This is a genomic window from uncultured Streptococcus sp., from assembly GCF_963528215.1.
Taxonomy (GTDB): Bacteria; Bacillota; Bacilli; order Lactobacillales; family Streptococcaceae; genus Streptococcus.
On record NZ_CAURVL010000006.1, the window covers coordinates 55,994 to 112,630 of the forward strand.

56 protein-coding genes (1 of these 56 running past the window's edge) are annotated in these 56,637 nt (G+C 43.3%); 35 read left to right on the plus strand and 21 right to left on the minus strand.

Features of this window, described 5'->3' with window-relative positions:
• Positions 1-831, minus strand: partial view of an iron ABC transporter permease gene (locus RWS24_RS03985; protein WP_314365633.1) — the 5' portion only. It extends 216 nt beyond the left edge of the window; the window shows 831 of its 1,047 coding nt (coding positions 1-831); its start codon is at positions 829-831; its stop codon lies off the left edge, out of view.
• A 514-nt stretch (positions 832-1,345) separates the two neighbouring features.
• Positions 1,346-2,428, minus strand: a complete 1,083-nt coding sequence (locus RWS24_RS03990; protein WP_125338472.1) for a Xaa-Pro peptidase family protein — start codon at positions 2,426-2,428, stop codon at positions 1,346-1,348.
• Positions 2,429-2,590: 162 nt separating this feature from the next.
• Between RWS24_RS03990 and ccpA the strand changes: the two genes are divergently transcribed.
• From ccpA to thrS, 6 genes are all read left to right on the plus strand, one after another.
• Complete coding sequence (gene ccpA, locus RWS24_RS03995) at positions 2,591-3,595, plus strand: catabolite control protein A (protein WP_002894913.1); 1,005 nt, start codon at positions 2,591-2,593, stop codon at positions 3,593-3,595.
• Positions 3,596-3,841: 246 nt separating this feature from the next.
• Positions 3,842-4,840 (plus strand): glycosyltransferase family 4 protein, encoded by a 999-nt coding sequence (locus RWS24_RS04000; protein ID WP_002904961.1) that lies wholly within the window; start codon positions 3,842-3,844, stop codon positions 4,838-4,840.
• 1 nt (position 4,841) lies between these two features.
• On the plus strand, positions 4,842-6,164 hold the full coding sequence (locus RWS24_RS04005) for a glycosyltransferase family 4 protein (RefSeq protein WP_125444764.1): 1,323 nt from the start codon (positions 4,842-4,844) through the stop codon (positions 6,162-6,164).
• Positions 6,165-6,235: 71 nt separating this feature from the next.
• Entirely contained in the window at positions 6,236-6,715 is a 480-nt protein-coding gene (locus RWS24_RS04010) for a hypothetical protein (RefSeq protein ID WP_314365640.1), read from the plus strand.
• A gap of 266 nt (positions 6,716-6,981) precedes the next feature.
• On the plus strand, positions 6,982-7,623 hold the full coding sequence (locus tag RWS24_RS04015; protein ID WP_314365642.1) for an AAA family ATPase: 642 nt from the start codon (positions 6,982-6,984) through the stop codon (positions 7,621-7,623).
• Positions 7,620-9,563, plus strand: coding sequence for a threonine--tRNA ligase (thrS, locus tag RWS24_RS04020; protein ID WP_314365644.1), 1,944 nt, complete (start codon positions 7,620-7,622; stop codon positions 9,561-9,563). The genes RWS24_RS04015 and thrS overlap by 4 nt, the downstream gene beginning before the upstream one ends.
• A 91-nt stretch (positions 9,564-9,654) precedes the next feature.
• On the opposite strand, the gene RWS24_RS04025 is transcribed toward thrS, so the two are convergent.
• The 5 genes from RWS24_RS04025 to RWS24_RS04045 all read right to left on the minus strand — a co-directional run bounded on the left by RWS24_RS04025 (position 9,655) and on the right by RWS24_RS04045 (position 13,119).
• Positions 9,655-10,059, minus strand: a complete 405-nt coding sequence (locus RWS24_RS04025) for a hypothetical protein (RefSeq protein WP_125438163.1) — start codon at positions 10,057-10,059, stop codon at positions 9,655-9,657.
• Positions 10,060-10,167: 108 nt separating this feature from the next.
• Entirely contained in the window at positions 10,168-10,827 is a 660-nt protein-coding gene (locus RWS24_RS04030; protein ID WP_314365650.1) for an amino acid ABC transporter permease, read from the minus strand.
• Between the two features lie 10 nt (positions 10,828-10,837).
• On the minus strand, positions 10,838-11,518 hold the full coding sequence (locus RWS24_RS04035; protein ID WP_314365652.1) for an amino acid ABC transporter permease: 681 nt from the start codon (positions 11,516-11,518) through the stop codon (positions 10,838-10,840).
• Positions 11,519-11,530: 12 nt separating this feature from the next.
• Entirely contained in the window at positions 11,531-12,343 is an 813-nt protein-coding gene (locus RWS24_RS04040; RefSeq protein WP_314365655.1) for a transporter substrate-binding domain-containing protein, read from the minus strand.
• Between the two features lie 14 nt (positions 12,344-12,357).
• Positions 12,358-13,119: an amino acid ABC transporter ATP-binding protein gene (locus tag RWS24_RS04045; RefSeq protein ID WP_009659238.1), complete on the minus strand. Its 762-nt coding sequence runs from the start codon at positions 13,117-13,119 to the stop codon at positions 12,358-12,360.
• A 340-nt stretch (positions 13,120-13,459) separates the two neighbouring features.
• Here RWS24_RS04045 and yycF point away from each other — a divergent pair, with 340 nt between their 5' ends.
• The 9 genes from yycF (at position 13,460) to ftsY (ending at position 24,249) form a co-directional block, all read left to right on the plus strand.
• The gene (gene yycF / locus RWS24_RS04050) at positions 13,460-14,161 is read left to right on the plus strand and encodes a response regulator YycF (RefSeq protein WP_002894937.1); all 702 of its coding nucleotides are present in this window, start codon (positions 13,460-13,462) and stop codon (positions 14,159-14,161) included.
• The gene (vicK, locus tag RWS24_RS04055; protein WP_002899938.1) at positions 14,154-15,503 is read left to right on the plus strand and encodes a cell wall metabolism sensor histidine kinase VicK; all 1,350 of its coding nucleotides are present in this window, start codon (positions 14,154-14,156) and stop codon (positions 15,501-15,503) included. Before yycF ends, vicK begins: the two co-directional genes overlap by 8 nt.
• 9 nt (positions 15,504-15,512) lie before the next feature.
• The gene (locus RWS24_RS04060) at positions 15,513-16,313 is read left to right on the plus strand and encodes an MBL fold metallo-hydrolase (protein WP_111675564.1); all 801 of its coding nucleotides are present in this window, start codon (positions 15,513-15,515) and stop codon (positions 16,311-16,313) included.
• Between the two features lie 91 nt (positions 16,314-16,404).
• Positions 16,405-16,764 (plus strand): DUF454 family protein, encoded by a 360-nt coding sequence (locus RWS24_RS04065; RefSeq protein WP_002894940.1) that lies wholly within the window; start codon positions 16,405-16,407, stop codon positions 16,762-16,764.
• A 121-nt stretch (positions 16,765-16,885) separates the two neighbouring features.
• Complete coding sequence (gene rnc / locus RWS24_RS04070; protein WP_111675565.1) at positions 16,886-17,584, plus strand: ribonuclease III; 699 nt, start codon at positions 16,886-16,888, stop codon at positions 17,582-17,584.
• Entirely contained in the window at positions 17,575-21,111 is a 3,537-nt protein-coding gene (gene smc, locus RWS24_RS04075) for a chromosome segregation protein SMC (RefSeq protein ID WP_314365669.1), read from the plus strand. Before rnc ends, smc begins: the two co-directional genes overlap by 10 nt.
• A 1-nt stretch (position 21,112) precedes the next feature.
• Entirely contained in the window at positions 21,113-21,907 is a 795-nt protein-coding gene (locus RWS24_RS04080) for a Cof-type HAD-IIB family hydrolase (RefSeq protein ID WP_002899943.1), read from the plus strand.
• Positions 21,907-22,725: a Cof-type HAD-IIB family hydrolase gene (locus RWS24_RS04085; RefSeq protein ID WP_111675567.1), complete on the plus strand. Its 819-nt coding sequence runs from the start codon at positions 21,907-21,909 to the stop codon at positions 22,723-22,725. Before RWS24_RS04080 ends, RWS24_RS04085 begins: the two co-directional genes overlap by 1 nt.
• Positions 22,726-22,728: 3 nt before the next feature.
• Positions 22,729-24,249 (plus strand): signal recognition particle-docking protein FtsY, encoded by a 1,521-nt coding sequence (ftsY, locus tag RWS24_RS04090; RefSeq protein WP_125336784.1) that lies wholly within the window; start codon positions 22,729-22,731, stop codon positions 24,247-24,249.
• 50 nt (positions 24,250-24,299) lie between these two features.
• Here the strand turns inward: ftsY and zwf are convergent, their stop codons facing one another.
• The 4 genes from zwf to RWS24_RS04110 form a co-directional block, all read right to left on the minus strand.
• Complete coding sequence (gene zwf, locus RWS24_RS04095) at positions 24,300-25,760, minus strand: glucose-6-phosphate dehydrogenase (protein ID WP_111675569.1); 1,461 nt, start codon at positions 25,758-25,760, stop codon at positions 24,300-24,302.
• A 174-nt stretch (positions 25,761-25,934) separates the two neighbouring features.
• Positions 25,935-26,753, minus strand: a complete 819-nt coding sequence (locus tag RWS24_RS04100; RefSeq protein WP_314365679.1) for a TIGR03943 family putative permease subunit — start codon at positions 26,751-26,753, stop codon at positions 25,935-25,937.
• On the minus strand, positions 26,750-27,655 hold the full coding sequence (locus RWS24_RS04105) for a permease (protein ID WP_125338479.1): 906 nt from the start codon (positions 27,653-27,655) through the stop codon (positions 26,750-26,752). Before RWS24_RS04105 ends, RWS24_RS04100 begins: the two co-directional genes overlap by 4 nt.
• Positions 27,652-27,789: an SPJ_0845 family protein gene (locus RWS24_RS04110; RefSeq protein ID WP_004192860.1), complete on the minus strand. Its 138-nt coding sequence runs from the start codon at positions 27,787-27,789 to the stop codon at positions 27,652-27,654. Before RWS24_RS04110 ends, RWS24_RS04105 begins: the two co-directional genes overlap by 4 nt.
• A gap of 178 nt (positions 27,790-27,967) precedes the next feature.
• Here RWS24_RS04110 and RWS24_RS04115 point away from each other — a divergent pair, with 178 nt between their 5' ends.
• The 8 genes from RWS24_RS04115 (at position 27,968) to RWS24_RS04150 (ending at position 34,440) form a co-directional block, all read left to right on the plus strand.
• Positions 27,968-30,100, plus strand: a complete 2,133-nt coding sequence (locus RWS24_RS04115) for a Tex family protein (protein ID WP_004192858.1) — start codon at positions 27,968-27,970, stop codon at positions 30,098-30,100.
• Entirely contained in the window at positions 30,087-30,524 is a 438-nt protein-coding gene (locus tag RWS24_RS04120; protein WP_004192856.1) for a SprT family protein, read from the plus strand. Before RWS24_RS04115 ends, RWS24_RS04120 begins: the two co-directional genes overlap by 14 nt.
• A gap of 139 nt (positions 30,525-30,663) precedes the next feature.
• The gene (locus tag RWS24_RS04125) at positions 30,664-30,939 is read left to right on the plus strand and encodes a PspC domain-containing protein (RefSeq protein WP_032907817.1); all 276 of its coding nucleotides are present in this window, start codon (positions 30,664-30,666) and stop codon (positions 30,937-30,939) included.
• Positions 30,940-31,145: 206 nt separating this feature from the next.
• Positions 31,146-31,637: an NUDIX hydrolase gene (locus RWS24_RS04130; protein WP_314365689.1), complete on the plus strand. Its 492-nt coding sequence runs from the start codon at positions 31,146-31,148 to the stop codon at positions 31,635-31,637.
• A 138-nt stretch (positions 31,638-31,775) separates the two neighbouring features.
• Positions 31,776-32,711: an HPr(Ser) kinase/phosphatase gene (gene hprK, locus RWS24_RS04135; RefSeq protein WP_314365692.1), complete on the plus strand. Its 936-nt coding sequence runs from the start codon at positions 31,776-31,778 to the stop codon at positions 32,709-32,711.
• The gene (gene lgt, locus RWS24_RS04140) at positions 32,704-33,489 is read left to right on the plus strand and encodes a prolipoprotein diacylglyceryl transferase (RefSeq protein ID WP_314365694.1); all 786 of its coding nucleotides are present in this window, start codon (positions 32,704-32,706) and stop codon (positions 33,487-33,489) included. Before hprK ends, lgt begins: the two co-directional genes overlap by 8 nt.
• A gap of 57 nt (positions 33,490-33,546) precedes the next feature.
• The gene (locus RWS24_RS04145; RefSeq protein WP_002897219.1) at positions 33,547-33,945 is read left to right on the plus strand and encodes a DUF948 domain-containing protein; all 399 of its coding nucleotides are present in this window, start codon (positions 33,547-33,549) and stop codon (positions 33,943-33,945) included.
• Between the two features lie 15 nt (positions 33,946-33,960).
• On the plus strand, positions 33,961-34,440 hold the full coding sequence (locus RWS24_RS04150) for a YtxH domain-containing protein (RefSeq protein WP_314365697.1): 480 nt from the start codon (positions 33,961-33,963) through the stop codon (positions 34,438-34,440).
• 121 nt (positions 34,441-34,561) lie between these two features.
• Here the strand turns inward: RWS24_RS04150 and RWS24_RS04155 are convergent, their stop codons facing one another.
• A complete protein-coding gene (locus RWS24_RS04155) occupies positions 34,562-34,864 on the minus strand; it encodes a DUF3270 family protein (protein WP_002894977.1) in 303 nt (100 codons plus the stop codon).
• A 130-nt stretch (positions 34,865-34,994) separates the two neighbouring features.
• On the opposite strand from RWS24_RS04155, the gene RWS24_RS04160 reads away from it, so the two are divergent.
• From RWS24_RS04160 to RWS24_RS04170, 3 genes are all read left to right on the plus strand, one after another.
• Positions 34,995-35,924 carry a peptidase U32 family protein gene (locus RWS24_RS04160; protein WP_314365699.1) on the plus strand — a complete coding sequence of 310 codons (930 nt, stop codon included), beginning with the start codon at positions 34,995-34,997 and terminating at the stop codon, positions 35,922-35,924.
• Positions 35,925-36,144: 220 nt separating this feature from the next.
• On the plus strand, positions 36,145-37,431 hold the full coding sequence (locus RWS24_RS04165; RefSeq protein ID WP_314365701.1) for a U32 family peptidase: 1,287 nt from the start codon (positions 36,145-36,147) through the stop codon (positions 37,429-37,431).
• 72 nt (positions 37,432-37,503) lie between these two features.
• Entirely contained in the window at positions 37,504-37,827 is a 324-nt protein-coding gene (locus RWS24_RS04170; RefSeq protein ID WP_314365705.1) for a CHY zinc finger protein, read from the plus strand.
• A gap of 26 nt (positions 37,828-37,853) precedes the next feature.
• Here RWS24_RS04170 and RWS24_RS04175 read toward each other — a convergent pair whose 3' ends face one another.
• Entirely contained in the window at positions 37,854-38,210 is a 357-nt protein-coding gene (locus tag RWS24_RS04175) for a hypothetical protein (RefSeq protein ID WP_002899965.1), read from the minus strand.
• Positions 38,211-38,300: 90 nt separating this feature from the next.
• Here RWS24_RS04175 and RWS24_RS04180 point away from each other — a divergent pair, with 90 nt between their 5' ends.
• Complete coding sequence (locus RWS24_RS04180) at positions 38,301-38,513, plus strand: YdbC family protein (RefSeq protein ID WP_002897227.1); 213 nt, start codon at positions 38,301-38,303, stop codon at positions 38,511-38,513.
• 24 nt (positions 38,514-38,537) lie between these two features.
• On the opposite strand, the gene RWS24_RS04185 is transcribed toward RWS24_RS04180, so the two are convergent.
• On the minus strand, positions 38,538-39,083 hold the full coding sequence (locus tag RWS24_RS04185; RefSeq protein WP_314365711.1) for a biotin transporter BioY: 546 nt from the start codon (positions 39,081-39,083) through the stop codon (positions 38,538-38,540).
• A gap of 470 nt (positions 39,084-39,553) precedes the next feature.
• Between RWS24_RS04185 and RWS24_RS04190 the strand changes: the two genes are divergently transcribed.
• On the plus strand, positions 39,554-40,285 hold the full coding sequence (locus RWS24_RS04190) for a cyclase family protein (RefSeq protein ID WP_314365714.1): 732 nt from the start codon (positions 39,554-39,556) through the stop codon (positions 40,283-40,285).
• Between the two features lie 351 nt (positions 40,286-40,636).
• Here the strand turns inward: RWS24_RS04190 and gorA are convergent, their stop codons facing one another.
• Positions 40,637-41,986: a glutathione-disulfide reductase gene (gorA, locus tag RWS24_RS04195; protein ID WP_314365716.1), complete on the minus strand. Its 1,350-nt coding sequence runs from the start codon at positions 41,984-41,986 to the stop codon at positions 40,637-40,639.
• Positions 41,987-42,195: 209 nt separating this feature from the next.
• Between gorA and RWS24_RS04200 the strand changes: the two genes are divergently transcribed.
• The 3 genes from RWS24_RS04200 to RWS24_RS04210 are packed head-to-tail and all read left to right on the plus strand — an operon-like array spanning position 42,196 to position 45,309.
• A complete protein-coding gene (locus RWS24_RS04200; protein WP_314365717.1) occupies positions 42,196-43,359 on the plus strand; it encodes an efflux RND transporter periplasmic adaptor subunit in 1,164 nt (387 codons plus the stop codon).
• Complete coding sequence (locus tag RWS24_RS04205; protein WP_125342328.1) at positions 43,343-44,041, plus strand: ABC transporter ATP-binding protein; 699 nt, start codon at positions 43,343-43,345, stop codon at positions 44,039-44,041. The genes RWS24_RS04200 and RWS24_RS04205 overlap by 17 nt, the downstream gene beginning before the upstream one ends.
• Positions 44,041-45,309, plus strand: a complete 1,269-nt coding sequence (locus RWS24_RS04210) for an ABC transporter permease (protein ID WP_314365720.1) — start codon at positions 44,041-44,043, stop codon at positions 45,307-45,309. Before RWS24_RS04205 ends, RWS24_RS04210 begins: the two co-directional genes overlap by 1 nt.
• A gap of 96 nt (positions 45,310-45,405) precedes the next feature.
• Here RWS24_RS04210 and lysS read toward each other — a convergent pair whose 3' ends face one another.
• The 6 genes from lysS to RWS24_RS04240 all read right to left on the minus strand — a co-directional run bounded on the left by lysS (position 45,406) and on the right by RWS24_RS04240 (position 50,705).
• Positions 45,406-46,896: a lysine--tRNA ligase gene (lysS, locus tag RWS24_RS04215; protein WP_004186175.1), complete on the minus strand. Its 1,491-nt coding sequence runs from the start codon at positions 46,894-46,896 to the stop codon at positions 45,406-45,408.
• A 100-nt stretch (positions 46,897-46,996) separates the two neighbouring features.
• Entirely contained in the window at positions 46,997-47,632 is a 636-nt protein-coding gene (locus tag RWS24_RS04220; protein ID WP_314365724.1) for a histidine phosphatase family protein, read from the minus strand.
• A 62-nt stretch (positions 47,633-47,694) separates the two neighbouring features.
• Entirely contained in the window at positions 47,695-48,180 is a 486-nt protein-coding gene (locus RWS24_RS04225) for an aminoacyl-tRNA deacylase (protein ID WP_314365726.1), read from the minus strand.
• The gene (locus RWS24_RS04230) at positions 48,173-49,021 is read right to left on the minus strand and encodes a DUF368 domain-containing protein (RefSeq protein ID WP_314365727.1); all 849 of its coding nucleotides are present in this window, start codon (positions 49,019-49,021) and stop codon (positions 48,173-48,175) included. Before RWS24_RS04230 ends, RWS24_RS04225 begins: the two co-directional genes overlap by 8 nt.
• Positions 49,022-49,163: 142 nt before the next feature.
• Positions 49,164-50,021, minus strand: coding sequence for a glycoside hydrolase family 25 protein (locus RWS24_RS04235; RefSeq protein ID WP_002894996.1), 858 nt, complete (start codon positions 50,019-50,021; stop codon positions 49,164-49,166).
• A gap of 207 nt (positions 50,022-50,228) precedes the next feature.
• Positions 50,229-50,705, minus strand: coding sequence for a glutathione peroxidase (locus tag RWS24_RS04240; RefSeq protein ID WP_125342324.1), 477 nt, complete (start codon positions 50,703-50,705; stop codon positions 50,229-50,231).
• A 154-nt stretch (positions 50,706-50,859) separates the two neighbouring features.
• On the opposite strand from RWS24_RS04240, the gene ftsW reads away from it, so the two are divergent.
• From ftsW to RWS24_RS04260, 4 genes are all read left to right on the plus strand, one after another.
• The gene (ftsW, locus tag RWS24_RS04245; protein WP_125342323.1) at positions 50,860-52,092 is read left to right on the plus strand and encodes a cell division peptidoglycan polymerase FtsW; all 1,233 of its coding nucleotides are present in this window, start codon (positions 50,860-50,862) and stop codon (positions 52,090-52,092) included.
• A 46-nt stretch (positions 52,093-52,138) separates the two neighbouring features.
• Positions 52,139-54,985, plus strand: coding sequence for a phosphoenolpyruvate carboxylase (ppc, locus tag RWS24_RS04250; RefSeq protein ID WP_314365731.1), 2,847 nt, complete (start codon positions 52,139-52,141; stop codon positions 54,983-54,985).
• Between the two features lie 122 nt (positions 54,986-55,107).
• Positions 55,108-55,578, plus strand: coding sequence for an RNA polymerase sigma factor (locus RWS24_RS04255; RefSeq protein ID WP_314365733.1), 471 nt, complete (start codon positions 55,108-55,110; stop codon positions 55,576-55,578).
• Positions 55,565-56,545, plus strand: coding sequence for an anti sigma factor C-terminal domain-containing protein (locus RWS24_RS04260; protein WP_314365736.1), 981 nt, complete (start codon positions 55,565-55,567; stop codon positions 56,543-56,545). The genes RWS24_RS04255 and RWS24_RS04260 overlap by 14 nt, the downstream gene beginning before the upstream one ends.
• Positions 56,546-56,637 lie beyond the last annotated feature (92 nt).

Sequence of the window (56,637 nt, forward strand, 5' to 3'; positions counted from 1 at the left end):
GATTAGTCCGACGAAGCCGATAATGCCGCAGCAGGCAACCAGCACCGCAGTCATTATTGCGACAACTGTGATATAAAGGAACCAGTAAAAATGCAGAGGGACTCCCAGTGTCAAAGCTGCTTCGTCCCCCATCATCATAGTATTGAAAATACGATACTGGGAACAGAAAAACAAAAAGGAGAGGCCAACAACAAGAGCCGGCAAGGCAAGATCTGACCAAGAAGTTCCGGCCAGTGAACCCATAGTCCAGAACTTGATCGTCATAAGGCTGTCAGCATTAGCACTGACAGAAATGATAAAGTTGGAAAAGGCGATAAAAAGGGCATTTACAACTGTTCCTGATAAAATCAGACTGCTTGTCGTCATTTTTCCCTGCATGGATGCGATAAAAAGGACCACGGCTGATGCCAGAATGGCTCCTATAAAGGCACCTGTGCCAGTAATGGATTTGAGACCTAAGATAATGCTCAGTGTGGCTCCGAAGGTTGCACCCGCTGAAATTCCTAGGATATAAGGCTCTGCGATGGGATTGTTGACGGTAGATTGCATGACGCTGCCACAGACAGAAAGGCCAGCACCAGCTAGGATTCCCAAGAGTACTCTTGGAACCCGCATGTTCCAAACAATAGCAATTGTAGACGGCGATAGTTTGCCTGTGCCAAGGGAAAAGCCGAGCTTACTGAAAATAATCTGGTAAGTATCTTGTATGTCAATAGTGACTGATCCCAAAGATACCGCTAAAAAGAGAGAACAAGCCAGAAAAATGATGAGAAGCAAGAGCAGGCAGATATAGCGAGAAAATCTGTGATTTTCTGACCTTTTGAAGAGCATCCAGACCTCCTTAACAGCAAAGATTAGAATTTTTAGACAATTTTTCATAAAAAATTATAACATTTTTAAATCAGAAGGGCAAGAAGGGATAAAAACCTGTGATATGATAAGGATTTGTGATGCATTCTCTTCTCAATGATGAAAATATGTTTCTGGTGTAAGAACTGGTTAGTGCGGAGCAAATGAGTTCTTTGGAAAGTCTCTGACAGCTCACATCATTAGAGGAAAAGCAGGTGAACCTAAATGACTTAGTATAATTACTAGGAAACAAGAAAAAACGACAGAAACTTTTCTATCGTTTTTTGAAATTATAAATACGTAAGGACTAAGAGAGCTATAACGATATTCAAAACCTATTTGAGCTAAAGAAGAGTGAAAAGCGGTCACGGTATTCGATTTCCTCATTAATCAAAAAAGTGATACCTGAAAGCTTTCAATAATGGTAGCTAAAATGGGCAGATGGCTTTTGCCAAGCCCAATAATCATTCAAGACATAATATAGGCTTATAAAATTCTATTCAAAATACAACAAGTCCTTGCTAGTTTCGGTGAAGAGTTCAAAACCATTCTTAGTGACATAGCCGCAGTCCTCAATGCGGACACCGACCTTGCCAGGGATGTAGATACCAGGCTCAACAGAGAAGCACATGCCTTCTTCGATGACCATGTCGTTGCCTTCCATAATTGATGGAAATTCGTGAACATCCATACCGATACCATGGCCGAGGCGGTGATTGAAATACTCACCATAGCCCGCTTTTTCGATGACTTGCCGAGCGGCGCGGTCTACTTCATGAGCTGTGACGCCTGGCTTGATAAAGTCAAGAGCAGCTTGCTGGGCTTCCAATGTCAGATGGTAGATATCTTTTTTAAACTGATCCGGCTGGCCGACAGCAACGGTCCTTGTCATATCGCTGGCATAGCCATTGACCATGCAGCCAAGGTCAAAGAGCAGGAGGGCATTGTTTTCGACCTTGTTGGCTCCGGGAATGCCGTGCGGATTAGCAGCATTATTTCCCGTCAGCACCATAGTTTCAAAGCTCATCTCATAACCTTCTCGCTTGATGGCAAAGTCAATCTGAGCGATGATATCTGTTTCAGTATTGTCAAGTGAGATATTGTCAAAACCGATATTAACAGCCTTGTCAGCATATTGGCCAGCTATCAGCATTTTCTGGATTTCATCGGCAGACTTAATCAGGCGCAAGCGGTTGATGTAAGGAGTCAGGTTGGCAAATTCTGCGCTATCAAAGACAGTTTTCAATCCATGATATTTGGTCAAAATCAAGTTATCAAACTCAAGGGCGACAGTTTTGAAAGAGTGAGCCGGCAGGGCAGCTTTAATCTTCTGCCAAGGATTTTCAGAGTCCATATAGCCAAGGACTGAAAAGGGAACAGCTCCTGAAGCTCGCTCAATCTCTAGAGCAGGAACGAAGAGCAGGGGCTCATGGTCAGGATAGACAAACAAAAACATCTGCCGCTCATGCGGGTCGCTATAAAAACCAGTCAGATAATTGATAGTGACAGGATCAGACAGAACAGCAGCATCTAGCTTCTCATTCTCTAGATAATGGGTAATTTGTTGAATTTTCGTCATGGTCACAACCTTCTTTCTATGCCTCTATTTTGGCAAAAAATGTCAAAAAAAGCAAGACTTTTCAAAAACTTATCAAAATACTTGAAAGTGTTTACAAGAAGTGATAAAATGGGGAATGTAGGAAAGTGAAAACGATATTTTCAATAGAAGAAAGGAAACTATATGAACACAGACGACACAGTAACGATTTATGATGTCGCCCGTGAAGCGGGAGTTTCGATGGCGACAGTCAGTCGAGTAGTGAATGGAAACAAGAACGTCAAAGAAAACACACGTAAAAAAGTTTTAGAGGTCATTGATCGTCTTGACTATCGTCCAAATGCAGTGGCACGTGGACTAGCCAGTAAGAAGACTACAACCGTAGGCGTTGTCATTCCAAATATTACCAATAGCTATTTCTCAACCTTGGCAAAAGGAATTGATGATATTGCTGAAATGTATAAATACAATATTGTCTTGGCTAACAGTGATGAGGACGATGATAAGGAAGTATCCGTTGTCAATACTCTCTTCTCTAAGCAGGTGGATGGCATTATTTTCATGGGCTATCATTTGACAGAGAAAATTCGCTCAGAGTTTTCACGTTCGCGTACACCGGTCGTTTTGGCGGGTACTGTTGATGTGGAGCATCAGCTTCCGAGCGTCAATATTGACTACAAACAAGCAACGGTTGATGCTGTAGAATTACTGGCTAAGCGCAATAAGAAAATTGCCTTTGTCAGCGGACCGCTTGTAGATGATATCAATGGGAAAATCCGTCTATCAGGCTATAAAGATGGCTTGAAGAACAAGAAACTTTCATACAGCGAAGGCTTGGTTTTTGAATCTAAATATTCTTATGATGATGGCTACCACTTGGCAGAGCGTGTTATTGCTTCCAAAGCAACTGCAGCTTTTGTCACAGGAGATGAACTGGCAGCAGGCCTTTTAAATGGTCTGTCTGATCAAGGAATCAAGGTTCCAGAAGATTTTGAAATCATTACCAGTGATGATTCGCAAGTAGCTCGTTTCACTCGTCCTAACCTTTCCACAATCGGTCAGCCTCTTTATGACATCGGCGCTATCAGTATGCGCATGCTGACTAAGATTATGCATAAGGAAGAATTGGAAGAACGCGAAGTTCTCCTAGCTCACAGCATTAGCGAGCGTAAATCAACTCGGAAATAAGCGGTGATCTGCAAGTCTGATTAGGAACTTCTTTAAACTTGAAAAGCGACTGAAGAGACTGGGTCAATGACTGCTTTAAGAGAGTTTTATGATTATGAAGCGAGGCTGAGGTATAGTACCTCAGCTTTTTTATGTTTCCGTTCAATTAGAGCGATTTTCTAAACCTTATCAGGCTTTGGATGGATTTTTTACCTCATTTGCCCTTGTGGTTTTCCTTTTTATTTTATTTTAGGTATAATAGGAAGTATGAAAGTATTACTGTATCTTGAAGGAAAGTCCGTTTTGGAGAAATCAGGAATCGGCCGAGCCCTCCAGCATCAGATGCATGCCTTGGATTTGGCTGGGATTCCTTATACGACGGACGTTTTAGGAGATTATGATGTGGTCCACATCAATACCTATGGTCCCCGTAGCTTGCTTCTTCTGCATGCTGCCAAGAGGGGCAATAAAAAAGTTATTATGCATGGGCATTCGACCAAGGAGGACTTTGAAAATTCCTTTATTGGATCCAATCTCTTTGCTCCGCTCTTTGGTAAATACCTGACTCACATGTATAAAAAGGCGGATTTCATTATCACGCCATCGGAGTATTCCAAGCAGCTGATCCAGTCTTATGGGGTCACTACACCCATGGTGGCTGTGTCAAACGGTATTGACCTGCCTAAGTATAAGAAAGATGCTCGCAAGGAAGAAGTTTTTAAAAAGTATTTTAAGATTGAAGAAGGGCAGAAGGTTGTCGTCTGTGCTGGACTTTATTTCCGCCGCAAGGGGATTGAGGATTTTGTAGAGGTTGCCCGCAGGATGCCTGATGTACGCTTTATCTGGCTGGGCTCTATTAATCTCTGGTTGATTCCGCGCAAGATTCGCCGTTTGGTTCTCTTTGACCACCCTGATAATGTCGAATTCCCTGGCTATTTTAAGGGAGCTGTTTTCCAGGGAGCCATGTCAGGAGCAGATGCCTTCTTTTTCCCGTCCTATGAGGAAACAGAAGGAATTGTTGTCCTGGAAGCCTTGGCTAGTGAGCAGAATGTTGTGCTGCGTGATATTCCAGTCTATCAGGGCTGGGTGGATGAGCGTTCAGCCGAGCTCTGCCATAATGTAGATGAGTTTGTCCAGTCTCTGAGAAATGTCTTAGATAAAAAGGTGGACAAGCGCGAAGCAGGCTATCAGGTGGCTAAAAGCCGGTCTATTGACGATGTTGCAGATCAGTTAGTTGAGGCTTATCAAACAGTTTTGGAGATGTAAGATGCGTATTGGTCTTTTTACAGATACCTATTTTCCTCAGGTCTCTGGGGTTGCTACCAGTATTCGGACTTTGAAGACGGAGCTGGAAAAATTAGGTCATGCGGTATTTATTTTTACGACGACGGACAAGGATGTCAATCGTTATGAGGATTGGCAGATTATTCGGATTCCCAGCGTACCTTTCTTTGCCTTTAAGGACCGGAGAGTGGCTTACCGAGGTTTTTCTCATGCCTTAGAAATTGCCCGTCAGTACCAGCTGGATATTATCCATACCCAGACTGAGTTTTCACTAGGGCTGTTGGGGATTTGGATTGCCAAAGAGCTGCGGATTCCGGTAGTACATACCTATCATACCCAGTATGAGGATTATGTGCACTATATTGCTAAGGGGATGGTCATCCGTCCTAGCATGGTCAAGTACATCGTCCGTGGCTTCATGAGTGACTTGGATGGGGTTATCTGCCCTAGCGAGATTGTTTATGACCTCTTGGTTGATTATAAAATTGAAGCAGAAAAACGGGTGATTCCGACAGGGATTGAGCTGGCGAAGTTTGAACGGCCGGAAATTTCGCGTGAGGATATCAAGAAGCTTCGTTTCAAGCTAGGACTGGCTGAAGATGAGATTATGCTGCTTAGTCTGTCGCGAATTTCTTATGAAAAGAATATCCAGGCTATCGTTGAGGCGATGCCTGCTGTCCTTGAAGAAAATGACAAAGTCAAGCTAGTCATTGTCGGTGACGGTCCTTATGCGGAAGACTTGAAAGAACTGGTTGCCAAGCTTCAGATTGAAGAAGCTGTCATCTTTACGGGGATGATTGCTCCTAGTGATACGGCCCTTTACTATAAAGCTGCGGATTTCTTTATCTCTGCGTCAACCAGTGAGACTCAAGGTTTGACTTATCTGGAAAGCTTAGCCAGCGGCACGCCGATTATTGCCCATGGAAATCCTTATCTGGATAATGTTATCAGTGACAAGATTTTTGGGACCCTTTATTACCAAGAGCGGGATTTATCAGGCGCTATTTTAGAGGCGATTATTGCGACACCTGACATGGATGAGCAGAAGCTAGCAGACAAGCTCTACGAGATTTCAGCGGAGAATTTTGGTCGCAGAGTCTATGAGTTTTATCTGGATTTGACTATTTCCAAGGACTTCCATAATGAGCTTAGCCCAGAGGAAAGTGCTGCCAAGCGTCTGGCCAAGACAGTGGCCTATCTGCCTGGAAAAGTCATTTCTCTACCAATCAATGGCTCCGTTCGTATCCTCAAAGCTTCGAGTAAGCAAGTGAAAAAAATCAGGAATATTACTAAGTTATTAGAATAGAAACATGCCTTACATCATTGTGGCAATAGCTATTGATGTAAGGTTTTGTTTAGAAATAGAGGAGAAATCTTATGAAAAAATATCTCAAACAGTTGCCGTGGCTGCTTTTCTTCTATGGCATTTTCATTGCTTCAGATTGGATTTGGCAAGAGCTTTGGAGATATCTTATAGACAATACAGAAAGTGTAGAAAGTGTTTTGAACTGGCTTTCAAACTTTAATATTTTGTATTATCTTTTACTGCTGCCCTTGGTTGGTGCAGGGATTGCTTATATAAATACTCGGGTGCAAGGCTTTTCACTGCCCTTTCTTCTTTTGATTCCAGGGGTTCAGTATTATTATCTATTCAAAAACTTTTTTGACGGACTTTTTTACTCAGGAGATAAGATTTATAATCCAATCACTTCCACGCTTTATAATGCTAGAGATATTCATGTCTTGTTATTCCTTTCTTTGGGAGGAATGCTGTTGGCAGAGCAATACCGTAAAAAACGTCAAACTGCGATTTTGAGTCAAGAGGCTCTAAATCGTTTTTCTGGTTTTGATGGTTAATAGCTCTTGCAAATTTTTCCAATCGTGCTATAATGTTTTCTAGAGACATATCACCTGCAGGAAATCTTTTAGAGAGCGCGTGGAGCTGGAAATCGCGTAGAGGATGCAGTTGGGACTACTCTACTGGCTTTTATGAAAACATAAAACGGTGGCTACGTTAGAGCCAATCAGAGGTGTAGGTCTTTTTGACTTGCATAAATGAAGGTGGAACCACGTTGCGACGTCCTTTTGAGGATGTCGTTTTTCTTTTGTCAGAAGGAGGGAGAATGGTGCTTTATATGATTGGCGGATCGCCTTGTAGTGGGAAGTCAACAATTGCTTCACTTCTTGCTAGACAGTATCAGCTGCTTCATATCAAACTGGATGATTTGGTAGACGAGATGATGAGTCAAGCAAGTGCAGACTCACAGCCGATTTGCCTTCTTAGACAGGACAGAAATCCGGAACAAATCTGGATGAGAAATCCAGAAGAGATGGCAGATGAAGAATGGCGCTTTTATGAAGAGATTTTTCCTTATGTAAAATCTTACTTGATAAAAAATCAAGATAGACCTCTCTTGGTGGAGGGGGCAGGACTTTTGCCTCACTTGGTAAAGGAGCTTGAATGCCCAGTGCCCTCTTATCTATGCTTGACTCCGACAGCTGATTTTCAGAAAAAGCATTATAGACAGAGAGAATGGGTTCCTTATGTCTTAGAGGGAACAACCAATCCTGAGCAAGCTTTTGAAAACTGGATGCAGCGAGACATTCTTTTTGCTCAAATGGTTCGTAAGGAAGCGGTGAGATTAGGCTATCCTAGCCTCATAACAGATGGTATTCAGTCAGAAAAGCAGACTGCGGAAGAGATTGCTCGATTCTTTAAATTGTCCAATATAAATAGAATAGATATTAAAGGAGAAAACACATGATTAAGATTACTTTCCCAGATGGCGCTGTTCGTGAATTCGAATCTGGCGTTACAACTTTTGAAATTGCTCAATCTATCAGCAATTCCCTAGCTAAAAAAGCTTTGGCTGGTAAATTCAACGGCGAATTGATTGATACGACTCGTGCCATCACTGAAGATGGTGCTATTGAAATCGTGACACCTGACCACGAAGATGCTTTAGACATCTTGCGTCACTCTGCGGCCCACCTCTTTGCGCAAGCAGCTCGCCGTCTCTTCCCAGATATTCACTTGGGCGTTGGTCCTGCCATTCAGGATGGTTTCTACTACGATACGGACAATGAAGCAGGACAAATTTCAAATGAAGACCTGCCTCGTATCGAAGAAGAAATGAAGAAAATCGTCAAAGAAAACTTCCCATCCATCCGTGAGGAAGTGACCAAGGATGAGGCGCGTGAAATTTTCAAAAACGATCCTTACAAGTTGGAATTGATTGAAGAGCACTCAGAAGATGAGGGTGGTTTGACCATCTACCGTCAGGGTGAATATGTGGATCTCTGCCGTGGGCCTCACGTCCCATCTACTGGTCGGATTCAAATCTTCCACCTCTTGAACGTGGCAGGAGCATATTGGCGCGGGAACAGCGACAATGCTATGATGCAGCGGGTCTATGGTACTGCTTGGTTTGACAAGAAAGACCTGAAGAAATATCTGCAAATGCGGGAAGAAGCTAAAGAACGCGACCACCGTAAGTTAGGGAAAGAACTGGATCTCTTCATGATTTCTCAAGAAGTGGGTCAAGGTTTGCCATTCTGGCTGCCAAACGGTGCCACTGTCCGTCGCGAGTTGGAGCGCTACATCGTTGACAAAGAGTTAGCTTCAGGCTACCAACACGTCTACACTCCGCCTTTGGCTTCTGTGGAACTCTATAAGACTTCTGGCCACTGGGAGCACTACCAAGAGGATATGTTCCCAACCATGGATATGGGTGACGGGGAAGAATTTGTCCTTCGTCCCATGAACTGTCCTCACCACATCCAAGTCTACAAACACCATGTTCACTCTTACCGTGAGCTGCCAATCCGTATCGCTGAGATTGGCATGATGCACCGTTATGAGAAATCTGGTGCCCTGACTGGTTTGCAGCGGGTTCGTGAAATGTCCTTGAACGATGGCCACTTGTTTGTAACGCCAGAGCAAATCCAGGATGAATTCCAGCGTGCGCTGCAGTTGATTATCGACGTTTACGCTGACTTCAACTTGACAGAATATCGTTTCCGTCTGTCTCTTCGTGATCCTCAGGATACGCATAAGTATTTTGATAACGATGAGATGTGGGAAAATGCCCAAACCATGCTGCGAGCAGCCCTTGATGAAATGGGTGTGGACTACTTTGAGGCAGAAGGAGAAGCAGCCTTCTACGGTCCAAAACTGGATATCCAGGTTAAAACAGCCCTAGGAAATGAGGAAACTCTGTCAACTATCCAGCTAGACTTCCTCTTGCCAGAGCGTTTTGACCTCAAGTATGTAGGAGCTGACGGTGAAGAGCATCGCCCAGTTATGATTCACCGTGGAGTTATCTCAACCATGGAGCGCTTCACAGCTATCTTGATTGAAAATTACAAGGGTGCCTTCCCGACTTGGCTGGCTCCGCATCAAGTGACCTTGATTCCTGTTTCTAACGAGGCCCATATTGATTATGCTTGGCAAGTGGCTAAGAAGCTGCGTGACAAAGGTGTCCGCGCTGATGTGGACGAGCGCAATGAAAAGATGCAGTACAAGATTCGTGCCTCACAAACTAGCAAGATTCCTTATCAGCTAATCGTTGGTGACAAGGAAGGAGAAGACGGTACTGTTAATGTCCGCAGCTACGGTCAAAAAGAAACACATACAATACCAGTAGACGAATTTGTAGAGCAAATCTTAGCAGACATTGCCAACAAATCACGTGTTGAAAAATAGAAGTCATCAAACAACAACTTAACCCGAGCAATTAGCTCGGGTTAAACTATTTTTAATTTGAAAAATCCTGCTGATATACTCAGCAGGGTTCTTAATCTTGATACAGGTATTTATCCACATAATCGTCAAAATCAGGATAGGCATCTCGGTTCATGGCGTAGAGCATTTCACCATAAAGAGGATCGCTCGATGGGTCTTCAGGTTCTATAAGGGTAGCTATTTTCATATCATCGTCTGGGAAAAGGATGGTGTAGTGATAGGTCTCGCTGACGGTGATACTGTAATATTTAGTATTGTCTTGATAGCCTGAATCATCTATCTTATAGTGAAATTCTTTATTACCTAGTTTGCCTGTTTTGTCATTGAAAAAAATGTCAATGTTTTCGCCGTTTGCTTTCTGGGCCTTCCATTTTCCCTGAAAAGTAGCGTGCTGACCGCAGGCGCTGAGAAAGACGAGTGTGAAGAAAGTGAACAAAAGCCATATCAGTTTTTTCATAGGGTTCTCCTTGTCTAGCCTTTGATATTATTCTATCATAAATGCTGAAAATATAAAAGCTGAGTTGGTAAACTCAACTTTTGCACAGTAGGTCTGTATTTAAGCTACTTATTCTGCAGCTTGAGCCCAGCGTTGGGATAGCTTACGCGAGAAGCTGGAAATAGCGAAGTTAATCAGGAAATAAATGGCTGCTACTAGTAGGTAGAGTGCGAAGACCTGTTCAGCTTCAAAATAGCGTCCCATTAGAATTTGAGCAGAACCAAAGAGTTCTTGGAGCGCAATAACAGAATAGAGAAGGCTGGTATCCTTAATCACTGTGACAAACTGAGAAATGATAGCTGGCAGCATTTTCCGAATAGCCTGAGGTAGGATGATATAACGCAAAATTTGAAACTGAGTAAATCCTTGAGATAAGCCAGCTTCAGTCTGACCTGGGTCAATGGCATTGAGACCGCCCCGGATAATTTCTGCCAAAGCAGCAGAAGTAAAGACAGTGAAGCTGATGATACCAGCTGGCGTTGATTTAATCTGAAATACTAAAAAGATAGTGAAAATCCAGAGCAGATTGGGTACATTACGGACAAATTCGATATAAATGCTGGCAATCAGTTTGAGCAGTTTATTTTTTCCATTTCGCATGACGGCTAGAATAGTTCCAAAAATCGTGGATAGGACAATGGAAATGAAAGAAATTTGCAGTGTCAGCAAGAGCCCCTTAAGGATAAAGAGGAGGTTGTTTGTGGTTAAGACTTTTAAAATATTTTCCATAGAGACCTCATTAGATGCTGTAAGCTTGTTTATTGGCTTCCTCTACCTTACGTCCCCAGCTAGCGATAGGGAAGCAAAGGAGGAAGTAGAGCAAAGCTGCTCCAGCAAAGGCTGGGATGTAGTTGGAATTCAGAGCAGACCAGGACTTGGTCACGAACATCAGATCCATACCAGAGATAATAGCGACGGTAGAAGTGTTTTTTATCAGATTGACGACCTGATTGATTAACGGTGGCAGGATAATCCGAAAAGCTTGGGGCAGGATGATGTATCGCATGGTTTCGACATAGGTAAAGCCCTGAGAGAGTGCAGCTTCGGTCTGCCCGCGAGGAATGGACTGGATACCTGAGCGGATGACTTCGGCGATGTAAGCACCGTGGTACAGTCCTACACAGAGAACCGCAGTCCAATAGATTGAGGGCATGATGGTGTAATTGCTGACTAGCGGAAGACCGTAAAAGACAATTACAAATTGAACTAAGAGTGGTGTATTCTGGTAAAACTCAACAAAAACACGAGCTAGACCACGTAGAACTTTGTGCTTACCTGTGCTGATAGCTCCAAAGAAAATCCCTAGTAAAAGAGCCAAGATCAAGGCACCGATAGAAATAGCTAAGGTAAAGAGGAATCCTTGGAAAAACTTGCCAAAGTCCGCAAAATAGGCCTGCCAAGAAGAAAGACTAAAACTCATGGGGTCTCCTTTCTAATCATCTGTTGAAGCAGATGGTTTTAAATCATATTTGTCATAAATTTTCTGTAGACTGCCGTCTTCCTTCCATTTAGAGATTAGGCCATCTACATAGTCATTCAATTGAGTATTGGATTTTTTTGTTACCACACCATAATCGGCTTTTTTGAAGCTGTAATCCAGAATGTTTGACTTGGAGCTTACATAGCCGGTCAGGATGGACTTGTCAACAGAAATGGCATCAATACGATGAGCCCGCAAGGAAACAGCAAGTTCAGGGTAGGAGCCTAACTCCACATATTTGAAGTTGAGTTGTTTCTCTTGGGCGATTTCTTCCAGCAAGGTTTGAGTAATAGAACCTTGGACGACGCCGATAGTTTTGTTATTCAAGTCCTTGACGTCTGTAATTTTGCTGGATTTATTAACCAAAAAACCAGAAGTATCTGTGTAGTAAGGCGTTGTAAAATTATAGATTTCCTTACGCTCATCTGTGATGGTAAAGGTTGCAATGACCATGTCAACTTGTCCGTTGTCCAGAAGTGGTCCGCGTGTTTGTGCGGTAACTGGAACGTAGTTGATTTTGACGCCTAGTTCCTTGGCAATCTTTTTTGCAATATCGATTTCTAGACCGCTGTAAGTATTGCTATCAGGATTGAGGTAACCAAAGTTAGGTACATCCTGCTTGACACCGACATTGAGGACTCCGCGTTTCTGGATAGCCTTGACCTTTTGGCTGGTACTGGAATCGGCCTGTGCAGGAGCGGCGTGAATCAAGCCTAGAGTCAATAGGAGTAAGAGTAGGCTGATGAGTATTTTTTGTAATTTCATAGTTCTTCTCCTTTCTAAGAAAGCACGTTATCACTCTCGTGGTTGATAATTTTGCTGAGAAACTGCTTAGCGCGAGGTTCGGTAGGATTGTCAAAGAAAGCATCAACATCAGTAGTATCCACTAACACCTCACCGTCTGCCATGAAGATAATGCGGTCAGCTACCTCACGGGCGAAGCCCATCTCGTGTGTGACCACAATCATGTTCATGCCGTCTTTGGCTAATTTTTGCATAACAGCCAGAACATCCCCTATTGTTTCAGGGTCTAGGGCAGAAGTTGGTTCATCAAAGAGCAGGAGCTCAGGGTGCATAGCTAAACCGCGGGCAATGGCAATCCTTTGCTTTTGTCCACCGGACAGCATGCCTGGGTAAGAGTCTTTCTTGTCCCACATGTTGACAAATTCTAGATATTTTTGAGCGATTTTTTTAGCTTCTTGTTTATCCATTCCTAGAACTTTAATAGGCGCCAAAGTGACATTTTCTAACACCGTTTTGTGGGGGTAAAGATTAAAATGTTGAAAGACCATTCCGACTTCTTTGCGTAAGTTGACCAGATCTTTGGCAGCAGCGTTCACGACCTCGTGGCCATTGACAATCAAACTTCCCTGGTCAATACCTTCTAAAGCGTTGATTGTACGGATAAGAGTAGATTTTCCTGAGCCGGATGGTCCCAGCAGTACAACTACTTGCCCTTTTTCAAAACTGAGATTGATATTGCGCAGAGCATGGTAGTCTCCGTAATACTTTTCGACATTTTTAAATTCAACTAAAGCCATATCTTTCTCCTTTGTGTTAGATAATATGACATAGATTTTACCATAGAATAAATAAACTGTCAAATTGAATAAAAATGACTATTTTTATTCTGAGAAAAATTTTTTTGGATGAGAATCGTCCATTTTCTACAAATGTGGAATAAAAATGGCTTGAATTAGTGTTTTTTAAGAAAACTTTGGTATAATAAGACTATATAAATAAATAAAATTGGATTGGGAGTCTAGCTAGGCAAACTAGATTGCCTTTTGCACGTTTTGATGCAGGACGACTTAGCTGACTATGTCACAACTTTTCTATCATGAAGTTGATTCAATCCCAATCTTATGTTAAGGTGAACATATGAAGAAAATATTAGTTGTAGATGATGAGAAACCAATCTCAGATATTATTAAGTTTAATATGGCTAAAGAAGGCTATGAGGTTTTGACTGCCTTTGATGGTAAGGAAGCTTTGGAAATGTTTGAAGCAGAACAGCCAGATATCTTGATTCTGGACTTGATGCTGCCAGAAGTGGATGGACTGGAAGTTGCTAGGACTATTCGCAAGACCAGCAATGTGCCGATTATTGTATTGTCCGCTAAGGACAGTGAGTTTGACAAGGTTATCGGCCTTGAAATAGGTGCAGATGACTATGTGACCAAGCCTTTCTCAAATCGTGAGCTGCAGGCGCGTGTCAAGGCACTTCTTCGTCGGGCAGACCTTGTTGTGGAAAATCAAGTAGAAGAAAGTGGCCCGAACGAGTTGACCATTGGAGAACTGCAGATTTTGCCAGATGCTTTTGTTGCTAAGAAGCATGGCAAGGAGCTGGAGCTGACCCACCGTGAGTTTGAACTGCTTCACCATTTGGCGACACATATCGGTCAAGTGATGACACGTGAGCACTTGCTGGAAACAGTATGGGGCTATGACTATTTTGGCGATGTCCGTACAGTGGATGTGACCATTCGCCGCCTGCGTGAAAAGATTGAAGATACGCCAAGCCGACCTGAGTATATCTTGACTCGCCGCGGAGTTGGCTATTATATGAGAAATAATGATTGAAGCAATTAAACAATTTGTGATTTCTGCGGATTTTGTCTTTGCAATCATTATTATCGGCTTCATTGTAGTTGTGGCCTTGCTTTTATTGGAAAATCGCCGTGATAACCAAAAGCTTGTACAGCTTAATCAAAAGGTTAAAGATTTGATTGCAGGGGACTATTCTGAAGTGCTGGATATGCAGGGAAGTCCAGAAATCACAGATATGACCAACAGTATCAATGATCTTTCAGAGGTCATTCGACTGACACATGAAAACCTTGAGCAAGAAACAAAACGCCTTTCCAGTATCCTGTCCTATATGACAGATGGCGTGCTTGCGACCAACCGCCGGGGACAGATTATCACTATCAACGATATGGCAACTAAGCAGTTGGGAGTTAAGAGAGATGAGGTCCAAAATATGAGTATTTTGGATCTGCTTTCGATTTCAGACGAGTATGATTTGAGGGACCTGATTACCAATGTTCCTGAGCTGACGATAGATTCTCAGGATGAAAATGGTGAGTACTTGAGCTTGCGGGTTCGCTTTGCCTTGGTAAGGCGGGAGTCGGGCTTCATTTCTGGTTTGGTAGCTGTCTTGCATGATACGACAGAGCAGGACAAGGAAGAGCGGGAGCGTCGCCTCTTTGTCTCCAACGTCAGCCATGAGTTGCGGACTCCGCTGACCAGTGTTAAGTCCTATCTGGAAGCCCTGGATGAGGGAGCCTTGTCTGAGCCAGTAGCACCGGACTTTGTCAAGGTATCGCTCAATGAAACCAACCGCATGATGCGGATGGTGACGGACTTGCTCAGCTTGTCACGCATTGACAATGAGACCAGTCATCTAGAAGTGGAGCTGACGAATTTCACGGCTTTTATTACCTTTATCCTCAATCGCTTTGACAAGATAAAGAATCAAGACGAGACTAAGAAATATGAGATTATCCGTGATTATCCCATTACACCGATTTGGGTGGAGATTGATACAGATAAGCTGACCCAGGTGATTGATAATATCATGAACAATGCCATCAAGTATTCGCCGGATGGTGGAACCATTACTGTTTCCATCAAGACAACGGATGAGCAGTTGATTCTCTCAATTGCGGATGAAGGTCTGGGGATTCCCAAGCAGGACCTGCCTAAGATTTTTGATCGCTTTTATCGAGTGGACAAGGCACGCAGCCGCGCACAGGGCGGAACGGGTCTGGGGTTGGCCATTGCTAAGGAAATTATCAAGCAGCATCAGGGCTTTATCTGGGCTAAGAGTGAGTATGGTGTGGGCTCGACCTTTACCATTGTCTTGCCTTATGAGAATGATGGCGTCCGGGATGACGACTGGGATAATGAAGATGATATATAGAAAGTAAACATGACTAAAGGATTTCAATACAGTATTTTGGCGTCAGGATCAAGCGGTAATTGTTTCTATCTGGAAACAGACCAAAAGCGGATTCTGGTTGACGCTGGCTTATCAGGCAAGAAAATTACGAGCTTGCTGAGCGAAATTGGCCGCAAGCCTGAGGATTTGGATGCCATTTTAGTGACTCATGAGCACAAGGACCACATTCATGGCGTTGGAGTGTTGGCCCGCAAGTATCATCTGGATATTTATGCTAATGAGGCCACTTGGAAGGCTATGGAAAAGGATTTGGGCAAGCTGAATGCTAGTCAAAAGCATATCTTTGAATTGGGCAAGACCAAGACCTTTGGAGACTTGGATGTGGAGAGCTTTGGTGTCAGTCATGACGCAGCCTGTCCACAATTTTACCGCTTCATGAAGGATGACAAAAGCTTTGTCATGCTGACGGATACGGGCTATGTCAGTGACCGGATGGCTGGGATTATCGAAAATGCTGACGGGTACTTGATTGAGAGCAACCATGATATTGAAATTCTTCGCAGCGGTGCCTATCCTTGGAGTCTCAAGCAGCGAATTCTGTCGGATATGGGTCACTTGTCTAATGAAGACGGAGCGGAGACCATGATTCGGACTCTGGGCAATCGCACCAAGCGAATCTATCTAGGACATCTCAGTAAGGAAAATAATATCAAAGAATTGGCCCACATGACCATGGTCAATCAGCTGGCTCAAGCCGATATGGCAGTCGGTCACGACTTCCAAGTCTATGATACCTCGCCTGATACCGCAACGCCTTTGACGAGTATTTAGAAATCAAAGCAAAAGGTTTGGTTTTATTGCTCTAGTGCGATATCCATTATATATTTAAAAAGTAACGGTTTTATTTTGCAAAGGAGCTTGTATGCGACCAATTTACTTTGTGATAGGTCTATTATCTTTAGGGTTAGGTGTTTTGGGAATTTTTCTTCCTCTCCTGCCGACGACACCATTTCTTCTCTTGTCCATTGCCTGCTTTTCACGCAGTTCCAAGCGTTTTGAGAATTGGCTCTATCATACAAAGATGTATCAGACCTATGTGGCAGATTTTCGAGAGACGGGAACGATTGCCAAGGAGCGAAAGAAAAAGATTATTATTTCCATCTATATCTTGATGGGGATTTCCATTTTTCTAGCGCCTATTATTTGGGTCAAGATTGGACTGTTGGGTCTGACCATTTTTATCACCTATTATTTGTTTAAAGTAATTCCAGATAAGGAATAGAAATCATTGTCAGCAGGTGCGTTTGCGCCTGTTTTTTGTTATAATAGAGACTGTATATCTTTGGAAAGGAAAAGGTATCGTGCTGCTTATCTGACTGAAGTCAGCATGATGTAAAATAGTAATGGAAAATTTGAAAAAAGCATTGCTGGAGCAGTTTGACTTGGTTTTCGCTGATGAGACCTTGTTGGAAACGGCTTTTACCCATACGAGCTATGCCAATGAGCACCGCCTCTTAAAAATTTCACACAATGAACGCTTGGAATTTTTAGGAGACGCTGTTCTGCAACTGATTATTTCGGAGTATCTTTATACCAAATATCCTAAGAGACCAGAGGGCGACTTGTCCAAGCTGCGTTCCATGATTGTTCGGGAAGAGAGCCTGGCAGGCTTTGCCCGTGATTGTCGGTTTGATCATTTTATCAAGCTGGGACGCGGTGAGGAGAAGTCTGGCGGCCGGAATCGTGATACGATTTTAGGAGATTTGTTTGAGGCCTTTTTAGGCGCTTTGCTCTTAGATAAGGGTGTGGAAGCAGTCAAAAGCTTTCTCTATCAAGTCATGATTCCCAAGGTGGAAGCGGGAGATTTTGAGCGGGTGACGGACTATAAGACCAAGCTGCAAGAGTTGCTGCAGATTAATGGTGATGTGGAAATTACCTATCAGGTCATCTCCGAGACAGGACCGGCTCATGCCAAAAATTTCGAGGTGGCTGTTCTCATCAATGGCCGCAAGTCCGGTCAAGGCCAGGGGCGTTCTAAAAAGCTGGCCGAGCAGGAAGCTGCTAAAAACGCATTTGAAAAGGAAAGTTCTTCATGTTTTTAAAGGAAATTGAAATTCAGGGCTTCAAGTCATTTGCTGATAAGACTAAAGTTGTCTTTGATCAGGGAGTGACAGCGGTTGTTGGGCCAAACGGTTCCGGCAAGTCCAATATTACGGAGAGCCTGCGCTGGGCCTTGGGAGAGTCCAGTGTGAAAAGTCTGCGGGGCGGCAAGATGCCCGATGTGATTTTTGCGGGAACAGAAACCCGCAAGCCACTCAATTACGCATCCGTGGTAGTGGTTCTGGACAACAGTGACCAATTTATCAAGGATGCTGCCAATGAGATTCGGGTGGAGCGTCACATTTACCGCAGCGGTGATAGTGAGTATAAGATTGACGGCAAAAAGGTCCGTCTGCGCGATGTCCATGATCTCTTCATGGATACTGGACTGGGACGAGATTCCTTCTCCATCATTTCCCAAGGGAAGGTTGAGGAAATCTTCAACAGCAAGCCAGAGGAACGTCGGGCAATCTTTGAAGAAGCTGCTGGAGTGCTTAAGTATAAGACACGTCGTAAGGAAACGGAAAGCAAGCTTAGTCAAACTCAGGATAATCTGGATCGACTGGAAGACATTATCTACGAGCTGGAGAGCCAGGTCAAGCCCTTGGAGAAGCAGGCTGAAACTGCTAAGCGCTTCTTGAGTCTGGATGGCCAGCGCCGAGAGCTTTACTTGGATGTTTTGGTCGCTCAGCTGACAGCTAATAAGGAAAAGTTGATCAAGGCTGAAGAAGATTTGACGAATATCCAGCAGGAGCTGGCAGCCTACTACAGCAAGCGAGATGAGCTGGAAGTTGAAAACCAAACCTTGAAGGCCAAGCGCCATGAGCTCAATCAAACTTTGTCTGATGATCAAGCTAGTTTGCTGGAATTGACCCGCTTAATCAGTGATTTGGAGCGTCAGATTGATCTTTCTAAGTTGGAGTCCAGTCAGGCAGCGACGAGCCGCCGGGAAAATGAAGAGCGTTTGGCTGCTTTGTCAGAAAAACTGGCTCAGATAGAAAGCAACATAGAAGACAAGCAGGCTGAATTGAGCCAAATAGCTGCCCAACTGACTGACAATGAGGAGTCTATCGCTGCTTTGGAAGCAGAATTAGCAGACTTTTCAGATGATCCGGATCAGCTGATTGAGCATCTGCGTGAGCAGTATGTCAAGCTCATGCAGGAAGAGGCAAATCTTTCTAATGACTTGACTTCTCTGGAGAGCCAGCTGGCTAGCGAGCTTAAATTGGCTGAGAGCAAGAAAGCAGACTATGCTAAGCTACAGGCTGATTTGGAAGCTAGTCAGACTCAGGAGCAGGCTGGTTTGGAGGAGTTGGAAATTGCTCGCCAAGCCCTCAAGAATCTACTAGCAGACTACCAAAGTCAGGTTCAGTTGGTAGAGAAGCTAGAGGCTGATTATAAGCATCAGCAGACTAAGATGTTTGAGCTTTTGGACGACCTCAAAAACAAGCAGGCACGTTCTAATAGTTTGGAAGCCATTCTCAAAAATCACAGCAATTTCTATGCTGGGGTCAAGAGTGTGCTGCAGGAAGCTGGCCGACTGGGTGGCATTGTTGGAGCAGTCAGCGAAAAACTCAGCTTCGATCCCCACTATCAGACAGCGCTGGAAATTGCGTTGGGAGCCAGCAGTCAGAATATCATCGTAGAAGATGAGGCGGCTGCGACTCGGGCTATCGAATTTCTGAAGAAAAATCGAGCTGGCCGGGCAACCTTCCTGCCTTTAACAACCATCAAGCCGCGTCAGCTGCCTGACCATAACCGTGCTACGATTGAAAAAAGTGCTGGTTTTCTGGGACTGGCTTCTTCTTTGGTCACCTATGAGTCATCGTTAGACAGCATTTTTCAAAATCTGCTGGGAACGACCGCTATTTTTGATACAGTGGAGCATGCCCGAGCAGCGGCTCATCAAGTGCGCTATCAGGTTCGCATGGTGACTTTGGATGGAACAGAGCTTCGGACTGGCGGTTCCTATGCCGGTGGTGCCAACCGCAATAACAATACCATCTTTATCAAGCCGGAGCTAGATGCTTTGCTTGAGGAGATTAAGCAGAAAAATGTCAGCTTGAAAGAGCAGGAAGAAGCGGTGCAAATTCTGCAAAACCAGCTAAGTCAGGCTAAGCAGGTATTGGAACAAATCAAGACAGACGGTGAGCAGGCTCGCTTGGCTGAGCAAAAGGCTAATCTGGCCTATGAACAGTTAGCCAAGCGTGTAGAAGAACTCACAAGTCTGAAAAATCTACAGGAGCAAGAGTTGGCTTGTCAATCTGCTTTGGATATTTCAGAAGAGAAAGACCGACTGCTGACCCGCTTGACCGAAATTGAGCAAGAAAAAGCAGACATCACTGCAGAAATAGAGCAGGTTAAGTCGAACAAAGATGCAGTTCAGGCTCGTTTTGACAAGCTTTCCTCTCGTCTAGCTGAACTCAAGCTCCAGCGTACAGAGCTGACCTCCAACCAACGCTTTGAAAAGAATGACTTGGAACGTCTGTCCGAGGAAAAAGCTAGCCTTATAAAAGAGCAGGCGACCTTGGAACTCTTGATGGAGCAAAAGGAGCAGTCCAGCCTGCAAAAGGTCGATATTACAATCCTGGAAGAGCAATTAGAGACTGCCAAGCAAGAAAAGACTGAGCTAGATCAAAGGCTGATTCGTCTGAAATTTGAGCTTGAAGATCTGGAAGGTCAGTCTGATGATATTGCCAGTCGTTTGGAGCAAGCCCGCCATCAAAATGAAGAATTGATTCGTCGGCAAGCCAAGGCAGAGGCAGAAAAGGATAAGCTCATGGATGTCATGCGCCGTCTGGCAAGCAATCTGACAGATGACTATCAGATGAGTTTCGAAGAAGCAAGCAGCCAGGCTCGTCCGTTAGAAAGTTTGCCAGCTGCTGAAAGCCAGGTTAAGGATTTGGAAAAAGCCATTCGAGCTTTAGGTCCAGTCAATCTGGAAGCAGTTGAGCAGTTTGAAGAAGTCAGCAATCGTTTGAACTTCCTCAACGAACAGCGAGACGATGTCCTATCAGCCAAAAATCTGCTCTTAGAGACGATTGAAGAGATGAATGACGAAGTCAAGGAACGCTTTAAATCAACCTTTGAAGCCATTCGTGAAAGCTTCAAGGTGACTTTCCGTCAGATGTTTGGCGGTGGTTCGGCAGACCTGATATTGACGGAGGGAGACTTGCTGACGGCAGGTGTAGAAATCTCCGTACAGCCACCGGGCAAGAAGATCCAGTCGCTCAATCTGATGAGCGGTGGCGAGAAGGCCTTGTCAGCTTTGGCTCTGCTTTTCTCTATCATCCGTGTTAAGACCATTCCTTTTGTCATCTTGGATGAGGTAGAAGCAGCGCTGGACGAGGCTAATGTTAAACGCTTTGGGGATTATCTCAATCGCTTTGACAAGGACAGCCAGTTCATCGTGGTCACTCACCGTAAGGGAACCATGTCAGCTGCAGACTCTATTTACGGAGTTACCATGCAGGAGTCTGGGGTTTCCAAGATTGTCTCGGTCAAGTTAAAAGATTTAGAAAGTATGTAACATGAGTATAAAATTAGTAGCAACGGATATGGATGGCACCTTTTTAGACAGTAAAGGTCAGTTTGATATGGATCGTCTCAAGCAAGTTTTGACTCGCTTCAAGGAAAAAGGTATGTATTTTGCCGTGGCTAGCGGACGCGGCCTCTTGTCGCTGGAAAAGCTGTTTGAGGAAGTGCGCAATGAGATTATTTTTATTGCTGAAAACGGCAGTTTAGTGGAATTTCATGGCGAGGACCTCTATGAAGCAACTATGCCTCGGGACTTTTACCTCAAGGTTTTTGACAAGCTGCAGGAATCACCCTATGTCAATGTCAATGAGCTGCTTTTGACGGGCAAACGTGCCTGCTATGTCTTGGAGACTGTGGATCCGACCTATCTTTCTTTCAGTGCTCATTATAATGAAAACATTCAAAAAGTAGCGAGCTTGGCTGACATCGACGATGATATTTTCAAGTTTACGACCAATTTTGCTGAGGACCAAGTCGCAGCTGGCGAAGCTTGGGTCAATGAGAATATCGACGGAGTCAAGGCCATGACAACTGGCTACAAGTCGATTGACATCGTTCTGGACCATGTGGATAAGGGGGTTGCCATTGTCGAGTTGGCCAAGAAGCTAGACATAGATCTTTCTCAAGTCATGGTTTTTGGTGATAATCTCAATGATTTGCACATGATGCAGGTGGCTGGCTATCCGATTGCGACTGAAAATGCTCGCCCTGAGATTTTAGAAGTGGCCAAGGAAGTCATCGGCCACCATGATGCTCAGTCGGTTATCACTTACATGGAGGGATTATAATGGCAGATATAAAACTGATTGCTCTGGACTTGGATGGAACTCTTCTGACTTCAGACAAGAAGATTTCTGAGCGCAATTTAGTAGCTTTAAAAACAGCTCAGGCCAAGGGAGTTAAGGTAGTTCTGACTACTGGCCGTCCCCTTAAGGCTATGGACTTTTTCCTGCATGAGCTGGGAACAGACGGTCGAGAAGATGAGTACACCATTACTTTTAATGGGGGACTTGTTCAGCGCAATACTGGAGAAATTCTTGATAAAACAGTCTTTTCTTATGATGATGTGGTTCGGATTTATGAGGAAACAGACAAGCTCCATATCCCTCTTGATGCTATCTGCGAAGGACTTGTCTATCAGATTCAATCCGATCAAGACTCGCTTTATGCTCAGTTTAATCCAGCTCTGACCTTTGAGTCCATTGATTTTAGTGATTTGTCCAGCCAGCAGACTTATAATAAATGTGTCACTGCTTATGCTCAAGAACCACTGGATGCGGCTATTGAGCAAATTTCACCGGAATTATTTGAGCGCTATGAGATTTTTAAATCTAGAGAAATGCTGCTGGAGTGGTCCCCTAAAAATGTCCATAAGGCTAATGGTTTGGAGAAACTGATTGCCCATTTAGGTATTGAGAGAAGTCAAGTCATGGCCTGTGGTGATGAAGCCAATGATCTGTCTATGATTGAGTGGGCTGGTCTGGGAGTGGCTATGCAGAATGCAGTAGCCATCGTCAAAGAAGCAGCCAATGTGGTGACACCTATGACCAATGATGAGGATGCAGTGGCTTGGGCTATTGAAGAATATGTACTAAAGGAGGATTAGCCGATGGGATTATTTGACCGCCTTTTCGGCCGAAAAAAACAAGAACCGCCGATTGAAGAAGTTGTCAAGGAAGCATTGGAAAACATTGACGAGCTTGAAGAAGAAACAGCGCCTGTTCCAGAAGCAGGAGAAAATTTTGAAGCGGAAGCTGTTCAGTCCTACCAAGGCGAGCAGCAACTTGATGACCAAATTTCGGATACAAAAAATAGTTTGGCTGATGTTGAAGAGCCAGCATCTCAAGCCATCCAAGAAGAAAGCAAGGAGCCAGAGCATGAAAGAGAAATTATTGCAGAAAATCAAGAAATGGCTCAAGGAGCAAGTCAGACTGAAGAAACTCTAGAAGAGCACCAGTCTGAAAGCAGTGACGAAACGATAGAAGAACTTGTTGAACAAACAAACCTATCGGATGAAGCATCACCTCATGTTGAACATGAAGCTGTTTCTAATGGCGAAGTACTATTTGATTCAAATAATGAGTTCGAGCCAGAAACAGAAGCTAAGTCACTAACAGAATCAGAACAGGTAGACCAAGCAGCTGATGTTGCTGAAGAATCAGAAGCAGGAGCTACAGAAGAGTCTGCAGAACTTCCTCAAGAGGAATCCACTCAGGAAAAATATGACCGCAGCCTAAAGAAGACTCGGACAGGGTTTGGAGCACGGCTTAATGCCTTCTTTGCTAATTTCCGCTCAGTAGATGAAGAGTTCTTCGAAGACTTGGAAGAGCTTCTCATCACTAGTGATGTAGGGGTTCAAGTGGCTTCCAGTCTGACTGAGGAACTACGCTATGAAGCTCGTCTGGAAAATGCTAAAAAACCAGCTGCTCTGCGTCAGCTGATTATTGAAAAATTGGTGGACATATATGAGAAAGATGGCCGCTTTAATGAAAAAATCAATTTCCAAAGCGGTTTGACTGTCATGCTCTTTGTCGGGGTTAACGGAGTCGGCAAGACTACCTCTATCGGTAAACTAGCCTATAAGTACAAACAACAAGGCAAGAAGGTCATGTTGGTAGCAGCAGATACATTCCGAGCTGGAGCAGTAGCTCAGCTGGCTGAATGGGGTCGGCGCGTAGATGTTCCCGTAGTAACGGGGCCTGAGAAGAGCGATCCTGCCAGTGTCGTATATGACGGAATGGAGCGTGCTCAGGCAGAGCAGGTTGATGTTCTTATGATTGACACGGCTGGCCGCCTGCAAAATAAGGACAACCTCATGGCTGAGCTGGAGAAAATTGGCCGCATTATTAAGCGGGTGGATCCAGAAGCACCACATGAAACTTTCTTAGCTCTCGATGCTTCAACCGGTCAGAATGCTCTGGTTCAGGCCAAGGAATTTTCTAAAATAACTCCAGTCACAGGAATTGTACTGACAAAGATTGATGGAACAGCTCGAGGCGGGGTTGTACTAGCCATTCGTCAGGAATTGGATATTCCAGTGAAGCTGATTGGCTTTGGAGAAAAGATTGATGATATCGGTGAGTTCAACTCAGAGAACTTTATGAAAGGCCTGCTTGAAGGCTTGGTATAAAACAAAAAAACCAGTACGAGTACTGGTTTTTTATGAACAATTTTTAAATCTTACTTATTTGGAGACCACTGCCAGTCAGCGCCAAATTCTCTAAGGAGTTCAAAGGAAGCATCTGGTCCCATAGAACCGACAGGATACTCATGGAGAGGCACTTCATTGCTACGCCAGAGCTCTTCAATCTGATCGATCAGCTCCCAGCTGGAGCGGACTTCATCCCAGTGGCTGAAGTTGGTTGAGTCATTGTTAAGGACGTCAAAGATTAATTTTTCGTAAGGATCAGGGGATGCACCACTAGCTGTTGCGTCTGTCCGGTAGTCCAGAGAAAGGGGAGCTAAGCTGAAGCGTTCGCCGACCTCTTTGCCATTCATGCTGAGAGAGAAGCCCTCAGTCGGCTGGATATGAATGGTCAGAACATTTGGTGCTAATTCCTCACCAAAGATAGACTCCATTTGCTTAAAGACGATATTGACAAGAGTGCCTTTTTCAGTGAGGCGTTTACCAGTTCGGAAGAAAAATGGAACATCACGGAAGCGCTCGCTATTTACGAAGAAAGCTCCTGAAGCAAAGGTTTCGGTCATAGAGTCAGGATTGACATTAGGCTCGCTCCGGTAGGAGATGTATTTCTTGCCTTTGACTGTGCCAGACTTATATTGACCGCGGATAAAGAAGCGTTTCAAGTCTTTTTTATCGGGCTGTACCAAGCGTTCAAAAACTTTGACTTTCTCTGCCCGAATGTCCTCTTTGCTGAAGCTTTTCGGCTTGTCCATAGCTAAGAGTGACAGGAGTTGCAGAGTATGATTCTGCACCATATCTCGTAGAGCACCGGACTGGTCATAGTAACCGCCACGTTCTTCGACACCTAGCTTTTCAGCAAAAGTAATCTGGACATTGTCAATGTAGTCACGATTCCAGATGTTTTCAAAGAGAAGATTGGCAAAGCGGATAGCGAAGATGCTCTGAATCATTTCCTTGCCTAGGTAATGGTCAATACGGAAAATCTGCTCCTCATCAAAGGCCGCTAAGAGTTCTTCGTTAAGTTGGCTGGCAGTTGCCAAGTCTGTCCCGAAAGGTTTTTCGACAATCAAACGTTCAAAGCCTTTGCCGTCTACGATATTTTCAGACTTGAGGTGTTTGGCAATGGTACCGAAAAATTGGGGTGCCATGGACAGGAAGAAGAGTTTATTGTGCTCAGCTTGGTATTGCTCATTGAGTCGGTTTTGAAGCTTGCGCAGTTCAATGTAGTGCTCGGTATCCTGCACATCATGACTTTGATAGTAGAAGTGACTGGCAAACTCTTGGGCTTGCTCTGGACTGTCAGCTAAATCAGCGATTGCTTCGACAACGACAGACTCAAAATACTCCTTGCTCCAAGGCCGGCGGGCTGTTCCAATGACTGCAAAATGCTTGGAAAGATTGCCAGACTTATAGAGCCTGAAGAGGGATGGATAGAGTTTTCTTTTGGCCAAGTCACCGCTGGCTCCGAAAATTGTTACAATAACTTTTGAAGACATCCTGATACCTATTTTCTAAATGATGTCTCTATTTTATCACAATTTTTCTAAAGATTGTATTCAGAAATTCGGTTTCTGAAAAGGAGGATAAATAGAGAGGAATTGACCGCTGCTTGAAACATATTCAAAGATAAAAAATGAGGCTAAGACACGATTGTGCCAGCCTCGTTTTCTTTATTCAAATACCCGATAAACGTAAGGATTTTCCGGTTTTTCTACCTTATCAAAGCTTTCAACTTCTAGAGTTGGCAGGCTTTGCCCCAGACTTTTATGGTAGTGCATGGTAATTTTTCCCTTGGCATGAATCCAGGTATTATTCTCGAAATGCTGGGTATTTCCAGTCGTCAAGAGGCCATAGACACCTGAGTCGGCGATACAATGGATAATACCGAAGCGAAAGAGAAATTGACTCTTCTGATCGCTGGGATCATTGTAGACAAATCCGGTGAACTCCAGCGTCTTGCCTACAAACTCGTCGGGATAATCATAGATGACTTCCATGATTTCCATGTAGTTCTCAGTTGTGACCTGAATGGTATCTTGCTTGACATATTTCTTAGCGGCTGCCCGCATTTCTTTTTCGTAAGCCCCTTTGGTAAAGTAGGTGCTGGTGTCCGGCTTCAGGTATTGGCTGGTTGTGCCTTCGTCCTGCTGAATAGCAATTGAAGTTCCCTCAGCCAGCGGGAAATGAAATCCTTTAGCCGAAACTGTTGTCGAATCCAAGGTTACAGTTGGAAAGAAAATTCCTACAAAAAGCGGAATGACAAGAAGAAGCACGCTACCTAACTTAGCCCAGCGAGTATTTAAATGACTGTGGACCTCCATCTTTTTCATCCAGATGATAAGCTGTACGACTGCCAAGACAAAAGACAGAATCATAGACAAGTAGGCTAGATAGGAATAGTGGAGATTGATATATTGATTAAGCTTGCCCGTCAGCTGTAGATACATGGTGATCTCAAAGTAGCCGACTAAGATTAAAAATCGAATCATAGCACTACCCCCACAAGCCAAGAGTAAAGAAAGACGACGACGGTAACCAGGCTGATAAATTGCCAGATAAAGCGTGTCTTAAAGTAGTTTTTCATCATCAGCAGATTCTTGACATCTAGCATAGGCCCAATGACCAAGAAAGCTAAGACAGGCGATAGGCCGAAGCTAGCAATCAAGGAGCTCCCGATGAAAGCATCAGCTTCGCTGCAAAGTGAGAGCAGGAAGGACAGCAGCATGAGCAGGAGAATAGCAACAGCTGGTGTCGAGCTGATGGAGGTCAGGATTCTGGTTGGCACATAGACTTGGACCAGGCTGGCAAAGAGACAGCCAAAGACCAGATAGCGGCCTGTATCGAAAAATTCATCAATAGCTTGAACGAAGACTTGAAAAAGCTTTTGTCCCTTACTGAGATGTGAAAAGTCATGCTCATGAACAGCCTTGCGATTTTCTTTTTGGATATTGCTGTCTGCAAAGAAGCCCAGAAAAATCCCTAAAAGAATAGCCACGACCATAGAACCTAAAGCACGAAGCAGAGCCATTCGGAAGGAATTACCAAAGGCTGAGTAGGTCGCAAAGAGCACAATGGGGTTGATGACTGGAGCCGTTACCAGAAAAGGCACAGCCGTGTAACTGGGAACTTTTTTTTCTAGAAATCGATTTATAATGGGAACAATTCCGCACTCGCAAGAGGGGAAGACAAAACCAACCAAGCTTCCAAAGAAAATCCGGGCCCATTTGTTCTTGGGTAGGAAACGATAAACCTTGTCTGGCGTGACATACACCTCAATAAAGCCAGAAATAATACTTCCGATTAAGACAAAAGGCAGGGCTTCAATGATAATGGAGAGAAAGATGGCACCGGCTTGCAGGACACTGGCCGGCAACTGAGAGAAGAAGCTCATTCTTTCTTATCCTTCTCGTTTTTAGATCTTTTCTTGTCTTCCTCAGGGAATTCTACCTTTTCCATCTTGGGTAGGGTAGCAAACTCCTCGAACATCTTGTCCAAATCGTCTGATCTAGTAAATTTAACAGCCATAAAGGCACCTCATTTCTAAAATAATAATTCTATTATACTACCAATCATCAAAAAATGAAATTTTGAAACATAAGGGACTTCTTGTCGCTGATTTACCCTAAATTTTTTTGTACAAATAGTACTAAATAGTTCTAAAATAGCCTATCTTTCAAAGCACTTGTGATATAATAGGATTGTTATGGAAAATATAAATATTGAAAAAATTGCCCAGAAATTGGGCCTTAAAGAAAGCCAAGTATCACAGGTCCTAGATCTGACCGCTGAAGGGAATACGATTCCTTTTATTGCTCGTTACCGTAAGGAAATGACAGGAAATCTGGATGAGGTCGAGATTAAGGCGATCATCGACTTAGATAAGAGCATGACTGCTTTGGCAGAGCGTAAAGCGACGGTCTTAGCTAAAATTGAGGAGCAGGGAAAACTAACGGATGCGTTGCGCTCTGAGATTGAGGCTGCTGAAAAGCTGGCTGATGTGGAAGAACTTTATCTTCCTTATAAGGAGAAACGCCGTACCAAGGCTACTATTGCCCGTGAAGCAGGTCTCTTTCCTTTGGCCCGCCTCATCCTACAGGATGCGGCTAACTTGCAAGAAGAAGCTGAGAAACTGACTAGTGAAGCCTTTCCGACAGCAGAAGCTGCTCTTGCTGGAGCAGTGGATATTCTGACTGAAGCAATTTCCGAAGATACTAAGCTGCGGGCTTGGACCTACCATGAGATGCAGACCAATTCTTTTATCGTATCCAGTCTCAAAGACGGTGATTTGGATGAAAAGCAGGTCTTCCAGATTTATTATGATTTTTCCGAAAAAGTAGCGACCATGCAAGGCTACCGGACACTGGCCCTTAACCGTGGTGAGAAGCAAGGTATTCTCAAGGTTGGTTTTGAGCACAATCTTGAGAAGATCTTGCGCTTCTTTGAAGTACGTTTCAAGGTGAAAAATGCCTATATTATTGAAGCTGTTCAGCAAGCGGTCAAAAAGAAAATCATTCCAGCCATGGAGCGCCGTATTCGGACCGAGCTGACTGAGGCCGCTGAGGATGGAGCGATTCAGCTCTTTTCAGATAATCTCCGTCATCTTCTCCTAATTGCTCCTCTCAAAGGTCGCGTAGTACTGGGCTTTGACCCAGCCTTTCGGACAGGAGCCAAGCTGGCTGTTGTTGATGCGACAGGTAAGATGCTGACGACTCATGTTATTTATCCAGTAGCGCCAGCAAAGCCAGCTCAGATTGAAGCTTCTAAGAAAGAGTTATCGGAGCTGATTGAGCAGTTTGGCGTGGAAATCATTGCCATCGGAAACGGAACTGCCAGCCGAGAAAGTGAAGCTTTTGTAGCAGAAGTTTTGAAATCCCATCCAACTGTCAGCTATGTCATCGTCAATGAAAGCGGAGCATCTGTTTACTCTGCTAGTGAACTAGCTCGTCATGAATTTCCAGATTTGACTATTGAAAAGCGCTCAGCTATTTCCATTGCCCGCCGTCTGCAGGATCCTTTAGCAGAGTTGGTTAAGATAGATCCTAAGTCTATCGGGGTTGGCCAGTACCAGCATGATGTCAGCCAGAAAAAGCTGTCTGAAAGCCTGGACTTTGTCGTTGATACCGTGGTCAACCAAGTCGGAGTTAATATCAACACCGCCAGTCCTGCACTGCTGGCCCACGTAGCTGGTCTTAATAAAACTATCTCAGAAAATATTGTCAAGTATCGGGAAACAGAAGGTTTGATTCGGTCTCGCGAGGCCATCAAGAAAGTGCCGCGTCTGGGTGCAAAAGCTTTTGAACAGGCAGCCGGCTTCCTGCGTATTCCCGAGAGTGATAATCTGCTAGACAATACAGGCGTTCACCCAGAGTCTTATAAGGCGGTGGAGGAGCTCTTTAAGCGTCTGGAAATCAGCAGTTTGGATGAAGCGGCCCAAGCCAAATTAAAGGCTGTTCGGGTTGCTAGTTTGGCTGCAGAGCTGGGCTTGGGAGAAGAAACCCTCAAAGATATTATTGCTGATCTGCTCAAGCCTGGTCGGGATTTGCGTGATTCCTTTGATGCGCCAGTTCTGCGGCAGGATGTCTTGGATATCAAGGATCTGCGTATCGGTCAAAAGCTGGAAGGGGTCGTACGTAATGTCGTCGATTTCGGAGCCTTTGTGGATATCGGTATCCACGAAGACGGTCTCATTCATATCTCCAAGCTGAGCACTGACTATATCAAGCATCCTAGTCAGGTCCTATCTGTTGGCGATTTAGTCACAGTCTGGGTGGATAAACTGGATGTGGAGCGGGAGAAGGTCAACCTCTCTCTGATAGCACCAAATGAATCTAACTAACTATGTCAAGCGGGTTTCAGCTGAGGATTTTGGCTGGGAATTCCGCCACCAAGCTTATTGGAACAAGCGTCTCCGCACTACAGGGGGACGCTTCTTTCCTAAAGACGGACATCTGGATTTTAACCCAAAAATCTATGAAACTTTTGGGTTGGAGACTTTTCGAAAAATTGTTCGCCATGAGCTGGCTCACTATCACCTATATTATCAGGGTAAAGGATACCGCCATGGGGATCGAGATTTTAAAGACCTGCTCAAGCTAGTTGATGGTCTGCGCTACGCCCCCTCATTGTCAGATTCGCAATCCCTTCTCATCTATGAATGTCTGAGCTGCGGAGCACTTATCCGTCGCAGACGCAGAGTCAATCTTCAAAAATACCGTTGCGGACGCTGTATGGGCAAGCTCTGTTTATCAGAGAAAGCTTGATAGATTAGCAAGAGAGTTCCTTGAAGAACTCTCTTTTTTCAAAAGAATGAATTTTCTAAGGTATAATCAGCCTTTGGCCCGATTGTTTTTCTGTGAAATGTGGTAGAATAAAGTAAATATGATCATTGAGGTCTCTATCATGAACGTGAAATTCTATAAGTTGAAAAAGAATCGACTGATTTCCGGTGTCTTGTCCGGTCTGTGTGATAAATTTGATTTTGATCTGAGTCTGGTGCGCTTCCTCTTTATTATCTTTACTGTGGTCAATTTCGGCTTGGGAATTCTCATCTATATCCTGCTGGCTATGGTTATGCCCTATAAAGAAGACATAGAAGAAGAAATGTACGGAACTGGTCCACGCAAACGAAAAGAAGCAGAAGCTATCGAAGACGATAAAGACGGCTGGTTTTGGTAATTCTTAATAAAATAGAAAATTTCGGGATTCACTCCCGATTTTTTACTTGCAAGTAGGGAATGTTTTAGTAAGACATTTCTATACCGTGATTAATTTTCTGCTTGCTTCTTTTAGATAACCTCTCAAAAAGAAGCAGGCTAGAAAACCAGGTAAATCTACACTTAAAAACTCCACCAAAATATTAGCAATTCATCCAAGGAGGAAATGTGACAGAAGTTTGGAATGCTTATGACTTAAATCGAAATCAACTCCCTCATCTCCTGGTTCGAGGAGAAAAAATTTCTGAAGGACAGTTTCATCTATGTGTTAATGTCTTGGTTCGCCATCAGGATGGTGATATTCTCTTTATGCGGCGGTCATCCAATAAAAGCCTTTATCCTGGCTTCTATGAGTTCGGAGCAGGCGGCAGTGTGCTGGCTGGAGAGGATAGTCAGACTGCTGCACTACGTGAATTAGAAGAAGAAACAGGCCTGGTTCCTGATAGCATCAGACTTTTGGAGCAAGTGTGCTCTGTCAAAGATCAGTGCCATTTCGACTACTATGAGGTGGTTGTGTCTGGCGATAAGAGTCAAGTCCGCTATCAGGAAGGCGAAACAGATGCTCATGTCTGGTTACCCCTGAAAGAGGTCCCGGCCTTTGTAGAAAACCATCCTTGTTTTAAGAAGCAAAAGAAAATTCTCAGCAGCCTGATTGATTGATGTCGCGGCTGTTTTTCTATTTTCACTAAAAAGTTGATTTAAATCAAAATATTTTTTCGACCTAAAATCAATCTTAAAGATTCTTTTGAGGTAAAAATTTGCTATAATAGAAGCAGACAAATTTGAAGGGAGAAGACAATGTCAGTAAAGGTCAAAGACCTCTTAAAAATGTCTCGTCTGTCTCAGGAGTACGGAGATAAAGTTTTACTGGAGAAAGAAATTAAAACTTCAGATATTTCTCGGCCTGGACTTGAAATGACTGGATATTTTGATTTTTATACACCCGAGCGGATACAACTGATTGGGATGAAAGAGTGGTCTTATCTGATGAAGATGAGCTCTCATAATCGCCATCAGGTGCTGCTGAAAATGTTCCAGCCTGAGACGCCGGTGATTATCATTGCTCGAAATTTAGAGATTCCTAAAGAAATGATTAGTGCTGCTGATGAGAAGCAGATTGCTATTCTTAGAAGCAAAACCTCTACCAGTCGCTTGTCTGGAGAAATTTCCAGCTATCTTGATTCACGGCTGGCTGAGAGAACCAGTGTTCATGGTGTTCTGATGGATATCTATGGCATGGGGGTTCTCATCCAAGGGGACAGCGGAATTGGTAAAAGTGAAACAGGGCTTGAGTTGGTTAAGCGTGGCCATCGGTTGGTTGCGGATGACCGAGTGGATATCTATGCCAAGGATGAAATGACCCTTTGGGGAGAGCCGGCTGAAATCCTGCGCCACTTGTTGGAAATTCGTGGTGTTGGTATCATTGATGTCATGAGCCTTTACGGAGCTAGTGCTGTCAAAGATTCTTCTCAGGTTCAGATAGCTGTCTATCTGGAAAACTTTGATGTCCATAAGACCTTTGATCGTCTGGGCAATGATACAGAAGAGCTGGAGGTTGCCGGCGTCAGAATTCCGCGTATTCGGATTCCTGTGAAGACCGGTCGCAATATCTCGGTTGTGATTGAGGCTGCAGCTATGAACTATCGAGCTAAGCAAATGGGTTATGATGCTACTAAGATCTTTGAAGAGCGCCTCACTGACTTAATTAGCCGAAATGAGGTGAAATATGATTGATCCAGTAGCTATCCAACTTGGGCCTATCAGTATTCGCTGGTATGCCATCTGTATCGTCACAGGCTTGGTCTTGGCCGTCTATCTAGCCATGAAAGAGGCTCCGCGTCGGAAGATTATTCCTGATGATATTTTGGATTTTATCCTAGTGGCTTTTCCCGTAGCCATCGTGGGTGCCCGGCTTTATTACGTGGCCTTCGAATGGGATTATTACGGTAAGAATCTGATAAAAATCATTGATTTTTGGAATGGCGGAATAGCCGGGATTGCCATTTACGGTGGGCTGATAGCTGGTGCTATCGTTCTCTACTTTTTCTGTCGGAGAAGGCTGATTCATCCAGTTGATTTTCTGGATATTGCAGCACCAAGTGTGATGATTGCCCAGAGTATTGGTCGCTGGGGGAATTTTGCCAACCATGAGGCCTATGGTGCGGCAGTTAAGAGTTTGGACTATCTGCCTAGCCTTATTCGTGAAAATATGTATATTGAAGGCAGCTACAGACAGCCAACCTTCCTCTATGAATCTCTATGGAACCTACTTGGCTTTATCTTGATTATTGTTCTACGCCGTCGGCCTAAGTTGCTGAGACAGGGAGAAATCGCCGCCTTCTATCTAATCTGGTATGGATTTGGTCGGATGATTATTGAGGGTATGCGGACGGACAGTCTCATGTTTGCTGGTCTGCGTGTTTCCCAATGGTTGTCGCTGATTCTTATTTTTGTCGGAATTGGCATCATCATTTACCAAAGAAAAAAGCAAGCCCCTTATTATCAAGAATAAGAAATGCATAGAGCCGCTGACTCTTGTAAGAGATGTCTGCAATGAAAGGAGAGAAATATGATAATTGAAATTGCTTATGCTTTACTAGCGGTAGCCCTCATTATCTTCGTGATTTACTTGACGATTACTGTCAAAAATCTGGGCGAGAAAGCTGGTAAAATGCTAGATGAAACAGAAAATACCATCAAGGTCTTGACTTCTGATGTCAACGTGACTCTTCACCAAACCAATGATTTACTGGCCAAGGTCAATGTCTTAACTGACGACATCAATCAAAAAGTCGCAACCATTGATCCTTTGTTTACAGCTGTTGCGGACCTGTCTGAGTCCGTTTCAGATTTGAACGTTCAGGCGCGTACGCTGAGTAAAAAAGCAGTGTCTGCTGGTAAGGGAACCGTCAAAACTACGGCTGGTTTATCTGCTTTGCGTTTTGCTTCAAAATTGTTTAAAAAATAAGAAAGAAGGTCTATTATGGGAAAATTTTCATCACTGTTATTGGGCGCCGTTACTGGTGCAGCTGCTGCTTATTTTCTGACCAGTAAGAAAGGAAAGGAAACGACAGATAAGGTTCGGGACTTTGTTAAGGAATACCAAGAAAATCCTGATGATATACACGAAGCTGTCGTTCAATCCGCTAAAGACTTTTCAAATCAAGCTGTCAGTGCAATTCAACAAACCAAAGAAAAGGTTGAGAAAGGCGAGATTACAACTGAAACAGTCATCGAATCTGTCAAAGAAACGACAAAATCTGTCGTTGACTACTCACAAGATAAGTTTAACGAAATCAAAGAAAAATTTGATAAAGAAGAAAGCAGCTTAGCTGAGGAAGAACCTGTGATCTTCGAAGAGGAAGAAGAACCTTCAGAAGAAATCATCATTGACTTCGGAGCAGAAGCGACAGAAGGTCAAGAAGAAAAGACTGCTGAAACTGATAATCAAGAAGAAAAATAAAACAAAGAAGACTAGCAATTTTGCTAGTCTTCTTTGTTTACAAGAGTGAAAAAAAGAACCGAGGACTTAAAGCGTCGTCGGTTTTTCTTATATTTTAAAATCGTAGAATCACAAGGTTGGTTTATTTGCTAGTTTGGCGTTTCTTTGCGAACAAGCGATAAGATTGAATGCTAATCAGGCTGGAAGCAATGGCCAAAGTGAAGGACATAAATGTATTCATTTTCAAGCTCAAAAATACAAAACTAAACAAAACTGTCAAGACACAGAAAACAGCAATATTCAAGAAGAAAAAGAGTTCGCTTAATCTTGGTGATGTTTCTGCTTCAGGTAAGTACTCTTGATAGAGTGGTGTTTGTTCAGATTCAATTTCTTGGTAGTAGTAGTCAGTTGGGTCATCATATTGTTGGTATTTTCTTACGTGCATAATTCTCTCTCCTTACAGTACCCTCTAATTCTACCATTTTTTTGCAGTTTTAAATATTACAAAAGAGTTACAAAACGAATAAATTCGAATGAAAAACCACTCCTTTATATTTTTTTGCTATAATGGTTTTATGAAAAAGATAATCATTACAGCAACAGCTGAAAGTATAGAGCAAGTTGAGAAACTTTTGGAGGCAAATGTCAATCGAATTTATGTTGGCGAGAAAAATTATGGCCTTCGTTTACCTCATAATTTTAGTTTAGACGAATTAACTCGAATTTCTGACTTGGTTCACCAAGCAGGAAAAGAGTTGACCGTTGCGGTGAACGCTCTCATGCATCAGGAAATGATGGATAAGATCAAACCCTATCTTGATTTTCTCCAGGAGATTGGGGCAGATTATATTACCGTTGGTGATGCTGGTGTTTTCTATGTGCTGCAGCGCGATGGTTATAAATTAAAGACCATTTACGATGCCTCGACCATGGTTACCAGCAGCCGTCAGATTAACTTTTGGGCTAAGAACGCAGGAGTTTTAGAAGCTGTCCTAGCGCGTGAGATTCCTTCTGCTGAGCTTTTTAAGATGCCAGAAATTCTGGAAATTCCTGCTGAAGTCTTGGTATACGGAGCTAGTGTCATCCATCACTCCAAGCGTCCTCTTTTGCAGAATTACTATAATTTTACTCATATCGATGATGAAAAGACACGGGAGCGAGACCTCTTTCTGGCGGAACCAAGCGATCCGCAGAGCCATTATTCGATTTTTGAGGACAATCATGGTACTCATATTTTTGCCAATAATGACTTGGATTTGATGACCAAGCTTATAGAGTTGGTTAATCATGGATTCTGCCACTGGAAGCTAGAAGGTCTATACACGCCAGGCCACAACTTTGTTGAGATTGCTAAGATTTTTGTAGAGGCAAGGGATTTGATTGAGGCAGGCAAGTTTAGCTCAGATCAAGCCTTTGTGCTGGATGAGGCGATTCACAAACTGCATCCGAAAAATCGTTTTCTCGATACCGGATTTTATGACTATGACCCTGATATGGTAAAATAAATATTTAAACTAAGGCTCCTTTTAGGAGTTCTTTTTTGAGAACAAAAATAAGATTTCTAAAACATGAGTAAAAAATATATGTTCCAAACTGTTTTTTTTGAATTAATTCGAAAATTAGAATTGTGAAAATAATTCAAAGAACCTTGCTTTTAGGGGTAAATTACTATAAAATAATAAGGATTAGACATCAACACTTTTATATTGCAAATAGGAGAAAATGATGGCAAGAAAGTTGAAACGACCAGAGGTGTTATCGCCTGCTGGTACTTTGGAAAAGCTAAAAGTAGCTGTTCGATATGGAGCAGATGCTGTTTTTATTGGCGGACAGGCCTATGGTCTGCGCAGTCGGGCTGGGAACTTTACCTTTGAACAGATGGAAGAAGGGGTTCAGTTTGCGGCTAGTTATGGTGCCAAGGTCTATGTCGCGGCCAATATGGTCATGCACGAGGGAAATGAAGAGGGAGCTGGTGAGTGGTTCCGACGATTGCGAGACATCGGGATTGCGGCTGTCATTGTTTCAGATCCGGCTTTGATTGCTATTGCAGCATCAGAAGCACCTGGTCTGGAAATCCACCTGTCAACTCAGGCCAGTGCGACCAACTATGAAACGCTGGAGTTTTGGAAGAACTTAGGTCTGACTCGTGTTGTCCTAGCTCGCGAAGTGTCAATGGCTGAGCTGGCTGAAATTCGCCGACGGACTGACGTTGAAATAGAAGCCTTTGTTCATGGAGCGATGTGTATTTCCTACTCCGGCCGTTGTACATTATCCAACCACATGAGTATGCGCGATGCCAATCGTGGTGGCTGCTCACAATCCTGCCGTTGGAAATATGACCTCTACGATATGCCTTTTGGACAAGAACGTAAGAGCTTGAAAGGTGAAGTTCCAGAAGAATTTTCTATGTCCGCAGTTGATATGTCCATGATTGACCGCATACCAGACATGATTGAAAACGGAGTGGATAGCTTGAAGATTGAGGGACGGATGAAGTCTATTCATTATGTTTCCACTGTGACTAACTGCTATAAAGCAGCTGTAAATGCTTATCTAGAAAGTCCTGAAAAGTTCGAAGCTATCAAGCAGGATTTGGTCGATGAGATGTGGAAGGTTGCTCAACGAGAATTGGCCACAGGATTCTACTATCATACTCCAACTGAGAATGAGCAGCTTTTCGGAGCGCGACGCAAGATCCCAGAATACAAATTTATAGCAGAAGTAGTAGCCTATGACGCAGACAGTCAGACAGCGACTATTCGTCAGCGCAATGTTATTCATGAAGGGGATCAGGTTGAGTTTTACGGACCGGGCTTCCGTCATTTTGAAACCTTTATCACAGACCTTCGAGATGCTGAAGGTAACAAAATTGATAGGGCTCCTAATCCGATGGAGCTTCTGACCATTCACTTGGAGCAGCCCGTAGAGGCTGGCGATATGGTGCGGGCTCGAAAGGAAGGCTTGATTAATCTTTACAAGGAAGATGGTACTAGCGTGACCGTCCGAGCTTAATCTTTTATTCATAGGTAGCTTTTTAATCTAAAAGACATTTTTATGAATAGAGGTTTTCAGAGAGGAAATAGCATGATTCAGGTTTACGGAGATATTCTTGATGAGGAGACTCGCTGCCAGCATTATCACAGTGAGAGAGATATCATAGCCCTTAAGTGCTTTGCTTGTCAGAAATACTATCCGTGCTTTCTCTGTCATGACCGCTGCGAAGATCATGCTTTTATGTCCTATCCTGTGAGTCGATCAGAAGATCGAGTAGTTCTTTGTGGTCATTGCAGGACAGAGCTGACTATTTCTCAGTATCTTGGCTGTGAGGATGCCTGCCCTTTCTGCGCTCATCCTTTTAATCCAGGATGCAAGAAGCATCGATCAATTTATTTTCAGACAAACAAATAACTCTTCCATCCAACTGGATGGAAGAGTTATCTTTTGAAACGACGGTTGGTGATGCGAATGTCTTTCTTTTGGGCTTCACGGATATTATTGGGTACGAGACTGATTCGCTTGATGTCCTGCACGCGGATAATAGTGGTCATACTTTTCTTGAAATTCTTGATAATCAGCTGCAGGCGCTCGCGATCGTATTTGACAATATCGCCAGTGAAGCTTTTATCCAGAAAGATAACGTGGACACCAGATTGTTTTCGCAGAGCTAGCTCGATGGTACGCAGAATGCGGCCGCTGTCCTCTGGTCCTTGTTCATTTTTTTTGCCACTGATAAATTCGTTGGCTCTTTGTAAAATCATTTCGAGATATTTTTTCATAGCTAAAATCTCCATAACTTGTTACAATATATTATATAACAAAATTCCCTAAATTGTAAATTCTTTTACGAATTAATAGTTGGAAAATAAAACAAGAGGTGAAATATGGCTGAATTTACATTCGAAATCGAAGAAAAACTTCTGGTCCTGTCTGAAAATGACAAGGGCTGGACCAAGGAACTCAACCGAGTTAGCTTTAACGGAGCACCAGCTAAGTATGATATTCGGACTTGGAGTCCAGACCACAGCAAGATGGGCAAGGGAATTACACTTTCTAATGAAGAATTCCAAGTTCTCGTGGATGCATTTAAAAACTGATAGAGAAAGCTCTATCAGTTTTTTCTATTTCTCTGAAAAGTAGGAATGGAATTTCAGACTCTTAAAAATAGGGATGCTGATAATGGTAATGAAGACCATCTTCAGCAGATCAGGCAGGATAAAAGGAGTCAGACCAACCGCAATGGCTTTAGAGAAATCAAGACCTCCTAAGAAATGCAGTCCTAGGATACCGCCGACAAAGACGAGAGCGTCGCCCAAGACATTGGCTATAAAAATCATATAGAAGGGACTATCCTTATGTGTCAGACTGGATGTGACAAGCGCAAAGAGTAAGTAGAACCAGAGATATCCGGCGCTTGGGCCAAAGAGAGCCTGAAAACCACCGCTTCCTCCAGCAAAGACTGGCAGGCCAATAGCTCCCAGCAGCAGATAAATAAAAACTGACAAAACCGCTTCGCGAGGTTTGAAAATCGTTGCAATCAAACCGACAGCAAAAGTCTGCAACGTAATGGGAACGGGACCAATGGAAATAGTTAACTGGGACAGGACAGCTAGGAAAGCAGCTCCTATAGCTGGGAGGGCAAGAAGAAATGCTTTGTTTTTGTTCATAAATAGTAAACCTCTTTTTTATTTTATGGTAACTATTTTAAAAGCTAAATAAAAAAAAGTCAAGTCCTTCTTAATCGGACGAGACAAATATACAGACAGATTCTTATTTTCGTTTCTTGCTTCTGATAATCAAGACAAAGAAGGCGATAAGGCCAAAAATATTAAATAAAAGGATGCCCAAGGCTGCAATAATTTTTTTTGTTTTACTCATCAGTTTCCTCGTTTCTGGATTGCTTTGTTCTATCATATCAAAATTTTCAATGTTTGAATAGTTTTCATTAGAAAAAATAGCTATAGCTTCAAACTATATTATTATCAATAAAAAAGGATTATCTAAAAGAGCTATAAAGAATTGCAGCAGCACACTTTGATTGATATAATAATGCAAAAGTAAATAAGAGTTTTTGCTAGAGGTGTGGGTGCGTAATCAACATTTTCTCGAAGCAAGACTGACTAGATTGGAGAAGGCTATGACAGATTTATTAAAAATTTATCAGGAACTACAGGAGAAAAAATGGGTCAACTTGTCCCATCAGATTAAGGAAGACAGTCCGCATTTTCCAGCTCTGCCTGCCTTGGAAAAAAAGGATATTTTCACTTTGAAAGACGGTTTTCATGTTCAGCAGTTTTCTGTAGTTGGCCAGTACGGGACTCATATTGATGCTCCGATTCATTTTGTGGAGGGTGGTCGCTGGTTGGAAGAGATTGAGCTAAAAGATCTTTTCCTGCCTTTGGTGGTTATTGATAAGTCTAAGGAAGTAGCAGAGAATCCGGACTTTATTCTGGGCAAGCAAGATATTTTGGATTTTGAAGCGGAGCACGGGAGAGTTGAGCCAGGGACATTTGTTGCTTTTCGCTCAGATTGGTCCAAGCGTTGGCCAAGCCAATCAGCTATGCGCAATCTGGATGCTCAGGAGATTCAGCATACTCCTGGGTGGGGTCGAAATGCTCTAGAGCTTCTTATCCATGAGCGTGGTGTCAAGGCGGTAGGTCACGAAACTTTTGATACAGATGCGGGGATTCCTACAGCGGAGCATGGATTGCTTAATGAATACTATCTTTTGGAGCAGGACATTTATCAGCTAGAAGTTATGACCAATCTGGATCAGTTGCCGGCTAAGGGTGCTCTCATCTTGATTAGCTTTCCCAACTGGCATCAAGCCAGCGGTTCACCAGTGAGGGCAGTGGCTATTTTACCATAAAGAAAAAGGAGTCTGAGGTTTCATTTCAGGCTCCTTGTCTCATATAATAACTAATAAAAAGATCGCTTTTTATAATCTTTGGAATTTCTTAATGGATATTTGACAATTTACCCTTTAAAATAGTGATGCAGTAGTCTATAGTCTGAAAAAATCTGAATTTTTTCTATTAGATTGATATTTGAAAGGAAAGTCAAATGAATCTGAAATAGCTTAAATCGTAATCTTACAAAAATGTAAGATTCGATAGTAAAATGAAAGATTAAGTTATGGAATGGTCATGATCTTTATTATAAAATGGTAGCAGAAGTCAAAAAGAGGCTGGAATACCAAACCTCTTCTGATTTTGAATGTTTATCGCATAGTCACGAATTCTTCGGAGCCAGTCGGGTGAATGGCAACTGTAGCATCAAAGTCAGCCTTGGTAGCGCCCATCTTGATAGCAACAGCGAAACCTTGAATCATCTCGTCTACTCCGTAGCCAATGCCGTGCAGGCCAACGACCTTTTCATCCTCACCGGCAGTGATGAGCTTGAACTTGGCCTGTTGGCGGTGCTGGGTAACAGCTGAATACATGGATGTGAAGCTAGATGTGTAAACGTGAATATTTTCTGCTCCGTAAGTCTTAATAGCCTCTACCTCAGTCAGGCCGACTGTCCCAATAGCAGGATGGGAGAAGACAACAGTTGGAATAGTTGAGTAGTCCATTTTAGCATTTGTTTTGCCATTGAAAAGACGTTCAGACAGAGTTCGACCAGCCTTGATGGCAACAGGAGTTAATTCTTTTTCACCTGTTACATCGCCGAGAGCATAGATACCTGGAACCACAGTGTTTTGGTACTCATCTACAGCGATGAAGCCTCGTTCATTGAGAGTGACGCCAGCTGCTTCTAGATTAAGGTCTTGAACATTAGGCTTACGGCCGATGGCCCAGATAACATGCTGGGCTGTGTGACTGCTGCCATCTTCAAAGTAGAGCTTGAGCTGACCATCAGGCAGTTTTTCCAGCTTTTGTGGAATCTTATGAGTATGAAGCTGGAGTCCAGACTTTTCCATTTCTTGGAGCAGGCCGTCAATCAGATAACTGTCAAAGTTGCGCAGTGGTCGTTCCTTACGAACAAAAAGATCTGTTTTAACTCCTAGAGCATGGAGCACGCCAGCTAGCTCAACTGCTATATAGCCTGCTCCGACAATGGCTACAGATTCAGGTAACTCTTCCCAAGCAAAGACATCGTCGGAATTCTCGCCGTAGCCTGCGCCAGGAATATTTGGGATAGCAGCATGAGCACCCGTCGCGATGACAATGTGCTTGGCGCGTATAAGCTCGCCGTTGACTTGGACAGTGTTTGCATCCACAAAGCGGGCACGGCCATCGATCAGCTCAACCCCATTCCGCTTGAAGCTACCATCATAAGATGAACGTGCTCGGTCAATATAAGCTTCGCGATTTTTCCGAAGGGTAGCAAAATCAAAAGCCTGATTATCAGAGGTAAAGCCGTAGTCTGGTCCATAATGCTGGATAGCTTCTGCAATTTGGGCTCCGTACCACATAATCTTCTTTGGGACACAGCCGACATTGACACAGGTGCCACCCAGTTTCTTTTCTTCAATAACGGCAACCTTGGCACCGTATTCGCCGGCCCGATTCATGGTAGCAATTCCCCCGCTGCCACCGCCAATAGCAATCATATCAAATTCTTTCATCTTGTTAGAATCTCCTTCTATTATATGAGGTAATTGTACCTTTTTTAGCAGGTGAATGCAAAAATCTGCTACGGATTTAAATGGAGTGACTATCTGAGATAAAATAGCAACCATTTGTGAAAAACTGTAAATTTTTTTAGAAGAATTATGATAGCCTTGTGATATAATATAACAAAAGAAAATCGTTTTCATCAAGAGGAGGAAAAAAGATGAAAAAGTTAAAGAAATGGCAATTATTTAGCATTATTGGAGCTACGATTGCAGTTGTTGTAGGAGCAATTCTCTTCATGTTTCTAAACGGAGGGAATCCTTCTGAGATGCCTGTCGACACGACTCCGCTGGTTCAGAAGGCTAAGGAAGGTTCAGTGGCTTCTTCAGTCTTGCTGACAGGAAATGTCACAGCCAGCAATGAGCAGTACATCTACTATGACAGCACCAAGGGTGACTTGGAAAATGTATTGGTCAATGTAGGCGACCAAGTGACTACCGGTCAAGCGTTGGTAACTTATAAAAGTGCAGAGGCTCAGGCAGCTTATGATGCAGCTGCTCGGGCGGTTAGCAAAGCTGATCGTCAATTGCATGACTTGCAGACCAATGGTGTGATTGTAAATACGACTGGCGACGAAGAAGCAGATGGGGCGTCTGAAGCTCAGGCTCAGCGTTCTGTGGAGTCTCAGGCAGCTGACCTGCGCGATGCTCGAGCTGATGCAGTGGATAATATGAACAAAGCACAAGCTACTCTCAATGCCTTGACAGTGACCAGCACAGCAGATGGTACAGTCGTAGAAGTCAACCGCGATGTTTCAAAATCAACAACAGGCGCCACTCAAACCTTGGTTCACATCGTTAGCAATGGTAATCTGCAGATTAAGGGTGAATTGTCCGAATACAATTTGGCTAATTTGTCTGTTGGTCAAGAAGTGACCATTACATCAAAGGTTTACCCAGATAAGAAATGGACTGGTAAAATCAGCTACATTTCCAACTATCCAAAAGACGGCCAGCAGGCAGCGGCTCAACCATCTGGAACAGGTGGTAGCGGAACAGCTTCAGGTTCCAAATATCCATTTACAATTGACATTACCAGCGAGATTGGTGAGCTCAAACAAGGCTTCTCTGTCAATATCGAAGTTAAAAACAATACTCAGGGACTCATTGTGCCAGTTAGCAGTGTGGTAATGGACGGAGACAAGAACTATGTTTGGGTCCTGGAAAAAGGAGTTGCTAAGAAGACAGAAGTAACGCTCGGAAATGCTGATGCTGAAAATCAAGAAATCTCATCTGGTTTGACAAAGGATAGTAAAGTTATCATCAATCCGACAGATAGCTTGAAAGACGGTCAAGAGGTGAAATCTTATGAAGAAGCTAATTGAGTTAAAAAATATTAATAAGAGCTATCGCAATGGAGACCAGGAACTGCAGGTATTAAAAGACATCAGTCTGGAGGTTGATGAGGGCGAGTTTGTTGCCATCATGGGGCCGTCTGGATCTGGTAAGTCTACTCTGATGAATATCATTGGGATGCTGGATCGTCCGACCACTGGTGAATATCATCTAGGAAGCGAAGAAGTCGCTAAGCTAGGTGATAAGAAGCTGGCCAAGGTTCGAAATAAGCAAATCGGCTTTGTCTTCCAGCAGTTCTTTCTCTTGTCTAAGCTCAATGCCTTGCAAAATGTGGAGCTGCCCTTGATCTATGCAGGTGTCGGTCTATCTAAGCGCAAGTCCTTGGCCGAGCAGTTTCTGACCAAGGTGGAGCTAGACACGCGGATGCATCACCTGCCTTCAGAGCTTTCCGGAGGACAGAAGCAGCGGGTAGCCATTGCGCGTGCTTTGGTCAATAATCCTTCTTTGATTCTGGCTGACGAACCAACAGGAGCCTTGGATACTAAGACTGGTGAGCAGATTATGGAGCTCTTGACTGAGCTCAATCGAGAAGGGAAAACCATTATCATGGTAACCCACGAGCCTGAGATTGCTGCCTATGCCAAACGGCAGATTGTCATTCGTGACGGTGTCATCTCATCTGATAGCGCTAAGGAAGGAGGACTAGCCTAATGCAAAACTGGAAATTTGCCATTAGCTCCATTCTTGGACACAAGATGCGGTCTTTCCTGACCATGATTGGGATTATTATCGGAGTGGCTTCGGTTGTGGTTATCATGGCCTTAGGAGATTCCATTACCCGACGGGTCAATGAGAGTTTTACCAAAAGTCAGAAAAACATGCGTCTTGTTTTTTCTCCTAAAAAGAGCAAGGACGGCTCCTATACACAAACAGCTGATCTCTATTCTGTAAATGTGGAAGATGAAAGCGAAGAAGTGGTGGAGCCACCCAAGGCTCAGGAAGCCTGGGTTAAGGAATTGACCCATATCAAGGGAGTGGACGGTTATTATGTGACCAACTCTGCTATGGAAACCTTTAGCTACGAAAATAAGAAGGCTGAGCGCGTCAACTTTGTCGGAGCAAACATGACCTATATTCAGGTGAAAAAATATAAGATTATCGCCGGAAGGGGTCTGAGGCAGCAAGACTATCAAGGCTTTGCCAGTGTTGTGCTGCTGGACGAAGATCTGGCTGCGACTCTCTTTTCTTCCGCTGAAGAAGCAATCAATAAGATTGTGACAGTGGGTGCCAGTAACTATAGGGTGATTGGGGTTTATAGAGATCCTGAAACTGCTGCTGCATCTGGCTCCATGCAGGTCTATGGTGGCAATGCCATTACGACCAATACTCTCATAGCTGCCAACTTTGGAGTAGATGAGATTTCAGAGATTGTTCTTCGAGTGAATGATACCAGCTTGGTTCCAGAACTTGGTCCTAAGGTTGCCAAGAAATTAACAGAAATTGCTGGTCTCCAACAGGGAGAATATCAAGTGACGGATGATAGTGCCCTCTATCAGGAAGTGCAAAATATTTATGGTGCCATGACAGGAGTTATCGGTGCCATCGCCGGAATCTCACTTTTTGTTGGTGGTATCGGCGTTATGAATATCATGTTGGTATCGGTCACTGAGCGGACTCGTGAAATCGGTCTGCGGAAAGCTCTGGGAGCAACACGTGGCAACATACTGATGCAATTTTTGATTGAGTCTATGATTTTGACACTGATTGGTGGGTTGATTGGACTGGTTCTAGCTGCGGGACTTGCGTCTGTACTAGGCTCGGCCATGAGTCAAATGCTGGAAGGAACTCCAGTGACAGTATCACTCACGGTCAGCATCGTTAGCCTTCTCTTCTCAGCAACCATCGGTGTTCTCTTCGGAATCTTACCGGCCAATAAAGCCTCTAAACTGGATCCAATTGAAGCACTGAGATATGAATAATACAACAAAAGTCTGGTTCCCCAGACTTTTTTGTGATGTAAAAATCCTGCTGGAATTCCAGCAGGATTTGTTTTCTGAATATCGTAAAAATACAGATTATTTCATCGTTGGGAAGAGTAGGACATCGCGAATGGTAGTCACGTCTGTTAGTAACATAACCAGACGGTCGATACCGATTCCTAGGCCTCCAGTTGGTGGCATACCGTATTCCAGAGCTTCGACAAAGTCATAGTCAATGCCTGTTGCTTCGTCATCACCCAGTTCTTTAGCTTTTGCCTGTGCTTCAAAACGAGATAATTGATCGATTGGATCGTTCAACTCGGTGAAGGCATTGGCATATTCTTTGGTCATGATGAAGAGCTCGAAACGGTCCGTGAAGCGTGGATCTTCTGGATTTTTCTTAGCCAGAGGTGATACTGCTACAGGATGACCGTAGACAAAGGTTGGCTGAATCAAGGTTTCTTCCACAAATTCTTCAAAGAAAGCATTGATAACATGGCCAACTTCGGTGAAGTGTTTTTCAAGCGGAACTTTCTTTTCCTTGGCCAAGGTAGCAGCTTCTTCAAAACTCATATCTTGCCAGAAGTCAACACCAGTAATTTCCTTGATGGCGTCGACCATGTGAACGCGTTTAAATGGTTCGTTGATCTTGATTTCAGTTCCTTGGTAGTTGACTGGCCCATCTCCGTTTACAGAGACAGCTGCGTGTTGGATAATGCCTTCCGTCAAGTCCATGATATCTTGAAAATCTGCATAGGCTTGGTAAACCTCAATGGAAGTGAACTCTGGATTGTGAGTTGCGTCCATTCCTTCGTTACGGAAGATACGGCCAATCTCATAAACTCGCTCCATACCACCGACGATAAGACGTTTAAGGTGAAGTTCGGTTGCAATACGAAGTACCATGTCAATGTTTTGGGCATTGTGGTGGGTGATAAATGGACGGGCAGCAGCACCGCCTGCCTCATTGTGGAGAACAGGAGTTTCAACTTCAAGGAAGCCTTGGCCATCCAAGTAACGACGGATTTCAGAGATAATTTTTGAACGAGTAACAAAGCGCTCAAAGCTCTCGCGGTTGGAAATCAGATCCAAATAACGCTTGCGGTAGATGGTTTCGACATCTGTCAGACCGTGGAATTTTTCAGGCAGGGGACGCAGAGCCTTAGACAGATGAGTAAGGTGTGTCGCCTTGATAGAAAGCTCCCCCATATCTGTCCGCATAATCTCACCTTCGATACCGAGGAAATCTCCCAAGTCAGCCTTTTTGAAGATTTCATAGTTTTCTTCACCAACCGCATCTTTACGAACATAAATCTGGATTTGGCCTTCACGATCTTGAATATGGGCAAAGCCAACTTTTCCTTTGCCGCGCTTGGTCATGAGACGGCCAGCGATAATAGCTGTTTCATTGAGTTCGTTTAATTCTTCTTTATCTTTATCGTTGTATTTTTCTTTCAGTTGAGCAGAGTTAGCAGTTCGCTCAAAGCGTTTGCCAAAAGGGTCAATTCCCTGCTCAGCCAGCGCAGCCATTTTTTCACGGCGGATAATCTGCTGGTCGTTTAATTCCTCGATATGTTCAGTAGTCATGTTTTTCCTCCAAAAGTTTTCCTATCTATTTTATCACAAAAGATAGGGAAATTCATCTATATTTGGCTATAAAGTAAGAAAAAAAGCTAGAAATCCAGCTTTAATTTTCTGCCTTTTCAACTAAGTAATCCGTATTATTCCAAGTGATCAGCTCAAAATTCTCAAAGTCTTCTGTTTCAAGGATGGTGATACTAGCATTGGTCAGACCGCCATTCTTGCGCAAAAGAGGTGTGTCATAGCCCAGCATAGTCCGAATGCTGGCGGTTAAGTTGGCTCCGTGCCCGACAATGAGGACTTGTTCATAGCCCTTGTCCTTTAAGGTCTTGATAAAGGAAATGGTTCGGTGGGTTGTATGATAGACCGACTCAGCATCAAAAAACGTATGATTAAATTGCGAGAGATTGTGGCGGAAGGCAGTCATCTGGTGCGGATAGATGGCTTCTATGGTAGAGATTTTTGCGCCTTCCAGTTTTCCCAACTGCCATTCTCGCAGTTCAGGTACTGATACGATTTCAGTCGGAAACTGGCTTTCTTCTTGGATAATCTCAGCAGATCGAACGGCGCGTGGGAGGTCGCTGCTGTAAATTTTGCCAAATTGTGTCTGAACCAGATGTTTTCCTAGGGTATGCAGTTCTTCAACGGCGGCTGGCAAAAGTGGCGAATCACCGCTGGCTCCCTGAAAGCGGCCTTCCTGATTCCATTCCGTTCTTCCGTGTCGGACAAAGTATAATTTCATAGTGGTTGATTGTTTCTTTCTTATTAGAGTTTATTGAGAATATTAGGTGCAGTATTGAAGAATTATGAGCTAGGATTTTCCTTGAGATCTGCAAAGTCAGCTTGAACAAAATCCGCCAAATCTTGAGCCTTGATTTCGATACTGCGGCCGACTTCGCCAGCTGACACGATGATGCTATCTCGCTCTAGAGCTGACTGGTCGATATAGATTGGAAAGTTGTGCTTTTGCCGGATACCGACAGGATTATTGGCTCCGTGGATATAGCCCGTTGTCTTTTCTAAGTCTTTCTGAGGAATCATGCTGACTTTTTTATTGCCGGAAATCTTGGCCATTTTCTTTTCGGACAGATGCTCTGTAATAGGTAGGATACCGATTAGTGTGCCAGTCTTGTCTCCTGTCAAGGCTAAGGTTTTATAAATCTGGGAACGGTCCAAGCTTTCGGCAGGCTGTTCTGCTAAGGCATTTAGCTGCAGACCTTTATGTTCAATCTTAGCCTTGCTTAAAATTTGCTCGACCAGTGTTTTTTTGATTTTTGTTTTTTTAGCCATTAGTATATCTCTCTTCTAATTGTGACATCCAGAGTCCCAGCCAGGTTCCCAGGCCGAAGAAAAAGGCAGCAAGGACCAGGGTCAGTACAGACACTCCAGCATAGCTGATGCTTTCACTGTTTCCTGCTTGTGGTACTACAATGAGAAGTGTACTGGAAAGGACGATGCCAATGATAAAGTGATAGACACGAGAGTAGTAGTTTTTCAAAATATGATCCATCAGCTTGGAGAAGAGAATCAGAGCCAAGGCACCTCCGATTCCGATAGGAAGAAAAGTACCCAAGAGATCCAGTTTGCGAAAGCCATTTAGCATAGGAGCGTAGAGCCCTAAAATCAGGAGAAGGTTGGACGGACTGAGTCCGGGAATCAAAATGCCCAGTGCAATCAGGGCTCCTGCTAAGATAAAAGAGAGAAAGTTGGCTGGCAAGGTGCCGACCATACCGTTTAGGGAATAAAGAAAAATTCCTGAGACGATGAGGCTGACCCAGAAAACGAGAATATCAATCCGATCACGCTCACTTTTAGCAACAGACTCTTTAATGAGGCTAGGAACAGTCCCGATGATAGCTCCGGCAAATCCCCAAAGGACAATCACTTTGTAGTTGTCCAGTAGCAGATTGACAGGATAGGAGAAGGCAGCGATTCCTAGAATCATCCCGATTCCAACTGGTATGAAATAGAGAACATTTTCGACGAAGTTTTCCTTTAAATGTGCTAAAAAATGAATCAGGCGCTCGTAAATACCTAAGATAGCTGCTAAAACACCGCCTGAAACTCCCGGCAAAATAAAGCCAAGTGCAATGACCATTCCTTTGAAAGTTCTATTCAACCAAGAAATCATTGTATTTTCCTTTTCTAATTTCATTTATCAAATCATTATATCATAAAATATAGGCTTTATTAAGAGGAAACGGCTGGAAATTTCCTATTATTTGACAATAAAAAACGACAGCAGTCTTTGAGATTTGAGCTGTCGTTCTGAGCTATTGACTTTCTTTAGGAACTGTAAATAGCTTTTGATAAGTAGCTGTCTGGTCTTTCAAGGTTGACAGCTGGTTCAAATCAAGATAATGAGAGAAACCAGTCAACTGACCTTGTGATGTGTACTGATGCAAGTCGTAATCTTGCTCAGTATTTGGTGCGGCATTGTAGTAGCCGTCGTCATTACCATAAGTCGGAATCCAAATAGCTGTGAACTTATCGGTAGAGATGCTATGCTCTTCCATAAAATAAGTTCCAATATAGATACCAATATTTTTAACACCAAGTGACTCTAGCTTGGCTCGGAAAGCTTCAACTCCCGCATTCATGTCAGACATGGTCTTTTCTTCGACGTCTAGCCAATAATAGGTTGGATGGTACTTGGCAGAAGCCTTGTAGAAACTTTCAGCTTCTTTTTCCATTTCCTTTTTGCTATTGGCGGCCACATAGGCATAGACAGCGACAGGGATGTTGCGCTTTTGAAATTCTTTGATATGTCTTTCATAAGACTTGTCCAGACCATTCAGATGAGTTGCTGCGTTTTCTTTTTTTGCCTGCGCTCCACTATGAACACGGACAATTACTCCTGAAACATTCTGTGCGAGTAAGTCGTAATTAATCTCACTTGGCAGCTGCCAGCCAGAAATGTCAATGATTGGTCTGGAAATAAACTCTTCATCCAAAGACGAATCATCAGATGTTTCCTCTTTTTTTGAGGAACTTGGAGTTTGTTTAGTTTGTGAAATTTTTGCCTGTGCTTGCTTTTCCTGAGAGTCAGTAATTTGCTTACTTATCAAAATAAAAGCGATAAAAGAAGCAAAGAAAATTAGGATTGCAAGCGGTTTAATCCTCTTCCTCATACTGATTTATTTTAACTTAAAACAAATAAAAAAGCAAAAAATATCCCCAGAATTGCTGGAAAATGAATAAAATGTAATATAATTGAAATATTATAAAGCAAAAACAAGACGTTTTGAAAGTTCAAAATGTCTTGTTTTTTAAAGAGATTAGGCAGGCTGTGGAAGATGAGTTACCGTTGGCTAAATCGTTTTGCTTTTTCTTACCTTTTATAATAGCTTTTGAATGAGCTCTTCAATCTTTTGAGGAGAAGTTTGTGGAGAGAAGCGTTTGACAACTTTGCCGTCTCGGCTAACCAGAAACTTTGTGAAATTCCACTTGATATTTTCACCAAGAAGACCGCTTTTTTCTTTTTTGAGCCAGTCAAAGAGTGGAGCAGTCTGAGGACCATTGACATCAATCTTAGCAAATCGAGGAAAGGTCGTTCCGTAGTTAAGGATGCAAAAGCTGTTGATTTCTGAGGCGTCTCCAGGAGCCTGCTGGCCAAACTGATTGCAGGGGAAATCCAGGATTTCAAATCCATCTTTCTGATAGCGCTCATAGAGTTCCTGCAGTTCTTGATACTGAGGAGTGAAGCCACAGCCGGTCGCTGTATTGACAATCAGCAGAATCTTTCCTTTATAATCACTCATTTTTTGCTGACTTCCGTCTTGTTTTTGGATTTCGATATCATAAATGTCTGTCATGTTCTCCTCCTTTGTTTGCTTCCTATCTTATCACAATTTTATGTAAAAGAGAGAAAGCAAGGTCATAATATTCCAGTCTCTGCACTAATGCTTTTTTTTCAATCCAAAAGGTGGTATAATGAGAATTGAATTTTTAGAAGTTTAATGGTGAAATATGAAAATTGACAAGAAGCACTTGTTGAATTATTCCATCTTGATTCCCTATTTGATTTTATCTGTTTTGGGATTGATTGTGGTCTATTCAACGACGAGTCCTACCTCGATTCAGGCCGGAGGAAATGGTTTTGGAATGGTCTTGAATCAGGGGATTTTTTGGGTAATAAGTCTCTTTATAATTGCGCTCCTATATAGAATCCGCTTGGGTTTCCTGAAAAAAGGAGGCATCCTGACTATAGTTATCTTTGCTGAGATTATCCTCTTGCTTTTATCTCGTTTTATAACAGGGACTATCAACGGAGCTCATGGTTGGCTGAAGCTTGGAGCTTTCAGTATTCAGCCTGCTGAGTATTTGAAGATTATTCTGGTCTGGTATCTAGCTTTTCGCTTCACAAAGAGGCAGGAGGAGATAAAGGTCTATGACTATCAAGCCCTGACTCACAACCATTGGTTTCCTAAAGCCTTTAACGACTGGCGGACCATGGTGGCTATTCTGATTGGGATTGTAGCGATTATGCCAGACCTTGGAAATGCGACTATTCTATTTTTGACCGTCGTGATAATGATAGCTGTCAGTGGGATTGGTTATCGATGGTTTTCTACGATGCTGGGAGCCATTGTTAGTGTTTCCGGCTTGGTTCTGGCTAGCATTTGGTTGATTGGGGTTGAGCGCGTGGCCAAGATTCCAGTCTTTGGATATGTGGCCAAGCGTTTCAGCGCTTTCTTCAATCCCTTCAAGGATCTGTCTGGTTCAGGTCACCAGTTGGCGAATTCCTACTATGCTATGAGTAATGGCGGCTGGTTTGGTCTAGGCTTGGGTAACTCTATTGAAAAGCGCGGCTATCTGCCGGAAGCTCATACGGACTTTGTATTTTCTATCGTGATAGAAGAGTTTGGTTTCTTTGGTGCCAGTCTGATTCTGGCCTTACTCTTTTTCCTGATTCTGAGAATTATCTTGGTAGGGATTCGAGCCAAGAATCCATTTAACTCCATGATGGCTTTGGGAATTGGCGGTATGATACTCATGCAGACCTTCATCAATATTGGTGGAATTTCAGGTCTCATTCCTTCTACAGGAGTAACCTTCCCCTTCCTATCGCAAGGAGGGAACAGTCTTCTGGTCTTGTCAGTAGCCATTGCCTTGGTACTCAATATTGATGCCAACGAGCGCCGTGATGCCTTGTATGAGCAGATGGAAGCGGAGGCGCAAGGCCGGTCTGAGGAAGCTTAATCGCAGTTCGTGTGAACAGTTGTTGCAAAAATGAAAGGTGCAGATTATGTCATTTAACAAATTAGAAAGTTACAGCAATAAAGAAGTGATTCGAGAAGAAGTCGCCATATTGACAGATTTACTTGCCGATATTACTCGGAATCTTCTCGGCCCTGAGACCTTTGAAAAAATCTCCCTTATGGAGGAGCTGGCGGTTAACTCCAAATATCATGAGTTAAAAGCGATTGTAGAAGAACTGACGACAGATGAAATGGTTTATATCTCCCGTTATTTCTCTATTTTGCCGCTTTTGATTAATATCTCAGAAGACGTGGACCTAGCTTATGAAATCAACCACCAGAACAATATTAATCAGGATTATCTTGGGAAGTTGTCAACAACCATTGACCTGATTTCAACGCGGGAAAATGCTCAGGAAATTCTGGAAAACCTGAATGTTGTGCCAGTACTGACAGCTCACCCGACTCAGGTTCAGCGTAAGACCGTTCTGGACTTAACCAATCATATCCATAGTCTACTGCGCCAGCATCGTGATGTTAAGGCTGGCCTGGTCAATGAGAAGAAGTGGCTAGGAAATCTCCGCCGCTATATTGAGCTTATGATGCAGACAGATATGATCCGTGAGAAAAAGCTGAAAGTGACTAATGAGATTACCAATGTCATGGAGTACTATAACAGCTCTTTCCTACAAGCTATCACCAACTTTATGGTTGAATACAGACGCTTGGCAGAAGAGCGAGGTATCAAGCTGGATAATCCTAAGCCTATTACCATGGGAATGTGGATTGGCGGTGACCGGGATGGCAATCCTTTTGTAACAGCAGAAACCCTGAAACTATCAGCCACGCTCCAGAGTGAAGTCATCCTCAACTATTACATTGACAAGGTTTATACACTCTATCGCACCTTCTCACTCTCGACCAACCTCTCAGAAACCAGTCAGGCAGTAGCAGAAATGGCAGCTCTTTCTACAGACAAGTCTGTTTATCGGGAAAATGAGCCTTACCGCCGTGCTTTCCACTATATCCAGTCTAAACTGATTCAAACCTTGCTTTACCTAAAAGAAGGCAATTTTTCAACTGACGGTCAGCGATTGACTGACCGAGCTGAGGAAACATTGTCTGCGAAGACCAACCTTTCTGTCAGCAATAAAGGAAGAGAAATCATTCCTAATTATATCCAGTCTCGTATCAGCGAGACCCTGACTGAGCTGAAGAAGGAGGAGACACCTTCTTACAGAACCGCTCAGGAATTTAAAGAAGACTTGCAGGTCATTTATGATTCTCTTATCGAACATCATGGTGAAGCCTTGGTAAGTGGGGACTTGACTGAACTCCTCCAAGCGGTTGATGTTTTTGGCTTCTTCTTGGCCAGCATTGATATGCGGCAGGATTCCAGCGTTCATGAGGCCTGTGTGGCTGAACTTTTGGCATCAGCTAATATTGTTCAGGATTATAGTAGTCTGTCGGAAGAAGAAAAATGCCAGGTCCTCCTCAAACAGCTGCTTGAAGATCCTCGTATCCTATCAGCTACCCATGAGACTAAATCCGAACTCCTGCAAAAAGAACTGGAGATTTTCAAAACAGCCCGTCAGCTAAAAGATGCAATCGGTGAGGAAGTCATTAAGCAAAATATTATTTCTCACTCGACTAGTGTATCAGATCTACTTGAGTTGGCTATTATGCTCAAGGAAGTAGGGCTGATTGATGAAAATGGTGCCCGTGTCCAGATTGTTCCGCTCTTTGAGACCATTGAGGACTTGGACAATTCCTGCGATACCATGGAGAAATACCTGTCTCTGCCGATTGCTCAGAAGTGGATTGCTTCTAAGGATAACTACCAGGAAATCATGCTGGGTTATTCAGACAGTAATAAGGACGGTGGCTACCTATCTTCTTGCTGGACCCTCTACAAGGCTCAGCAGCAATTAACAGCTATCGGTGACAAATTTGGTGTGAAAATTACCTTCTTCCATGGCCGGGGAGGTACAGTGGGACGCGGTGGCGGCCCAACCTATGAAGCCATCACTTCCCAGCCACTCCGCAGTATCAATGACAGGATCCGTCTGACTGAGCAAGGGGAAGTCATTGGTAATAAATATGGAAACAAAGACGCAGCCTACTATAACTTGGAAATGCTGGTGTCTGCTGCCATTAACCGCATGGTAACTCATAAGAAGAGCGATAGCCATACGTCCGATAAATATGAGCGGATTATGGATCAAGTAGTCAATCGCAGTTATCAGATTTACCGTGATTTGGTCTTTGGCGACGAGCGTTTTTACGATTATTTCTTCGAATCCAGCCCTATCAAGGCTATCTCTAGCTTTAATATCGGTTCTCGTCCAGCTGCTCGTAAAACCATCACTGAAATCGGCGGTCTCAGAGCTATTCCGTGGGTCTTCTCATGGTCTCAAAGTCGGGTTATGTTCCCAGGATGGTATGGTGTTGGGTCAAGTTTCAAGGAATTCATTCATGAAGATCCAGAAAATAACTTAGCCTTTCTGCAATTTATGTATAAGAGATGGCCATTCTTCAAATCACTTTTATCAAACGTAGACATGGTTCTATCTAAGTCGAATATGAATATCGCTTTTGAGTATGCGCAGCTTTGCGAAGATCAGAATGTCCGTGATATTTTCAATATTATCTTGGATGAATGGCAGTTGACTAAGGATGTCATTTTGGAGATTGAAGGTCATGATGAGCTCCTAGCAGAAAACACCTATCTAAGAGACAGTTTGGACTACCGCATGCCTTACTTCAATGTTTTGAACTATATCCAGCTAGAGCTAATCAAGCGTCAGCGCAACGGTCAGCTCACACCTGATCAAGAGAAGCTGATTCATATCACAATCAACGGTATTGCGACTGGCCTGCGAAATTCTGGCTAATACAAAGAGAAAATCGGAATTGTTCCGGTTTTTTCTATTTTTGTAACCAAAGGGCTTTTTAATTCGTTATACTAGTGAAGGAGGGGGGTGAGCTTATCAAACTAGATGAATATGAAACAATCTTGATAGGCTTTGCTCGCGAGATTGTATCCTATCTGCAGAAGTCAGGGGCTTCTAAAGTGGAAGCAGAAGATGTAGTTCAGGACGTTTTTGTCAAGATGTTGGAAACAGAAGTTATTATTCCGGCGGAAAAGATGCGAGCTTGGATGTATCGGGTTTCCATCCGGCGCTATATCGACAGATATAGGAGAGATAAGCATTATTTGGAGATTTTGCGAAAAGAATTTTTTGGAAAAGATCTTGTCAATCCCTTTGAAAATCAAGATTATGAGCTGCTACGAAGTGCAATAGAAGAACTGCCGTCTAAGGAAGCTGCACTGTTAGAACTCTATTATTTTCAGGGGTTTACAGTAAAGGAGATTGCTCGAATCATGTCTTACTCGGTGAGCAAGGTCAAGATTCAGTTGATGCGCAGCCGTGCTAAGCTCCGAAAGAAACTGGAAAAGAAAGGATACCTAAATGGAAACATTTGAAATTCTTGCAAAGAAAAGCAGAAGAAAAAGACTCTGGAAGACAGTTGCTATTAGCGCCTTTGTTTCTTTAGTGATTTTAGGTCTCTTAGGAAAGGGACTAATAGAATTAGCCTCCAAGAATGGACAAAACTTGCAGAAACAGTACGAAATTATGTCCGAAATCGCCTACCCTAATGTTGACTATGACAGTCTTTATTACACACAAACTTCTTATTTCTCAGGAACCTTACGTTCCGATCGTTTTAAAGACTTGAATGGAGTGAGAGTGGCTTATCCAGCTTATGAGGGTAACTATTCACTAACAGGCTCTTATAGAAATCCGACTTCGGAGGGAACTTATTCCGCTAAATCAGGGACCTATACGCGAGAACTTCGGCAGAAATATCCGGTCTTCTATAATATCAATGCCAAAGAAACAAAGGATAGTAATTCCATACCTAAGGAGTTGGCTTCTGTCAAAGAAATGCCTAGTCAATTGGTGGAAGTAGCCGTGACCTTTGATAAAACCTATACCTATAAGGAAATTCAGCAGATGATACCGAATAATCTCAAGATTAATTGGTACTGGATTGGTAGTCAATCGAAGGACGGTGAAAATGGCATGGTACTGAGTTCTGATCCTAAGACGACCTATGGAGCTGGTGCTGAATTATTAGCTATGGATCCAACAATTAGCAGTAAAGAGGGACAGAAGACCTTCTTGGACTATCTAAAAGAAGTTGATAAAACCTTTTTCCCAACTGTTAACAATTACAATATGTACAATGACATTGAAACCTATCTCAAGAAATTCAGCCAGCTAGATATTCGCGAGGAAAAGAATCGAGATCAATTGACTTTTTCAGGTGTCATTCTTACCGGAAAATCTGAAAATTTTGCTCAACTAGAGGGGAAAGAATGGAATTATGCTTCCAGTATTGGAGCCTCTATTCAAAATAAACCTTACTACAAATTAGACAAGGAATAATTCACAAAAAAATACTAAAAGACTTGCATTTTCATTTAAATTTGATAAAATAGTAAGGAAAGTTAGACTGTATTGCCTACTGTCTATCTATA

Excerpts from the sequence above, each read along its gene's own strand:
- RWS24_RS04115 (WP_004192858.1), top strand. The coding sequence starts at position 27,968 with ATGGAAAATATAAATATTGAAAAAATTGCCCAGAAATTGGGCCTTAAA.
- RWS24_RS03990 (WP_125338472.1), bottom strand. The coding sequence starts at position 2,428 with ATGACGAAAATTCAACAAATTACCCATTATCTAGAGAATGAGAAGCTA.
- RWS24_RS04105 (WP_125338479.1), bottom strand. The coding sequence starts at position 27,655 with ATGAGCTTCTTCTCTCAGTTGCCGGCCAGTGTCCTGCAAGCCGGTGCC.
- lysS (WP_004186175.1), bottom strand. The coding sequence starts at position 46,896 with ATGACTACTGAACATATCGAGGAATTAAACGACCAGCAGATTATCCGC.
- gorA (WP_314365716.1), bottom strand. The coding sequence starts at position 41,986 with ATGAAAGAATTTGATATGATTGCTATTGGCGGTGGCAGCGGGGGAATT.
- RWS24_RS04200 (WP_314365717.1), top strand. The coding sequence starts at position 42,196 with ATGAAAAAGTTAAAGAAATGGCAATTATTTAGCATTATTGGAGCTACG.
- RWS24_RS04040 (WP_314365655.1), bottom strand. The coding sequence starts at position 12,343 with ATGAAATTACAAAAAATACTCATCAGCCTACTCTTACTCCTATTGACT.
- RWS24_RS04145 (WP_002897219.1), top strand. The coding sequence starts at position 33,547 with ATGATAATTGAAATTGCTTATGCTTTACTAGCGGTAGCCCTCATTATC.
- RWS24_RS04205 (WP_125342328.1), top strand. The coding sequence starts at position 43,343 with ATGAAGAAGCTAATTGAGTTAAAAAATATTAATAAGAGCTATCGCAAT.
- RWS24_RS04150 (WP_314365697.1), top strand. The coding sequence starts at position 33,961 with ATGGGAAAATTTTCATCACTGTTATTGGGCGCCGTTACTGGTGCAGCT.
- smc (WP_314365669.1), top strand. The coding sequence starts at position 17,575 with ATGTTTTTAAAGGAAATTGAAATTCAGGGCTTCAAGTCATTTGCTGAT.
- thrS (WP_314365644.1), top strand. The coding sequence starts at position 7,620 with ATGATTAAGATTACTTTCCCAGATGGCGCTGTTCGTGAATTCGAATCT.
- RWS24_RS04000 (WP_002904961.1), top strand. The coding sequence starts at position 3,842 with ATGAAAGTATTACTGTATCTTGAAGGAAAGTCCGTTTTGGAGAAATCA.
- RWS24_RS04240 (WP_125342324.1), bottom strand. The coding sequence starts at position 50,705 with ATGACAGACATTTATGATATCGAAATCCAAAAACAAGACGGAAGTCAG.
- RWS24_RS04155 (WP_002894977.1), bottom strand. The coding sequence starts at position 34,864 with ATGCACGTAAGAAAATACCAACAATATGATGACCCAACTGACTACTAC.
- RWS24_RS04045 (WP_009659238.1), bottom strand. The coding sequence starts at position 13,119 with ATGGCTTTAGTTGAATTTAAAAATGTCGAAAAGTATTACGGAGACTAC.
- RWS24_RS04230 (WP_314365727.1), bottom strand. The coding sequence starts at position 49,021 with ATGATTTCTTGGTTGAATAGAACTTTCAAAGGAATGGTCATTGCACTT.
- RWS24_RS04160 (WP_314365699.1), top strand. The coding sequence starts at position 34,995 with ATGAAAAAGATAATCATTACAGCAACAGCTGAAAGTATAGAGCAAGTT.
- RWS24_RS04225 (WP_314365726.1), bottom strand. The coding sequence starts at position 48,180 with ATGGCTAAAAAAACAAAAATCAAAAAAACACTGGTCGAGCAAATTTTA.
- RWS24_RS04010 (WP_314365640.1), top strand. The coding sequence starts at position 6,236 with ATGAAAAAATATCTCAAACAGTTGCCGTGGCTGCTTTTCTTCTATGGC.
- hprK (WP_314365692.1), top strand. The coding sequence starts at position 31,776 with ATGTCAGTAAAGGTCAAAGACCTCTTAAAAATGTCTCGTCTGTCTCAG.
- ccpA (WP_002894913.1), top strand. The coding sequence starts at position 2,591 with ATGAACACAGACGACACAGTAACGATTTATGATGTCGCCCGTGAAGCG.
- RWS24_RS04180 (WP_002897227.1), top strand. The coding sequence starts at position 38,301 with ATGGCTGAATTTACATTCGAAATCGAAGAAAAACTTCTGGTCCTGTCT.
- RWS24_RS04235 (WP_002894996.1), bottom strand. The coding sequence starts at position 50,021 with ATGAGGAAGAGGATTAAACCGCTTGCAATCCTAATTTTCTTTGCTTCT.
- zwf (WP_111675569.1), bottom strand. The coding sequence starts at position 25,760 with ATGTCTTCAAAAGTTATTGTAACAATTTTCGGAGCCAGCGGTGACTTG.
- ftsY (WP_125336784.1), top strand. The coding sequence starts at position 22,729 with ATGGGATTATTTGACCGCCTTTTCGGCCGAAAAAAACAAGAACCGCCG.
- yycF (WP_002894937.1), top strand. The coding sequence starts at position 13,460 with ATGAAGAAAATATTAGTTGTAGATGATGAGAAACCAATCTCAGATATT.
- RWS24_RS04220 (WP_314365724.1), bottom strand. The coding sequence starts at position 47,632 with ATGAAATTATACTTTGTCCGACACGGAAGAACGGAATGGAATCAGGAA.
- RWS24_RS04005 (WP_125444764.1), top strand. The coding sequence starts at position 4,842 with ATGCGTATTGGTCTTTTTACAGATACCTATTTTCCTCAGGTCTCTGGG.
- ftsW (WP_125342323.1), top strand. The coding sequence starts at position 50,860 with ATGAAAATTGACAAGAAGCACTTGTTGAATTATTCCATCTTGATTCCC.
- RWS24_RS04190 (WP_314365714.1), top strand. The coding sequence starts at position 39,554 with ATGACAGATTTATTAAAAATTTATCAGGAACTACAGGAGAAAAAATGG.
- RWS24_RS04170 (WP_314365705.1), top strand. The coding sequence starts at position 37,504 with ATGATTCAGGTTTACGGAGATATTCTTGATGAGGAGACTCGCTGCCAG.
- RWS24_RS04065 (WP_002894940.1), top strand. The coding sequence starts at position 16,405 with ATGCGACCAATTTACTTTGTGATAGGTCTATTATCTTTAGGGTTAGGT.
- vicK (WP_002899938.1), top strand. The coding sequence starts at position 14,154 with ATGATTGAAGCAATTAAACAATTTGTGATTTCTGCGGATTTTGTCTTT.
- RWS24_RS04125 (WP_032907817.1), top strand. The coding sequence starts at position 30,664 with ATGAACGTGAAATTCTATAAGTTGAAAAAGAATCGACTGATTTCCGGT.
- RWS24_RS04110 (WP_004192860.1), bottom strand. The coding sequence starts at position 27,789 with ATGGCTGTTAAATTTACTAGATCAGACGATTTGGACAAGATGTTCGAG.
- RWS24_RS04085 (WP_111675567.1), top strand. The coding sequence starts at position 21,907 with ATGGCAGATATAAAACTGATTGCTCTGGACTTGGATGGAACTCTTCTG.
- RWS24_RS04120 (WP_004192856.1), top strand. The coding sequence starts at position 30,087 with ATGAATCTAACTAACTATGTCAAGCGGGTTTCAGCTGAGGATTTTGGC.
- RWS24_RS04210 (WP_314365720.1), top strand. The coding sequence starts at position 44,041 with ATGCAAAACTGGAAATTTGCCATTAGCTCCATTCTTGGACACAAGATG.
- RWS24_RS04175 (WP_002899965.1), bottom strand. The coding sequence starts at position 38,210 with ATGGAGATTTTAGCTATGAAAAAATATCTCGAAATGATTTTACAAAGA.
- RWS24_RS04060 (WP_111675564.1), top strand. The coding sequence starts at position 15,513 with ATGACTAAAGGATTTCAATACAGTATTTTGGCGTCAGGATCAAGCGGT.
- rnc (WP_111675565.1), top strand. The coding sequence starts at position 16,886 with ATGGAAAATTTGAAAAAAGCATTGCTGGAGCAGTTTGACTTGGTTTTC.
- RWS24_RS04030 (WP_314365650.1), bottom strand. The coding sequence starts at position 10,827 with ATGGAAAATATTTTAAAAGTCTTAACCACAAACAACCTCCTCTTTATC.
- RWS24_RS04080 (WP_002899943.1), top strand. The coding sequence starts at position 21,113 with ATGAGTATAAAATTAGTAGCAACGGATATGGATGGCACCTTTTTAGAC.
- RWS24_RS04025 (WP_125438163.1), bottom strand. The coding sequence starts at position 10,059 with ATGAAAAAACTGATATGGCTTTTGTTCACTTTCTTCACACTCGTCTTT.
- RWS24_RS04185 (WP_314365711.1), bottom strand. The coding sequence starts at position 39,083 with ATGAACAAAAACAAAGCATTTCTTCTTGCCCTCCCAGCTATAGGAGCT.
- RWS24_RS04015 (WP_314365642.1), top strand. The coding sequence starts at position 6,982 with ATGGTGCTTTATATGATTGGCGGATCGCCTTGTAGTGGGAAGTCAACA.
- ppc (WP_314365731.1), top strand. The coding sequence starts at position 52,139 with ATGTCATTTAACAAATTAGAAAGTTACAGCAATAAAGAAGTGATTCGA.
- RWS24_RS04035 (WP_314365652.1), bottom strand. The coding sequence starts at position 11,518 with ATGAGTTTTAGTCTTTCTTCTTGGCAGGCCTATTTTGCGGACTTTGGC.
- RWS24_RS04260 (WP_314365736.1), top strand. The coding sequence starts at position 55,565 with ATGGAAACATTTGAAATTCTTGCAAAGAAAAGCAGAAGAAAAAGACTC.
- lgt (WP_314365694.1), top strand. The coding sequence starts at position 32,704 with ATGATTGATCCAGTAGCTATCCAACTTGGGCCTATCAGTATTCGCTGG.
- RWS24_RS04165 (WP_314365701.1), top strand. The coding sequence starts at position 36,145 with ATGGCAAGAAAGTTGAAACGACCAGAGGTGTTATCGCCTGCTGGTACT.
- RWS24_RS04100 (WP_314365679.1), bottom strand. The coding sequence starts at position 26,753 with ATGATTCGATTTTTAATCTTAGTCGGCTACTTTGAGATCACCATGTAT.